This is a genomic window from uncultured Desulfovibrio sp. (genome assembly GCF_944324935.1).
Classification (GTDB): Bacteria; Desulfobacterota; Desulfovibrionia; order Desulfovibrionales; family Desulfovibrionaceae; genus Desulfovibrio.
The window spans coordinates 55673-113343 of sequence record NZ_CALUYG010000001.1; the positions used below are offsets into that span (position 1 = coordinate 55673).

The following is a 57671-nucleotide window of genomic DNA, read 5'->3' on the forward strand; positions in this document are numbered from 1 at the left end:
CGCGCGCGGTGCGGGGACAGGCGGGACGAAGGGCGCGGGCCCGCCGTCAGCATCCGTCAGCAGGCAGCGCACATGCGGTCGGGAGCTCTTCTCCATATCCGGCGGGCGGCGGACGGGCGGCGCGGCGGCATCAGTCATGGGCGCTGCGCTCCAGGATCTGGCGTTGCAGGATCTCCACCCGGCGGCGCTCCAGCCGGATGATGCCCGCTCGGGCAAGGCTGTTGAGCTCACGGCTGAGGCTTTCGCGGCTGACGCCCAGCAGGCGCGCCAGCAGTTCCCGCGTGCCGGAAAGATGGAGCGTGGCGCTTTTTTCCATCCGGCTCCGGTGCAGCAGCCAGGCGGCCACCCGCCGCGAAACGGAAATGACGCCCTGCGAACTGACGATCTTGTTGATGAACAGACGCTGCCGGTGCGCCAGCACGGACAGCAGATAGGCCGCCAGCGCCGGATTGCGTGACAGGCAGCGCAACAGGGCTCCCTTTTCCAGCCAGAGCACGCGTCCGGCCGTCACCATGACGGCCGAGGTGGGCACGCCCCCGGTATAGTAGAGGGCCGCCACATCGCAGAACGCGCCGGGACGCAGCAGGTGCAGCACATATTCGCGGCCCTGCGGCCCGGCCTTGATCAGCTTGACTTCGCCGGACAGCAGAAAGGGCAGGAAGGCCACCTCCTCCCCCTCATGGTACAGGGATTCCGCGGCGCCCATATCCTGCAGGCGGGCTCTGGCGGCCAGTTCCGGCCAGTCGGCGGCGTCCAGCACATCGGCAAGATCCCGCTGGTGCAGGGCGGCGCGCAGACGGCTTTCGGGAGAGGTGGCGGTATGGGGCATGGCGGACTCTTTCGCAAGGGCGGCGTGATGCGCTGTCTGAGGAAGGAGCGCGGCGGCCCCGGGCAGGGCCGCCGCGCCGTGGGGGGGAGGGATCAGCCCAGGATGGCCTTGAGGTCCTCGTCCGGGCTGCTGATGGGGGCGATGCCCCATTTTTCGACGAGCAGGTTAAGGATGTTGGGCGACACGAAAGCCGGCAGGGTCGGGCCCAGGCGCATGTTCTTGACGCCGAGGGCCAGCAGGGTCAGCAGGATGCTGACGGCCTTCTGTTCGTACCACGACAGGATGAGCGAGAGCGGCAGGTCATTGACGCCGCAGCCCAGCGCCTCGGCCAGGGCAAGGGCCGTGCGTACGGCCGCATAGGCATCGTTGCACTGGCCCACGTCCAGCAGGCGGGGCAGATCGCCGATGGCGCCGAGGTCCTTGTCGAAGAAGCGGAACTTGCCGCAGGCCAGGGTAAGGATGAGGCAGTCGGCGGGGATCTTCTCCACGAGCTCGGTGTAGTAGTTGCGGCCCGGGCGCGCGCCGTCGCAGCCGCCCACCAGGAAGATGTGGCGCAGCTTGCCGGCCTTGACGGCGTCCAGCACGGCGGGGGCGGCGCCGAGCAGGGTCTCCCGGCCGAAACCGGTCATCACGCTCTTGCCCGGCACGTCCTCGGCAAAGCCGGGCAGTTCCTGCGCCTTGCGGATGACGGCCGAAAAGTCGCGGTCCGTGCAGTGCGTCAGCCCCGGCCAGCCCACGTTGCCGGAGGTGAAGACCTTGTCCGCGTAGCCGCGCGGGTCCTGGATGCAGTTGGTGGTGAAGAGCACCGCCCCGGGGAAGTCGGGCAGCTCCTTCTGTTGGTTCTGCCAGGCCGTGCCGTAGTGTCCGGCCAGATGGGTATGGGCTCTGAGCGCGGGGTATCCGTGCGCGGGCAGCATCTCGCCGTGCGTGTAGACGTTGATGCCCGTGCCGGCCGTCTGTTCGAGCAGGGCGGCCAGATCGGCCAGGTCATGCCCGGAAACGAGAATGGCCTTGCCCTTGCGCTGTCCCAGGGAGACCGGCGTGGGCGAGGGATGGCCGAACGCGCCGGTGTTGCCCTCTTCCAGCAGTTCCATGGATCTCAGGTTGATCTTGCCGCACTCCATGAGCAGCTCCACCCAGCCGTTGAGGTCGGGAGCATTGTCGTCCAGCGGCGTGCCGGCCACGAGGCCCCGGTACATGAAGGCCGCCACGGCGGGATCGCGCCGGCCGAGCACGGCTGCGTGGTCGGCATAGGCGGCCACGCCCTTGAGCCCGTAAAGCAGCAGCTGCATGGCCGAGCGCACGTCTTCATTGTCGGAAAGGGCATCCGTGCCCGTGGGCAGGCCGGCGATGAAGGTCTTCCAGTCCGCCGGCGGCTCGGGAATGCCGGCGGCGCGCGCAAGCTCCCGGGTCCGTGCCAGGCAGGCTTCCTGCAGCGCGGTCAGGGCCTCGGGATCGAAATTGACGTTGGTCAGGGTGGCGAACAGCGCCTTGAAGGCAAAGTCGTCGACGACCGTTTCCGTCACGCCGGCGGCGCGGGCGGCCAGGGCCACATCGGCCAGGCGGCGCAGCCCGGCCACAAGTTCATCCTGCTGCGCCGCCACGGCGGCATTCTTTCCACAGACGCCAAGGACCGTACAGCCCTTGCCCTTGGCGGTTTGTTCACACTGGTTGCAAAACATGGGCGCTCTCCTTGGTAGGGATGATGCGCTACTTGACCACAGGGCGACCTTGCATTCTGTGACAACGGTCACAAAAAACGGAAAAGTCGTACGCCATTTTGTGACACGCATCACATTTTTGTCAAATAGCGCAGGCAATTCCGGGGCGTTGCCGTATAGTGTCCCGAAGCACGCCGACAAGGAGCCGACTTGAGCGCCGATACCCGACTCTGGACCAAGGATTTTGTGGCGGTCACCCTGGCCAACTTTTTTCTGATGATAAATTATTTCATGCTGATAGTGGTCATGGCCGATTACGCCATGACCACATTCGACGCATCGCCGTCCCTGGCCGGGACGGCCAGCGTGTTCTTTGTGGTCTATTCGGCGTCCATGCTGGTGACCCGGCCGCAAGCGGGCCGCATCTTCGACCGGCGCGAGCATCGGGGTCCTGCAATCCTGCGGGCTGCCCATCGCCGTGCAGGCGTTCCCGGCCGGGCATGTGGGGCTGGCCAATTCCACCTGTTACATCCTCATGGACATCGCGGTGGGCTTCGGCCCGGCGGCGCTGGGACTGCTCCAGCCCCTTACCGGCCATCGCGGCATGTACGCGGGCATGGCCCTGCTCTGCCTGTGCTGCCTGCCGGTCTGCGCCCGCATCCGGCCGCGGGGCCGGCGCTGAGCCGGTCAGGATGCCTGAAGGCTGGACTTTGCCTGAAAAACAGGCTATGGGATGCTGTTACATCATAACGGGCAATCGCCCATGCTGGAGGAAATCATGGCTCACAAGAAGATCGAGCGCAAGAAAGAACTGGATCGCCGCCGCCATCGTCGCGCCCAGCGCCTGAAGCAGCGCGTGCGCGAAGCCAAGGCCGCCGCCAGGAACTAGAGCGGTCCCTCTCTGGAAGAGTGGCCGCGCCGGCGGACGCGGGAGCGGACGCCCCCGCCCGGGCAGGCGGAAAAAAGCGTTTTTTCCGCCGCGCACGGGTTGTGCCGCCTGAGTCGGGAAACGCTGGGCGGATCCCATGGCGGGGGCGGCCCGAGCCCCTGCCTTTTTTCGGGCGGTACGGTGCGGCAAGGCAGGCAATGCCGTGTCCCGGAGACAACTTTTTTCTACGGCCGACGGCCTTCGCGGGCTGTTGAGGGCCGTTATTGGCGTCTGTTATGCCCATTTACGAATATCAGTGCCCCAAGTGTCAGCATGTCTTTGAAGAGATGGTCTCCCTCTCGCAGGCGCATGGGGAGGAGCCCTGTCCCCGTTGCGGCACGCCGTCGCCGCGCCTGATCTCGCATACGTCCTTCGTGCTCAGGGGCGGCGGCTGGTACGTCAGCGACTACGGCTACCGCAAGGGCATCAAGGAGGAGGGGAGCGGATCCGCTTCTGATGCGAAACCGTCTTCCGGCGGAGATGCCGCCGCTGCCGCCGCGCCGGCCGCCTCGTCCGCGTCAGGCACGCAAACCGCGCCGTCCGCATAGGAATCTCGCATGATCGATCGCTATACCCGCCCGGAGATGGGCCAAATCTGGACTCTGGAGAACCGCTACCGCGCCTGGCTGGCCGTGGAGCTTGCCGTGTGCGAGGGTTGGGCCGAGCTGGGCCGCATCCCCGCCGAGGCTGTGGACGTCATCCGCCGCAAGGCCGTTATCGATGTGGACCGCATCCAGGAGATCGAGCGGACGACCCGGCACGACGTCATCGCCTTTCTGACCTCACTGGAGGAAAAGATCGGCCCCGAAGCCCGCTACATCCACCTGGGCTGCACGTCGTCCGACATCGTGGATACGGCCAACGGCTACCTTTTCCAGCAGGCGGGCAGGCTCATCCTGGCCGGTATGGACAGGCTGCTGGCCTCACTGCGGCGGCTGGCCGAAAACTACAAGGGCGTGCTCTGCATGGGGCGCACCCACGGCATCCATGCCGAACCCACGAGCTTCGGGCTCAAGATGGTGGGCTTCTATGCCGAATTCGCCCGGCATCTGGAACGGGTGAAGGCCGGGCTTGAGAGCGTGCGCGTGGGCAAGCTCTCCGGCGCGGTGGGGACCTACGCCTTCCTTTCGCCGGAGCTGGAAGCCGGGGCGCTCAAACGGCTCGGGCTGGAAGTGGACCCGCATTCCACCCAGGTCGTGCAGCGCGACCGCTACGCGCACTTCTTTACCGCGCTGGCCATCATGGCCGGGGGCGTGGAGCGCCTGTGCGTGGAGCTGCGCCATCTCCAGCGTACCGAAGTGCTGGAAGTGGAGGAGGGCTTCGGCAAGGGGCAGAAGGGCTCCTCGGCCATGCCCCACAAGAAGAACCCCATTTCCGCGGAGAACATGTGCGGTCTGGCCCGCCTGCTGCGCGGCAACGCGCTGGCCTCGCTGGAGAACCAGGCCCTCTGGCATGAGCGGGACATCAGCCACTCCTCGGTGGAGCGCGTCATCATGCCCGACTCCACCATCCTTGCGGATTACATCCTCGACCGGCTGTCCCGTCTGCTGGACGGACTGGTGGTCAAGCCCGACCGCATGCGGGAAAACATGGAGCGCTCCTTCGGCCTCTATTTCTCGCAGCGCGTGCTGACGGCGCTCATCGCCACCGGCATGCCGCGCCAGCAGGCCTACGAGGCCGTGCAGCGTCTGGCCATGCAGAGCTGGGAAAGCCGCCGGCCCTTCCCCGAACTGGTGCGCGCCGATGCCGCCATGCGGGAAAGGCTGGGCGCGCAGCTTGACGAGCAGGCGGCGGACGGGCTGTTCGATCCGGCGTTCTATCTGCGGCATGAAGACGAAATCTATGCCCGTGTCCTCGGGCGGCAGGGGTAGGCCATGACGGATGACATGATGCAGCTCAAGCGGCGTCTGGCACGCCTGCTGGTGGAAAAATCCTACCGCGAGGGGGAGTTCGTCCTCGCGTCCGGCCGGCGCAGCGACTATTATTTCGACTGCCGCGTCACGGCCCTGCACGCCGAGGGCTCCTGGCTCATCGGCTCCCTCTTCAACCGCCTTCTGGCCGACCTGCCCATCGTGGGCGTGGGCGGCATGACCATGGGCGCGGATCCGCTGGTGTCCGCCACCACGGTCATCTCCCATACGCTGGGCCGTCCCCTGCACGGCATGCTCGTCCGCAAGGAAGCCAAGGGGCACGGCACCGGGCAGTATGTAGAGGGTCTCGGCAACTTTGCCCAGGGCGATCAGGTCGCCATGCTGGAGGATGTCGTGACCACGGGCGGGTCGCTGCTCAAGGCCTGCGACCGGATGCGTGAGGCGGGAATGCAGATCGTGGCGGTCTGCGCCATTCTGGATCGTGAGGAGGGGGGCCGTGAGAAACTCCGTGACGCGGGCTATGACCTGCGGGCGCTGTTCACACGCAAGGAACTTGTGGAACTCGCCCGCTAGGAGGGTTGCCGGGGCGCTTGTCCGCTGCCGCGCGACCGGAAGGCGCTTGTGCCGCCTGCTGGCCGCCGGCTGTCTGGGCCTGGGCCTGGTCTTCCCTGCCTACGCCGACAACTGGCAGGCCCCTCTTTATGACGAGGGCCTGCCGTCACACCTCGTGGCGGTGGACAAGCACCGCCAGTCCTTCCTGTTCTTCGAGCGCAAGAGCCCGCTGCGGCTCAAATACACCTTTCCCTGCACCACGGGGCAGGTCCCCGGCGACAAACAGGTCGTCAACGACAAACGCACCCCCGAAGGCATCTATTTCGTCGAATACAAGATCGCCAGCGGCCTGGATTTCGCGGAATACGGCGGCGTGGCCTACACCCTGAACTATCCCAATCCCGTGGACAGGCTGCGCGGCAAGACCGGTCACGGCATCTGGATCCACAGCAAGGGCTTCGGCATCTTCCCTCGGGATACGCGCGGCTGCGTGGCCATCGGCCTGCAGGACATCGACACCGTGGGGCCGCGGCTCGTGCCCGGCACGGCCGTGGTCCTGGCCCACGCCGTGGACGAGAACAACGTGCCCCAGCGTGACGACGGCACGGCCCGCTATCTGCGCCATCGCATGCAGCAGTGGAGCGACGCCTGGGCGGCGCGTTCGGAAAAGATGTTCGACTTTTACGACGGCCCCGCCTACAGCAAGGCCACCGAGGATTTCGGCCGGTTCCGCCAGAACAAGCAGCGCCTGTTCAAGATGCTCTCGTTCATCAAGATCATCAACCGGGACATTCACGTCCTGCAGGGGCCCGGCTACTGGGTCACCTGGTCCGAGCAGTTCTATACCGCCTCCAATCTGTCCACGGAAGGCGTGCGGCGGCTGTACTGGCAGAAGGACAAGCAAGGGGAGTTCCGCATCGTCGGCATGGAATGGACGCCGCGCGATATGGGTATGCTGGCGGAATTCAAACAGGGCAAGCTCATCGCCCAGGCCCTGCCGGTCCTGAGCGACAGCGGCGAGGGCCCCACGCGGCCCGCACTGGATATGCCCGAAAGCGCCGCTGACGAGAAGGCCGCGGGGACTGCCGCCGCGGCCGCCGATGGCGAAAAGGAACGCCTGCTGGCGGCGGATGCGCTGGTGCCGCGCAACCGGCCGACGCGGATCACCGGCGAGGTCAACTGGGGCAGCGGGGCCACTCTGGATACGCTGCGCCCCGATGAGCGCGAGCTTTCGCTGACAGGGGACGAGACGGCCGCCCAGGCGGAGACGCCGCAGGAAAAGGCGGCGCCCGCGCAGGCGATGTCGCAGACCGTCGCTGCCGGTGAGGCTCAGGCAACGGCGACCGTGGCCACGCCCGCCGTGCAGGAGCCGGCAACGCCCCCGCCGCCCCCGGCGCTGGAACTGACGCCCGTCCTGCGCCAGGAGCTTTCGGCGCGGGTCTCCGCGTGGCTGTCGGCCTTCACCGACCGCACACAGCGCCCGGAAGCGCTGGAAAACGCGTATTACGACAGCGGCCGCTTCAACAAGGTGAAGGGCCTGCCGCGCGGGTCGAGTCTCGCCCAGGAGCGCCGCGAACGTCAGCGCCTGCTGCGCTCGCCCTGGCTGCGCGTCTACCCCGGCCAGCAGGACTGGTCCGTGGACGGGCAAACGGCCGTCTGCCGCCTGCCGCTGCTCTTCGTGGGGCGACAGGGTCTGGAGGAAGGCGTACGGGAGCTCTGGTGGCAGCGTGGCGAGGGCGACGCCTTCCGGCTGGTCGCCAGCCGCTGGACGCCCGGGCGGCAGGGCCTTGCCACGGTCTATCTGGAAGCCGTCAGCGGTGAGGCGAGCGCCATGCTCGAACGCTGGCGGGCTGCCTGGGAGAAGGCCGACCTGGATGCCTATGTCGACTGCTATACCGCCGACGCCGTCCAGCAGGGCCGGCGGGGCGCACGCTTCCTGCGGCAGCAGAAGCAGAACCTCTGGCAGCGGGTCACCCCCACGCTGGTGCAGCTGAGCGGCATGCGCTTCTCGCTGGACCGTCGGGGCCTGCGGGCTGATATGATGCAGGTCTATGCCGACAGCAAGGGCATGAGCGACCGCGGCACCAAGACCCTGCTGCTGGAATATGACGGGGCGGACTGGCGCATCGCCCGTGAGGACTGGGTGGCCGAGCCGCCCGCACGGCAGCCATGAGCAGCGATACACGACTGAGCCTCATCCTGATGAGCGACGACGGGGCCCGGCGTACCTTGCGGGTACGGCGAGGGCGCTTCTATGCCGTCATGGTCTGCCTGCTGTGTTTCCCGCTGCTTGCCGCGGGGCTGGGCTGGTGGGCCGTGCGGCTCTGGCGGGACAATGGCGCGCTCGCAGCGGAGCAAGTCCGCCTCGAACGAGCCCTGCTGGAGGCCGAGGCCACCGCCGAACGTCTGGAGAACCTGGAGATCCTGCTCAAGGAGCAGAATGTGGACGGCCGTCGCCTGCTGGCGCTTCGGCTGGTCGGTCACTCCGAAGCCACCGCTTCCGTCCAGGCGGAGGAGAGCGCCGATGAGCAAAAGGAGATGGAGCAGGCACTGAAGCAGCCCGGTGAAGGCCCGGGACATGCGGAATTCCCCGCCGTGACCTCCGATCTGGTCAAGGTGCTCAATGTGCGGGCCCGTTCGCTGGGCAACGGCCGCCTGCGCGTCTCGCTTGATCTGCGTAATACGGAACGGCAGAAGGTGCTTTCCGGCGTGGTGGAAGTGACGCTGCTGACGGCTGACGGCCAGCAGCATGCCGTGAGCTTCGAGCCGGATGATGTGGGCGATTTCCGCATCAGCCGCTTCAAGCGTGCGGTCATGGTCTCCCGCCTGCCCCGATCCGTGGGCAAGCTGGAAAACAGTCAGGTCATCATCGAAGTGAAGAAGACCGGCGGCGAGCTCCTTTTCCGCAACATCTTTGCTGTGGAACGGTAGAACGCGTCGCCGGTGTGGATGGATGAGCGCATGCTTTGGGGCATGCGCTTTTTTTTGCCGTCGGCCACGATGCCGGGCTCGGCTCTCTGTCGGCGGAGGTATGGCCGCCCCCTGGCCGCGTGGAGCGGCGTTACCGGAACATGCGGAACCTGAAGAAAATTCAATCAAGGATGAATGGCCTGCACGCATCTCCAGAAGGTGGAGTGCGCGGAAGCGCTTCCCTGCGGTAGCATGGCGCATCTCGAAGGAAAATGATGATGTATTATTGCAATAATGAAAATAAGACATGTATATTGCATCATATAACATTATAATACTGTTATTATGATAGTTTGTTGTCTTGTATTTCTCTTGATTATCATGCTTTGTTCAAAAATTCTTTTTTTATAAAGTGTCAAATTAGTATTGTTTGAACAATCAATCATTTATATAACCTGAAAAATTATTCACATGGTACGGATATGGCAGAAAAAAATTGTTTAAATAAGATATTTTCTTTGCCTCCTGCACAAAAATTTGCTACTGAAGAACTGCGAAATGCCGTTTCTGGCTGGTGACGGCTTTCGTCTGGTCCGCGGCTGGGCAGCAATGCCCCCCCGAAACCACGACCGCAAGGTCGGAAACGCTGCTATGAGGAGGCGGCTGTGGAATTTTTGGTTGATCTTTTGAAAGAATTGAACAGTATCGTCTGGGGCCCCATCATGCTCGTACTGCTGGTCGGTACGGGCCTGTATCTCAATTTCGGCCTCAAGTTTTACTCGTTCCGCAACTGGATCCGCGCGTACAAATGTCTGTGGGACGGTCGGGATCACAAGTCCGAACACGGGGAGATATCGCCCTGGAACGCGCTTATGACCGCCATCGCCGCCGACATCGGCACCGGCAACATCGTGGGCGTGGCCACGGCCATCGCCATCGGGGGGCCCGGCGCCCTGTTCTGGATGTGGATCACGGCCCTCGTGGGCATGATGACCAAATTTTCCGAAGTGCTGCTTTCCGTGCACTTTCGCGAAAAGACTCCCGCCGGCAACTGGGTGGGCGGCGCCATGTACTTCATCAAGAACGGTCTGGGCAAAAACTGGACCTGGCTTGCCATCTGCTTCGCCGTGTTCGGGGCCTGCGCCTGTATCGGCACCGGCGCCATGGTGCAGGCCAATGCCGTATGCGGCAACCTGGTGAGCACGTTCGGCCTCAACAAGTATCTGGTGGCCGTGGTGCTGGTGATTTTGTGCGTGATGGTGCTGCTGGGCGGCGTCAAGCGCGTCGGCGCCGTAGCCGGCAAGCTCGTGCCCTTCATGGCCGGTTTCTACATCATCATGTGTCTCATCATCATCGGCCTGCACATCGACCGCGTGCCCTCCGTCTTCCTCTGGGTGGTGACGGACGCCTTCACGCCCACCGCGGCGCAGGGCGGCTTTGTGGGCGCCACCATTATGATGGCCATCCAGATGGGCATGGCCCGCGGCATTTTCTCCAATGAAGCCGGCCTCGGCACGGCACCCATGGCCCATGCGGCCTCCACGGCGGAAAGCCCGCTGGTTCAGGCCTCCATCGGCATGCTGGACGTGTTCATCGACACCATCATTGTCTGCTCCATGACCGGTTTCGTGATCCTGGTCGCCGTTGTGCCCGAAACGCTGCCCGCCGGCGTGGCCGCCGGTGTGGCCGCCGGCGATCCCCTTTGGAGCAGCGGGCTCAATGGTGGGCAGCTCAGCGCCGTGGCTTTCGGATCCTCGCTGGCAGGTTTCGGGGAGTACGGCGTGAGCTTCGCGCTGGCCCTTTTTGCCTTCACCACCACCCTCGGCTGGTGCGTCTACGGCGAACGCTGCGTCATCTTCCTCTTCGGCGACAAGGCCCAGGTCGCCTTCCGCATCGTGTATTGCCTTGCCGTGGGCGTGGGCGCCGTCATCGCGCTCGACATGGTGTGGCTCATCGCCGACACCTGCAATGCGCTCATGGCCTTCCCCAACCTCTTCGGCATCCTCTTCCTGAGCCCGGTGCTCTTCCAGATCGTCCGGGAAGAAGTGAAGAAGGACCCGCGCTTCGTCTGCTAGCTCGTGCGGCAGTCAGCGTACTGATGAAAAGGGGGCGCCCGCCATGCGTCCCCTTTTTGATGATCGCCGGCAGCCGCCGGCGGAAGGGCCTGCGGCGGCGCGCGGATGGATTCGCGTCAATGTGAAAAAAAGAGCAGCACATTTGCGCGGTTGAGCGCTTCACAAGATGTTGGCCTTTTGGTACGCTTCGCTATGAATCTCCGCTTTCGGCGGGACTTTTTTGCCGGCGGGGTGCGCCATTGATGAGAAGGAGGGGCAAGGCCTTGCAAAAACGCTATCTTCCCGTGACCATACTGGTCGTGGTTCTGGCCGTCCTCGGCATAGGGGGCTATGTGGCGCCCCTGCTCATGCCGCAGGCGGCTCCTGTTTCCCCACAGCGCATCCTGCTTCCCAACGCAGGCGGCGCCGTGGTCTTTGACCACAATGTCCATGCCGGTCTGCCCGGCATGACGTGCAGCACCTGTCATCACGACAGCCTGACCCCCACGCCGGAACCGGCCAGCGTGCGTTCCTGCGCGCAGTGTCACGGGCAGACCTTCGATGCGGCGTTCCGCAAGGAACACGTCAGCCGCTACGACCGGGACGCCTGCGTCACCTGCCATCATTACGAACTGGACCGCAAGAAGTGGGGACACAAGCGCCATGCCCGGGAGCTGGGCGTGGACTGCCGCGACTGCCATCACAAGGATACGGGGATCGAGCCCGAGCCGCAGAACTGCGCCGACTGCCATGAGGCCGGGGCCGCTCCCACGCACTGGCCCGCCGAGCCCGGGACGCCGCCCAATCTCGCCGATGCCGTACACGCCCGCTGCGTGACCTGCCATGAGGATATCTTCGCCCAAAAGGTCAACGGCTGCGCATCCTGCCATGAGGTGAAGCCCATGCGGGAACAGCCGGCCGAAGCGCGCGGCAAGGTCTCGCCGCTCTATGCCGATTGCGTCGTCTGCCATGAGGCGGGCGGCGACAGGCTCCTGCTGGGCCGCATGGACGCTTTCCACAAGCAGTGCATGGGCTGTCACGAAAGCGCGGGCAAGGGGCCGTTCAAGAAGGGGCAGTGCGCCCAGTGTCATACCTCGAAGTGAGGCGAGCATGAAAGAACTTTTCCAGATGCTGCCGGATCCGCGATTCCACCTGGTATACGGCATCACGCAGCGATTCAGCGAGGGGCCGGAGCCACGACAGGTACGCCTCAATCGTGAGGGCTTCAAGCTCCTCGAGGGCATCACCAAAAAAACGCTGGTGCATCCCTGGCAGAAGCTGGGCGTGCATCCTTCCCCGGCCAGGGGGGATGTGTTCTCGCCCATTTTCGGGCGGATCACGGAGATCAACGAGCGCTCCATCTTCATGGAGGCCGTGGAGCCTGACGAGGAGCTGCGCGCCGCCGCCCGGGCCGTGGAAAAGGTCGATCTGCTGGCCATGCCCGAGCGGGGACAGGACCTTGTGCCCATCCTCAAGGGGTTGGGCCTCAACACGAAATCGCTCGGGCAGGACTGCGAGACGCTCATCATCAACGGCCTCAACCCCGATCCCGGCGTGACCTGGGCCGAACCCATGCTGCTCGCCCACCAGCGCAATCTCCACAACGGGCTGGAGATGCTGCGCCGCCTCTCGCCGGCCAGGCGCATCCTGCTGGCCGTGCCCAAGGAGATACGCCTCCAGCACCATGATGTGGAGATCGTGCACGTCCCCTCCCACTATCCGGCCAGCGTGAACGCCCTGGTCGTCAAGGCCGTGACCGGCAGAGAACAGCCCGAGGGCGTGGGCATCGTGGGCCTGCACAATGTCTGGAGCCTCGGGCGGGTGACGGTGACCGGCCTGCCCCTGACGGAAACGGTCATCACCATCGGCAGCTTTACCCATTCCGGCAACTACATCGTCAAGGAAGGCAGCATGCTCGGCGAGCTGCTGGCCTTTGCCAACATCGAGCTCAAGGATGGGGATACGCTGGTGCGTGGCGGCCCGCTGCGCGGCGAGAGCATCGAAAAGCTCTCGCGCAGCGTCACCAAGGGGGCGACGGGGGTCTTTGTGGTGGAGGCGGGCAGCGTGCCCGCCATGGAGGGGCACAGCCCCTGCATCAACTGCGGGGCCTGCGTGCTCGTCTGTCCCGCGCGTCTGAGCCCCAACCTGCTGAGCCGCTATGCGGAATTCGCTCTGCATGAGCGGGCCCGCAAGGAATATGTGGAACAGTGTCTGGAATGCGGCCTCTGCGGCTATGTCTGCATCGCGCGGCGGCCCGTGCTCCAGTATATCCGTCTGGCCAAACACAAGCTGGCCGAGGCCGATGCCGCCCGACGCCTGGAAGAACTCAAACCCGTCGGACAGGAAGAGGCCGCGTCCGGCGCCGCCAAAGGAGGCAACTGATGACTGCCGCGTCGTCTTCCGTCCTGCTGGCCATGAGCGCGCCGCCGTACTGGCACTGCGGGCGCAGCATCCGCCGGCAGAGTCTCTACACGCTGGCGGCGCTGCTGCCCGCCATCTGTTTTGCCGTCTGGAACTGGGGCCTGCCCGCCGTGCGCGTCATGGCCCTGAGCATCGCCGTATGCGTGGTCGTGGAGGCGCTCTGCCAGAAACTCATGGGGCGCGAGCTGGCCGTGGACGATCTGACGGCCGTCTGTTCGGGCCTGCTGCTGGCCTTCCTGCTGCCGGCGGATTCCCCGTGGTGGATCGTCGCGCTCGGCGCGGTGATCTCCATCACGCTGGGCAAGATGGCCTTCGGGGGGCTGGGGGCCAACCCGGTCAATACCGTTCTGGTGGGCTGGGCCGTGCTCTTCGTCTCCTTCCCGCTGCATATGGACGCCAACGCCGCCTCGCTGGGCACGCAGTTCGTGGATCCGCTGGTGCGGCTCAAATTCTTCGGCGCCGAACAGGCGGCCCACATCCCGCTGACCGATCTGCTGCTCGGCCGCCAGATCAACGGTCTCGGGGCCGGGCAGATCGGCGCGCTCTTCGTGGGCGGGTCCCTGCTCTGCATGCGGGGGATCCTGCGCTGGCATTCGGCCCTGGGCTTCTTTCTCGGCGTGGCGGGCATCGCGGCCGTTTTCCACGCCTCCGACCCCACGCTGCACGCCTCGCCGCTCTACCATCTCTGCACGGGATCGGTCATGCTGGGCGGCTTCTTTCTGATCACCGATCCCGCCAACGCCCCGTCGCGCCCGCTGCCCATGTTCCTTTACGGGCTCATCGGCGGCGGGCTGGTGATGGCCATACGCAAATACGGCGTCTACACGGACGGTACGCCCTTTGCCATCCTGCTGGTCAACATGCTGACCCCGCTTCTGGACATGATCCGTCCCAAACCCTTCGGAGTGCGCTAGCATGGGCGATATCGTACGCATGATCGTTGTGCTGTCGGCCCTGTGCGGCCTGAGCGGCTTCGCGCTTTCCTATCTCAAGATGGTGACGGCGTCGGGCATCGAGGAGCAGGTGCTCACCTATGTGCAGGGGCCGGCCATCCACAGGGTCTTTACCGGGCTGGACAACAACCCCATTGCCGACCGCAAGACCTTCGCCCTGCCGGACGGCCGGGAAGTGCGCGTCTTTCCGGCGCGGCGCGGCGGCCTGCTGGTGGGGGTGGCCATCGAGGACAAGGGCAAGGGCTACGGCGGGGATGTCGGCTTCATGGTCGGCTTCAACGTGTCGGACGACACGCTGGCGGGCATCGGGGCCACGGAACTCAAGGAAACGCCAGGCCTCGGCATGCGCATTGCCGAACCCGCCTTCAGCGGACAGTTCGTCGGCAAGACCCTGCCGGTGGCGCTCAAGGCCCAGGGCGGCAGCATCGACGCCGTTTCCGGGGCGACCATCTCCTCCACAGGCGCGGTGACGGCCGTCAACAACGCCGCCGCCGTCTACACGGCACTCAAGCCGGAAATCCTCAAGACCTGGGGCAAATAGGAGGCCACCATGAGCGTCATGCACGAATTTACCAAGGGCCTCTGGCAGGATCTGCCCCCCTTCCGGCTGGTGCTGGGGCTCTGTCCCACCCTGGCCGTGACCAATTCGGCCAACAACGGCCTGGGCATGGGGGCGGCCGTCATTTTCGTTCTTGTGCTGTCCAACATGCTCATCTCCATGGTGCGCGGCATCATCCCCAAGAAGGTGCGCATCGCCTGCTTCATCGTCATCGCGGCCTCGCTGGTGGTGGCGGTGGAACTGCTCATGCAGGCCTACGCCTATCCGCTTTATCAGCAGCTCGGCATTTTTGTGCCGCTCATCGTGGTGAACTGCATCATCCTGGCCCGGGCCGAAGCCTTTGCCGCCAAGAACGGCGTGGCCGCCTCGGTGGCCGACGGGCTGGGCATCGGACTGGGCTACACCCTCTCGCTGACCTTCCTGGGGTCGTTGCGCGAGATCCTCGGCAACGGCACCTGGTTCGGCGCGCCGGTCATGTGGGAGGGGTTCGAACCCTTCCGCATCATGGTACAGGCGCCCGGGGCCTTCATCTGTCTCGGGCTCATCCTGGCGGGCATGAACGTCATCAACGTCTGGCAGGCGCGGCGTAAGGGCCTGCGGGAACCCGATCCGGTAGGGTGCGGCGGCTGCGGCTGCTGCTCGCTCGACAAGAAGGACTGACAGGAGACGGATATGGAAATCTTCCAGCTGTTCATTGCCGCCATCTTCGTCAACAACATCGTCCTTGCCCAGTATCTGGGCAACTGTCCCTACCTGGGCTGCTCCAAGGAAAAAGGGGTGGCGCTGGGCATGGGCGGCGCGGTGATCTTCGTCATCATCGTCTCCACGCTCTGCACCTGGATCATCCAGAAGCATGTGCTCGTGCCCTACGGGCTCGGCTACTTGCAGACCATCGTCTTCATCCTGGTCATCGCCTCGCTGGTGCAGTTCGTGGAGATGTTCCTCAAGAAGATGGTTCCACCGCTGTATGCGGCGCTGGGCATCTTTCTGCCGCTCATCACGACGAACTGTGCGGTGATGGGGGTGACCATCCTCGTGCAGCGTGAGGAGTACGACCTGATGACCTCCCTGCTCTACGGGCTGGCCTCCGGCATGGGCTTCACGCTGGCCCTGCTGTTCATGGCGGGCATCCGTGAGCGTCTGGACACCTGCCGCCTGCCCAAGGCGCTGGCGGGCACGCCCATCGCACTGATCATGGCCGGCCTCATGTCGCTGGCGTTCATGGGCTTCAAGGGCATGGCGCAGTAGCGCCGCCCGAACACGCCGCCTGCGGGCGGATGAGGATTCTGCTATGGTGACGACATCCATCATCATCCTTTTCGGGCTGGGGCTGCTGGCCTCGGTGGTGCTGGCCGTGGCTTCGCGCGTCTTCTACATCAAGGAGGACCCGCGCGTGGAGGCCGTGCTGGAGGTCCTGCCGGGCGCCAATTGCGGCGGCTGCGGCTTTGCCGGCTGCGAAGGCTATGCCGCCGCGGTGGTCAACGACCCCAAGATCCCGGCCAACAGCTGCTGTGCCGGCGGCGCGCAGACCAGCATCGCCGTGGGCGAGCTGACCGGCAAGACCGTGACCGAGGCCGAGCCCCTCATGTCGCTGCGCCGCTGCGACAAGGTGGCGGGCAATGTGGCGCTGCGCTACCAGTATCAGGGCATGCCCTCCTGTGCGGCGGCGGCCATGCTGCGCGGCGGCGTGGACAATTGCCAGTATTCCTGCCTCGGTTTCGGCGACTGCGTCATGGGCTGCCCCTTTGAGGCCATGCGGATCGTCAACGGACTCGTGCAGGTGGACGCCCGCAAGTGCATCGGCTGCGGGCGCTGCGTGCAGACCTGCCCGCGCGGCGTGCTGGAGCTCGTGCCCAAGCGGGCCCGTGTGGCCGTGTACTGCAATACGCGCGACAAGCTGCGCGCCGTGACCGACATCTGCGACAGCGGCTGCATCAAGTGTTGCAAGTGCGTCAAGGTCTGCCCGGCCAGGGCCGTACGTCTGGAAAACAACCGTATCGTCATCGACCAGCTGCAATGTCTTTCCTATGGCGGCGAGTGCGGCGAGGCCTGTGTGGCCAACTGCCCGCGGCATATCTTCCGCTATACGCGGGGCCTCATGGAGGAGATCCGCCCCGTCTCCGGGATCATCCCCCAGACAGGCAGCGCAGCCCCCCAGGCTTCTGCCCAGGAGTAACGCCATGACCAAGTCTTGCTCTTTTTCTCGTCCTCTTGCCCGTCGCGATTTCCTGCGCGGTCTGCTGCTGGGTGGCGGCGCGCTGGCCGGGATGGCGCTGCTGCCGGGGCCTGTGCGGGCGCTGGCCCTGCCGGATGCCGCGCCGTATGCGCGTACGGAACTCTTCATGGGAACGTTCGTGCGGGTGCAGATCGCCGGATGCGGCGAGGCGCAGGCGTCCGAAGCCGCGGAGCGCGCCCTGGCGCTGGGGCGGCGGCTGGCCTCCGTCTATGACCGGCACGACGGCGGCTCCCCCGTGAGCGTGCTCAACGCGCAGGGCAGCCTGGCGGACGCCCCCGCCGCGTTGCGCGCTCTGCTGGAGCGGGCGGCGACCCTCCATGCCCGTACCCCGCTGTTCGACGTGAGCGTGCTGCCGCTGCTGGAATGGCGGCGGACGGCGGGAGCCGGCGCGGACGCCGCTCCCCGGGAGCTGCGCGAGCTCGTGGATGCCCGGGCCGTCCGGGTGGACGGCGGCCGGATACGGCTGCTCAGGCAGGGTATGGGAATCACGCTGGACGGCATAGCCAAGGGCGCGGTGGCGGACGCCATCTCCGACGAGCTGCTCCGCTGCGGCTGCGCCGATCACCTGGTGGATGCGGGCGGTGACATCGTGGCCCGCGGCCTTGCCGGGGGCGGCCGCCCCTGGAGCGTTGCCGTGGAAGATCCTCAGAAGCGCGGCAGGTATCCCGCGATCCTGCCTCTGCGGGATCAGGCCATAGCCACGTCCGGCGATTATGAGCAGCCTGCCGCGCATCTGTGCGATCCGCGCAGCGGCGCGGCCTCGCGCCTGCGTTCGTGCAGCGTGCTGGCGGACCGCTGCGTGCTGGCCGATGCGCTGGCCACCGGCCTTTCTCTTCTGCCGGCCGCGCGTGTGGCGGAAGCCGCCGCGGGCCATGCCGCGGCGTCGCTGGCCGTGGATGCCGGGGGACGGACGCTGTCCTCGCCGAACTGGCCCGCCTGAGCGAGGCGCTTCCCGCCTTGCGACGGGTCCGCAACCGCTGATCAATCTGGGGAGAGCATGCGCTCTCCCTTTTTCATTTCGTGCGCGCGGCTCGTGTCGGCGGGCACGGACCTTTCCGCCTTGTCAATATTCTAGGAATATTCTAGAAAAAAGAGTTCATCGTCCACCGGAGCGCACGCTCCGATCCCCAAAAAGAGAAAACAGCCATGTCCCGTTCCAAACGAAAAACCTCCGCGCGGCGCAACGCCTCCGCTGCCGCCACCCTCGCTCCCCTCCCCGTAACGCCTCCGGCGGGACCGGAAAAGGCCGTCCTCGACATGCCGTCCCCTCCCGCTTCGCTCCCCCTGCCGGGCAGCATCCCCCCATCCACGGCCGGGAACGGGCGGACGGGCGTCTCCGGGCTCACCTGCGCGCTGTGCTGCATCATATGTCTGCTGGCCGGCCTCATGCTGGGCAACCTGCTGCCGCATGTCCTCGGGAAAAACGCCGGCACGCCGCCCGCCGCGCCTGCCGCCGGTCCGTCGCCGGCAGCGTCATCCGCCGTCAGTCCCGCCCCTGCGGCCACCTCCGGGCAGGCCGCGTCCGCGCCCGCGCCGGCGGCGAACGTGAGCAGCGAGCAGCAAACGCACATCAGCCACCTGGAAAAGAGCCTTGCCGCCAATCCGCAGGATGTGGCCAGCTGGACCGAGCTGGGCAATGCCTATTTTGATACGCACCAGCCGCTCAAGGCCATCGCCGCCTATGAGCGCTCGCTCGCGCTGCGGCCCGGCAACCCCAACGTGCTGACGGATCTCGGCATCATGTACCGGGAAAGCGGTCAGCCCGAACGGGCGCTGGAGTGCTTCGACCTGGCTATGCAGGCTGCGCCTTCGCATGAGCAGGCACGCTTCAACAAGGGCGTCGTCCTGCTGTTCGACCTGCACAGGCATGCCGAGGCCAAGGCCGTCTGGCAGGAACTGCTACGCCTGAATCCCCGGGCGACTGCCCCGGACGGAACCGGGCTGCGGACGCTCATCGAGCAATGCGACAAGCCCTTACCCTAAGCCTGAGGCCGGAGGAAAGCCATGTTTGAACGCATCCATATGGCGGTTCCCGCCGTGAGCCCGTCCCGTCGTCGGCCATTCATCCTGCCCGTGCTGCTGACGCTTCTGCTCAGCGCCGCAACGGCCGGGGCGGCCGTCCTGACGCCGCCCGCACCGCAGGCCGCGCCGTCTGGACAGGCGGACGTCGTCCCCGCGCACCTGAGCCGGCCCAGCCTGTCCCTGCTGCCCTTCCTCCAGGTTTACATCGACACCACGGGGGAGATGGATGTGGAAGAGGTGGCCGCCCTGCCGCCCGACAAGCATTTCGTGCCGCTGGACGTCCGGCGGCTGCCGCATGTGGCGGGGGTGACCTGGCTGCGCTTCGTGCTCGATGCGGCGGCGCCCGGGCAGGAAAACAGCGCCGTCCTTCTGGATATGGGCGAAAGCGTGCCCGGCACGCCCACCCTCTATAACCCGTTGTTCGATACGCTGAGCAATACGGTGGAATGGCGGGAAAACACGCCCACCTCCCGTAATGTCCTGCTGCTGCCCAAGGCCGGCAATGAGGCGCAGGTCTGCTTCCTGCGGCTGGACGGCCTGCCCGGGCTGTGGTTCTCGCCCATGCTGCGCACGCCGCACAATGCGGCCACCGATCTTACCGGCCTGGCGTCGAAGAGCGCGCTGGTGGCGCTGGCGGTCGTCATGCTGCTCTGTCTGCTGCGCGGCCTGTCGGAACACGGCCAGTGGCGCATCTGGACGGCCCTCTATGTGGCGGCGGCGCTGGTGCAGGGATATTTCGGCGTTCCCGGCAACGGCGCGGGGCATTTTTCCCTTGAGGATGCGGCGGCCCTGCTGACGCCGGGGCTGGCGCTCATGTTCCTGCCGCATGTGGGGCGTCATCTCATGCAGACGCGCGGGCGGCATCGCTTCCTTGACGTACAGTTCATCCTGCTGGTGCTGCCCGGCGCGGCTCTGGCCCTCCTGCCGCTGGTGCCGGACATGGCCTGGACGGCGCGTTATCTGCCGCTCTGGCCCGTCGGCTGCCTGTTGTGCGTGCCCACGGCCACGGCGGCCTGTCTCATGGGCCTGCCCGGGGCACGGCGCTTTTTGCTGGGGGTCCTCCTGCCGCCCGCTGCGGTGGCGGCGGCGGTCCTGGGGCTGGACCTCGGTTATGCTCCCAGCGTGCTGGCCTCGCTGCCGCTCTGGGGCACGGCCCTGAGCGCGCTGGCCATTACGGCAACGGCCGTTCCCCGGCAGGAAGAGGAGGAAGGGGAGGGAGAAGCCCCCATCGAGCTGACCATGCCCGCGGTCGAGCCGGGCACGCTTTTGCTGGATGACGGGCCGCTGCGTCTCGATGCGCCGTCGTCGGCCGAACGTCTGCCCCTGCTGGACGATCCCAATTTGCGGCTGCTGCCTTCCGGCGGGGAGAGCATAGCCCTGCCCCGGATGGATGAGGAAACGCCGCCGCGCGAAGAAGCGCCCGCACCGCTCCGTCCCGAACCGTCCCCCGCGGAATCGTCCCGGCCGGAAGCGCCCGCCGCACGGCCTGCGCCCGACCGGCTGGACGCCGAGCGCCTGGAAGAGGCCCTGCGTCGCCCGCTGGACGATCTCATGCGGGAAACGGCCGTGCTGGAACAGTGTTCCCTGCCGCCGTCCGCACGGGAAACGGCCCGGAACATGACGTCGGCCGCCCGTCAGATGCTGGCCGTGCTGCGAGACCCCGCCAGCATCCTGCCCGGCATATCCGCCCCCGCCTTGCAGGAGACCTTCGATCTTCAGGAGCTCATGCGGTCGGTGCATGATTCCGTGGCCGCGGCGGCGGAAAATGACGGCATCGCGCTGGCCTGGTATATGCCGCCCTACCTGCCTTCCTTCTACAGCGGCGAGTATCGGGCGCTCGACGCCGTGCTGCGGGAGCTGCTGGAAAGCGCCGTACGGGCGACCCGACAGGGGGCCGTGCATTTTTCCGTGCGCCGTGTGCCGGACAGCGACGACCCCGGGCATCTGCTCTTCACCGTGCAGGACAGCGGTTCGGGCACGCCGCCGGCGGAACGCTCCAGTCTGGCCCTGAGCCATGTCTGGGAGCTGGCCGGGCGGTGCAACGGTTTCCTCAGCGCCGAATGCGGCATCAGAGGGGCGACCATCGCCTTTACCCTGCATCTTGAACCGGTGGAAGGCGTCAGCGAAACGCCCGCCGCCGCTGCCACGACACCGTCGGGCAAGACGGCGCGCCGGGCGCGTATCCTCGTCTGCACCCCCGGGGCTATGGATCGCCAGGCGCTGGTGCACATGCTGGACGGTCTTTCCTGCGTGGTGCTGCAGGCGCGGACGCTGCCGGAAGCCCTGGCCCTGCATGAACAGCGCCCGGTCACCATGCTCATCGCCGCCGGTACGCAGGCATCCGTCAAGGCTCAGGAAACGCTGGACCGCTTCCGGCAGCGGGCCACGGCGGCGCATTTGCCGGTATTCGGCGCCATCGCCGTTACGGAGGACGACAGCCAGTGGGATGCCCTGGCAAAGGCCGGCTTTACGCATGCCTTGCTGGAGCCGGTGGATCGGGAGGCCCTGCGGCAGACGGTGAGGGAGATCCTCGACGCCTTTTTCGGCAGCCAGGGGGCGGAGTCCGCCACGCACGACGAAATGCCCGGAGAACATCCCGCCGGGTTCCCGCCGCTTTCCGGGCTGCTGGTTCGGCAGACGTCCGCCCAGCCGCCATCCGCCCAGCCGCCGTTCGGGCAGGCGGGCGACGCCGTTTCGGGAACGACCGCGACAGCGGCCGCCGGGGAGGCGTCGGCAATGTCGGACGAGGAACGGACCGGCGATACGCCGGCGGACAGCGCGCCGCTCACGTCCGCAGAGGAGCGGAGCGCAACGCCCGATGCGACGCCGGCCCCTGCCGTGGCTGCGGATGCCGCCCAGGATGCGCGCCCGGCCATCGACAACCGCTGGGGCGAGGGGGCTCCGTCCGTGACGGAAGCGGCGGAAGCAGCTCCCCCGGCCGCGGACAAGGACGCAAAGGCGGCGGACGAGCTGCCGGCCATCGACAATCAATGGGGTGCGGCGTCTGATGCGGCCGCCGCGGATGAGCTGCCGGCCATCGACAATCAGTGGGGGCGGCCCGCGCCGGCTGACGCGCGATCTGCGTCACCGGCTCAGGCGGAGATGTCCGCCGCCGCATCCGACGGGGAAGCCGTCCTGAACGGGGACGCCGACCAGCCCGGTCAGCCCGAACAGGCCGAACGGATCGCGCCTCAGTGCGCGCCGCTCGAGGCTGAGACGGCCGCCCCGGCATCGTCGGTCGCGGCGGGGGATGATGACGGCGCGACGCCTGTCGTACCTGCTGCGCCCGTCGCATCCGCTGCGCCAGACCAGATGCCACGTCCGGCGGAGGCCGGGAGTGTGACCGTCGGGGAGCCCGTACCCCAGACTCCACCCGCCGCCGGGGACTTCCTTGAATGGGTGGGCGAACCGACGCCCATCCCGTCCAGCCGCCCCCGCGAAGCGGCGGGCCGTGCCTCCGGCAGGCAGGCTGCCGCGCCGGAGACGACATCCGCCGGGGCCGCCGATCAGCCGCTGACCCTGACCATGCAGGAAGCCCTCAGGGCCGCGGAACAGGAGCAGCGGCAGACGGCGCCGAAGGCCGCGCCCGAGGCGGTGGATCGCCCGGCGAATCCCGCGACGGCCGCCACGGACGCCGGCCCTGAGGGGGAAGACGGCGCGGGCGTGCCCTCCCTCCTGCGGCGGGTACTGGGGCGCTTGCAGGGACACGGCGAAAGCTCCGCCACGCCCGCCGGGCCGCAAAGCGGCCGGGCCCGGGCGGCTGAGGCACGTCGTCAGGCCGTGTCCGAGGCCGCGCCGGCACGAAGCGTCACCGTCAGGGAGCCTGTCGCCGTCAGCACGCCGCCCGAGGGTGCGCCGTCCGGGCCCGTGTCCGTGCAGGCTCCCGCCGCTGCGGCGAGGCCGGCGCAGCCCCAGCCGGGCCCCGTCGCGCCCGCGCCCGTCCATGATGGCGGAGCGGAGGCGGCGGATCAGGAGATGCTGGATCTCGTCGCCCGCTTCGATGCGGCCGTGCGCAAGGCCCAGCAGGCCTTTGCCAACGGCAATTGTCCGACCGTCGCGGTGGCGGCCGAAAGTATCGCCCGCGATGCGGACGCCTTCGGTTTCCGCTCTCTGGGGCGCATGGCGCGCTGTGTGGAGCAGGCGGGTCGCCATGGGGATCTGGGGGCGCTCCGCGATCTGCTGCCCGATCTGGTGTCGCAGGTGGAGCGAAACCGCATCGCCATCCAGAAGGAATTGCGGTAACGGCTCCGGCCCGCTCCGGCGGGCCGGAAAGGGGTGGTGTGCCGCTCATGGAAAATCCGTTTCAGCCCGTACAGCTGGCGCTGCTGCTTCTTTGCCACCTGCTGTCCTGGGGCGCCGCCGGGCACGCTGTGCTGACCAAGCGCGATCCGCGTTCGGCGCTCGGCTGGTCGGCCACCCTGCTGTTCCTGCCGGTGGTGGGCCTGCTGCTCTATCTGCTGTTCGGCATCAGCCGGACCCAGAGCGCCGCGCAACGCATGATGCGCAAGCTGGCTGGGGGGGAGCCCTATGTCCCGCTTGACGGGGTGGAGGCGCAGCGACCGGGAGGCATCCCCGCTCAGGCGGTGCTGCTGGAGCGTCTCGGCCGCCGGCTGACCGGGCAGGAATTGTGCGGCGGCAACAGCATCGAGCCGCTGCGCAACGGCAATGAAGCCTATCCCGCCATGTTGCACGCCATCCATACGGCCAGGCGGCATGTCTATCTGTCCACCTACATCTTTGCCCACGGCAGCACGGCGGAGGCCTTTTGCGAGGCGCTCGCCCTGGCGGCGGCGCGCGGTGTGGATGTCCGGGTACTGGTGGATGGCTTTGGCGGGCGATTTTACTCCCTGCGGCGGCCTTGGGCGCATCTGCCCCGGCGCGGGGTGCGGGTGGCGCAGTTCCTGCCGCTGCAATTCTTCCCCCCCAAGCTGTGCATCAATCTGCGGACGCACCGCAAGTTGCTCGTGTGCGATGCGGAGGCCTTTACCGGGGGCATGAACATCTCCGATCAGCATGTCCTCTCCGGTCGCAGGAGTGATGTGCAGGACATGCAGTTCCGTTGTCGCGGCCCCATCGTCGACCGGCTGCTGCGGGCCTTCCTGCTGGACTGGGGCTTTGCCCTCGGCCGGACGGAACGTCCGCTGCCGCCGGCGCTGCCCGTTGCCCCCGCCGGGGACAGCCTGTGCCGTATGGTGCTGGACGGCCCGGACTCCGACGCGGACACCATCAATGATCTCATGGCCGGGGCCATCAGCGGGGCGACACGCAGCGTGCATATAATGACCCCGTATTTTCTGCCCTCGCACGAACTGATGACCAGCCTGCGCAGCGCGGCCCAGCGCGGACTGGATGTGCGGGTCATCCTGCCGGAACGCAATAATCTCCCCTATGTGCACTGGGCGACCTTCCGCCTGCTGCCTTCCCTGCTGCGGGCGGGGGTGCGCGTCTGGTATCAGCCGCCGCCCTTTGCCCATACCAAGCTGCTGGCCGTGGACGGCTGCTATGCCCAGATCGGCTCGGCCAATCTGGATGCCCGCAGCCTGCGCCTGAATTTTGAATTGAATATGGAAGTCTTCGACCCGCACTTCCATGATCTGCTCGTACGCCATATGGAGGACGCCATGCGGCGCGGGCGGGAGATGACGCTGGCCCGGCTGGCGTCCCGCAGTCTGCCGCTGCGGCTCCGTGATGCCGCCTGCTGGCTGTTCTCGCCCTACCTGTAAGGGCGGTTCTCCCCGTCCGTGGGCCGGCTTGACAGGCGGGGAGGGGCATAGTGGCTCCTTGCCCGGAGTTCGCGGCCAATGCCGGGCAGCAGAACGCCGTCTGGGCGGGCATGGTGACGGCCCGCGACTGGGGAGCGGATTGCATCATCAGCCTGGACGCGGATCTGCGGGATCAAGCGTCGTCCCCGGTATCTGGTGGAAAAGACGCTATGAGCCCGCTCCGGCGTCTGCTCGCCTGCGGGCGAAAGCTGACGGGCCTGGGCCTGGCCTGCGAACTGGCCATGCCCGTAACGGCCGTGCTGGTGGCCGTGGTGGTCCATGCGCTGTGCCGTTTCGGCGTGTTCCGGCAATGCGGCGGGCGGAGCGCGCCGTCCTGAGCGGCGGAGCCTCGGGGCGATGGATCCGGCGTCCCGCGCAAAAAAAGCAGCCCTGCACCGGGGTCGGCGTCTGATGGTGTCGACGCCGGACCGTCAGGCGGGCTGCCTTGCTTCATGGCGATGCGCGCTGGCCCGTCCCGGCGCGGGAGCCGGTCGTGCGCTGGCAAAAAGGGGCTCCCCCTCCGGCCGTGCCTCATGCCTTCGGCGGCGGAAAGGAGGGACGCAGGCGCTGTACGCGCGCCGGCGGCAGATTGATGAGGACGCGCCGCGTGCATTCCGGCACGAAGCCGGCCTGGCTGAGCGGCGTCCGTCCCCAGAGGGCATAGGTGAACTGGATGACGCGGCCGTCCGCATCCAGGCACTGCCGCATGGCGGCCATGATGCCGGTCCGGCATTCGAGGGGCAGGCTGAGCAGGGGCAGGGAGGAGACGATGGCCGCCACCCGCCTGCCCTGCGGCAGATATTCACCCAGCCGCATGGCGTCGCCCTGCACGACGGGGACATGGGGGAAGCGGTCCTGCAGCATGCGGCAGAAGCTGGGCATACGTTCGATGAGCAGCAGGCGCTGGGCGGGGAGGCCATTTTTCAGCAGGGCCCGGGTGACGACGCCCGTGCCCGGCCCCAGCTCCACCACCATATCCTGCCCGTGGAGGGCGGAGGGCGGCAGCAGATCGGCCATCGTCTGCGCCAGGACAGCGCTGCTGGGGCAGACAGCGCCCACGCCGTGCGGCGCGCGAAGCGCCTGCCGCCAGAAGGCCCCGAAGGAGGCCGCCATGCCCAGCACGCCGCCGTTGCCGGCGTAACGGCTCCAGTCGGCGCGCAGGCTGCGCCAGGTATTGCTCAGGCGCTGCTGCGTAAGATGTGCTAAACGGGTCATGCCGAATCCTTTACTGCCTTGCGGCGCGAGCGTTTGCGCCGCTGCCGCAGCATAGCCGCAAAAGCCGGCGGAGGCCAGTCTTTCCCGGCGGTTTTTCGTGCCCAGGAGCATGGGGGATCCGTCGTCGGAAAAGCGTCAGGCTTCCGGCCGCGACCGTGCCGCGGGCTAGAAGGTATAGCCTACGGTGACGGAATAGATGTTGGCCACGGTGTCCCGGCTGTTGCCGCCGCGGATGCCGGAAAGACCTTCGCGGATGCCCGAGGCGTCCGTACGCCCATAATCCATGTCGTATACCCAGAGGTGGGCATAGGCCAGGTCAAGCGTCCAGTTCTCCCAGCTGAAGCCCAGCCCCGCGCTCACGCCGGTACGGCCGTAGCTGGGGACCATGAAGTCCGCGTGCGATTCGTTGGTGACCGGCGTTTCGTACCAGATGCCGGCGCGCAGGGCCAGCCAGTCCAGCGGGGCATATTCCACGCTGGCATTGAAGTTCCAGCCGTCGCGCCAGCCCTTCTGGTTGAGGGCCTGGTAGTTCGAATCAAAGTAGATGTTCAGGGAGTCGTAGGTGGACCAGCGGGTGAACACCGTCCCCACTTCAAAGCTCAGGTTGTCCAGCGGCTTGTAGGAAAGGCCCACGGCAAAGGAGTCCGGCAGATGTACCGTGCTGTGCGCGCCGGTGTCCACGGTATGGGGAACCTCGTTCATTTCCGCCAGCAGATTGCTCTGATGGCGGGAATAGTCCACCTCGCCGTCGATGTTGAGCGTGACCGGGCTCTTGTAGGAAAGGCCCAGCGACAGTTCGTCCGTCAGACGGAAATGGGCTCCCAGGTGCAGACCGGCGCCCCAGCCCGTGCCGGTGAGTTCCAGTTTGCTGTCAGGGCCTTTTTGCGGGAAGGGGCCGTTGAGTTGCAGGGAGGGGAGCTGCTGCGTCATGCCGAAATTGGCGTACATGATCTCCACGCCGGCGGACAGCGAGAGCACATCGCTGACCTTCATGGCCACGGCAGGCACAAGGGAAAAGGTCTGGAAATTCACGCTGGTGAGGTTGTAGCGCCCGATCCAGTTGTCCGAGAACTCATTGCCGAGGCCGAAGCGGGAAAACATGCCGAGCCCCAGCCAGAAGCGGTCGTTGAGCTGATGGGTGATGTAGGCGTGCGGAGCGGGCCAGACGTTGGGCTTGGTTGTGGTGGCTCTGCTGCTGCCGTCGGTGAGCTGGGCATCAATGGTTCCCATGGGCGCGATGATGGCGAAGCCGCCCATGACCCGGGTGCCGGGCAGCTGAGTGATGCCCGCCGCATTGTAGGCCAGCGCTGACGGGTCATCGGCTCGGCCCACCATGCCCCCGGCCAGCGACAACCCGCGCGAACTCCATTCCGTGAGGGAAAAGCCCTCAGCCCGCGCAAGGCAGACCTGACAGGCCCAGAACAGACAGCACAGCAGCACCAGATACCGTTTTTTCACGCGTTCCCTCCCCAGGACGTTCGTGTGTCGCACGGATCACGACATCCAGTCTTCCTGAAAAATAAAATTTTGCAACAATATTCTTATATTGCGTTGCAAGTCAAGTTTTTTGCCGTCAGAAGGAGGCGGCGCGGGACGCCCGCCCCCAGCCCGCCCTCCGGCTGCGCCACGGCGTCAGTCGAAAAAACCGCTGACGCTGGTCGTCTGGCGAAAATCGCAGGGCCAGAAGCCTGTGGCACGGAGGATGCTCTCCACGCTATCGCGCGCGGACGAGAGGGGCCGCTGGTGCTGGAGGAGCGGCCGGGGGCACAGACGCAGACGGAGTTCCCCCAGCGCCGGGCTGCCGTCCGCCGCCGTCAGGGCCGCCAGGGCGGCTTCCGCATCGGCCAGGCGGCGCAGCGTGTCTTCCTCCGGGCGGCAGCCGTAGGCGAGGCGGGTCAGCAGACAGGGCCGGGCCGCCTGCCCGGGATCGTCAAGGCCCCAGAGAGCGCCCAGCCGGCGCAGATCCGCCTTGGCTATGCCGGCCTCTGCCAGCGGCGAGGCCACGCCGGCTTCCCGCAGGGCCCGCAGGCCGGGCCGGTAAGCGTGCAGGTCGTCGGCATTGCTGCCGTCGCAGAGCAGGGCATCGGGCAGGCCGAGGCGGAGCAGCCGTTCCCGCAGGGCGGTGACAAGACCCGCCTTGCAGGCATAGCAGCGCTCCCGGCTGCCGGCGGCCACCTCCGGCAGGGCAAGGGGTGAAAAGGGCACGATTTCCAGCCGCAGGCCCCGCGCCTCCGCCCGGCGGATGGCGGCACGGCTTTCCGCCTCGGGCACATGGGGCCCGCCGGCGTGCAGGGCGAGGAAGGGGATGTCTTCCCGTTGCAGGGCCAGACAGAGGAAGCGGCTGTCCACGCCGCCGGAGTAGGCCACGGCCAGCGCCGGGGCCGTCCGGGCGCAGGCCGTCAGGCGATCGTGCAGCCGCTGTGCGGCGGCGGCCAGCGGGGCGGGCAGGGCCGTCCCGTCAACAGCTACCATGCGAGGCGGACCTTGGCCCCGCGCCGGGCCATCTCTTCCTTGCATTGCCGGATGGTGTACTGGCCGTAATGGACGATGGAGGCGATGAGCGCCGCCGACGCGCCGCCCGTGCTCACGGCCTCGTACATGTGCGCGGGATTGCCCGCGCCGCCGGAGGCGATGACCGGGATGTTCACGGCATCGGCGATGGCGCGGGTGAGCGTGAGTTCATAGCCGTCGCGGGTCCCGTCGGCGTCGATGGAATTGACGCAGAGTTCGCCCGCCCCCAGTTCCTGGCAGCGGCGGGCCCAGGCGATGGCGTCCAGTCCCATACGCTTGCGGCCGCCGTGGATGACGATCTCATACCCGGAGGGGATGGCGTCGCTCACGGGCACGCGCAGCACGTCCATGCCCACGACGATGGCCTGCACGCCGAAGGCCGCCGCGCCGTCGCTGACGAGCCGCGGATCCTTGACCGCCGCTGAATTGATGGACACCTTCTCGGCCCCGGCCACCAGCACGGCCCGCATGTCCGCCACGCTGGAGATGCCGCCGCCCACGCAGAAGGGGATGAAGATCTGTTCGGCCACGCGCTCCACCACGTCCAGGAAGATGCCGCGATCCTCGGCGGAGGCCGTGATGTCGTAAAAGACGATCTCGTCCGCGCCTTCTTCATAATAGCGGCGGGCGCTCTCCACCGGATCGCCGATATCCTCGTTGCCGGCAAAGCGGATGCCCTTGGTGAGGCGGCCGGCCCGCACGTCCAGACAGGGGATGACACGTTTACTGAGCATGGCGCACCTCGCGGCAGTAATCAAAGAAGTTGCGGAGGATCTGCAGGCCGGGGCGGCCGCTCTTTTCCAGATGGAACTGTACGGCCCAGAGCCCGTCGCGTCCGTAGACGGAGCAGAATTCCTGTCCGTACCGGGTGGTGGCCATGACCAGTTCCGGGGCAGGCTCCACATGGTAGCTGTGCACGAAGTAGAATTCCGCGTCCGCCGGCAAATGGGCCAGCAGCCGCCCGGGCCGGCGCAGGTTCAGGCTGTTCCAGCCCATGTGCGGCACCGGGGCGGGGCTGCCGTCCTCCTGCCGCAGATCGTCGGCAAAGCGCAGGCAGCGGCCGGGCACGACGCCCAGGGTCCGCACGTCGTTCTCCTCGCTGGATTCCAGCAGGATCTGGCAGCCGAGGCAGATGCCGAGCAGGGGCTGTCCGGCGTCGATGGCCTGTCGCAGCACGCGATCCAGCCCGGCCGCGCGCAGATGGTTCATGGCCTGGCCGGCCGCGCCCACGCCGGGAAAGATGATGCCCTGAGCGCCCAGGAGCACATCGGGCTCCGCCGTCACCTCGCAGGGGATGCCGAGATGTTCCAGCGCGCGCCGGACGCTGGTCTGATTGCCTGCCTTGTATTCCAGAATTGCCAGCATGTCATTGATCCTTGCCGGGGTTGTCCGGCCCGCCCGTTCGGGCGTGCTGCCGGAGGTTGCGTCAACGTGGCGTCCCGCGACCGGGGCAGTTGCCGGCCCCGCAGCGGCGCGCCGGGGGAGTATAGCCGCAAGCCCGGCGGCAGGCAATGCGTTCCCTGAGGCATCGGCCGGGATCAGTAATTGATCTTCCAGCGCACGCCCGCCGAGGTGTTCTCCTGCTCGGTGCGGATCTGGGCCTTGCTGTGGGGCGTCATCTGGAGTTCGATGATCACGGCGGTGCTGTCCGGCTTCATGCCCTGCGCCACGCCGAGGTAAAGCTTTTCGCCGATGAACTTGCCGGCTTCCAGCGTGCTCTCCTCCGTATTGTCGCCGTTGTCGTCGGTGGTCGTGCGCGAGCCCACGCGCAGCACGTCCACGCCCAGCGTTTTCCGGGCCACATCCAGCACATTGAAGCCGCCGCCCCCGAAACCGGCCAGCTCGGCCACGGCCGCGGCCAGCCGCAGGTTCTCGAAGCGGCCGAGATCGCTGGACGCGCGTCCGAACATGATGCGCGAGATGATCTCCTCCTGGGGCATGACGGGCGTGCTGGCAAGCTGGAATTTCGGTTGCTGCGCCGTGCCGCCCACCCGGACATCGGCCACGATGTCCGCGGCCTCGTGCCGCAGCACCACGTCCAGCAGCGGGTTGGACGGCGGGCCACCCGCAAAGCGCACGATGCCCCGGTAGAGGGTGAACTTGGCGTTGAGGAAGCTGAAGGTCCCTTCCACCGCCTCCACGCTCCCCGTGACGCGGGGAGCGGTCAGCGGGCCGCCCGCGCGGATGTCGGCTTGCCAGAGGCTGTCGAGACCGCGTCCCTTCACCGTGAAGCGGCCGGTCGTCCGCACCCGCGCATCGAGGCTGCCCACGGCGGGGCGGGCCCTGGGCGCGGGCTTCGCCACGGCGGCGGTCTCGCTGATGGGCAGAGTGGTGATGCTGCTCGTGGTGGTGATGCGGTCGATGCGCACCTCGCCGGAGTCCACGCTGATGTCGGCCTTGACCCGCGGGGCCGTCAGGGGGCCCCGGACGGAGGCCGTGCCGGAAAGGGCAATGGTCACGTCCCGCCGCCGCAGGGGGTGCAGATTTTCCAGCCGACCCGAGAGGTCGAGCGCCCGGCCGGCCGGGGCAAGCTCCCCGTTGAACGTGGCGCGGCCCGTCCGTCCGTCGCTCAGGGACGCATCCAGCCGCACGCGGCCCAGTCCGGCCAGTCCGTCCAGACGGCTGCGGGCCAGCTCCGCCCGTACCCGGATATCCTGCAACAGCACGCCCAGGGCCACATCCTCGAAGCGTCCCCTTTCCAGATCGACCCGGGCGGTGAGGGCCGGGTCATCGAGCGTGCCGGACAGATCGGCCCGCAGATCCAGGTTGCCGGACAGCCGGCGGTCGGCCAGCGGCACAAGAGCCCAGAGCGGCGCGATGGCTCCCCGCCAGCGCAGCTCGCCCGCCAGCGCGGCATGCGGCGCCAGGGAGGGCAGGCCGCCGGCAAAGGCCAGCGGCAGCCGGAAACGGCCGGAGATGGTCTCCGCGCCCAGCAGGCGGCGGCTGTTTTCGGGCACGTCAAGCCGCAGGTCCAGTTCGCCGCCGCGTTCTCCCTGCCGTACGCCGCCGGTGACGGCCCAGTCCAACGGCGGCAGGGGCGCGCCGGGCAGATGCAGGCCGTCCACCTTGAGGGAGAATTTCCCCTGCGGCCGGGCCGGACTGCCGCTGAGGGCGGCCTCCAGCGCCACCTGACCCTGAGGCAGAGCGGGGATGACCGCCTGCCACGGGGCAAGCGCCGTGGCCAGCAGCCGCAGCCGGGCTTCCAGCGCTTCCGGAGCGAGCCGGCCGGAGAGTTGCAATTGCCCGGAGGGAGTGAGGCGGATGTGCAGCGGTTCGCAGGCCAGGCTTTGGGCCGTGTAGCGCAGGCGAGCCGCCTTTTCCAGCCGCAGGCCGACCTTGTGCGCGGGCAGCGCGACCGTGAGCCGGCTGAAGGCAAGGCTGCCGGGCTGCCATTCCAGACGGACGTCGGCCTGCACGTCCCCGGCGGCCGTCGCGTCCAGACGCAGCGGCCCGATCAGCGGACCGCCCGCCCGCAGGCGGGGCCGGACAAGACGCAGGGAGGACGCTTCCACTCGTTCCGCGTAAAGATCGCAATCAAGGACAGGGGCCTCCGCCGCAAGGGGGGCGGTGTCCGCTGCCTGCGAGGGCTGCGGCGCGAGGCTGGCGCGCAGGGTCAGCGCCTGCCAGAGCAGCAGTGTCCTGTCTGTCTGGCGGACGCGACCGCGCGGCGCTTCCAGCGCCAGATGCCAGTTCGTCACGCCCCAGAGGCGGGCCCGCTCCGCGTCGCTCTCCCGCCCTGTGGCGCGCAGCGTGAAGGTGACGGGCTGGCCGTCGGCCCGAAGGCCGGGCAGCAGACGGCCGGTCGTGCGGTTGACGTCGTCCCAGCTTTTGACGGCCAGGTCCAGGCGGCCCCGCATGGGCGGCATCCGCCGCAGGATGGCGGAGATACGGCGGCTGACGATGTCGTCCGCCGCGAGCCGGTCCGCCGCCGGAGAGGGGGCGGTGTCGTTCGTGGCGGCCGGAAGGAGGTCGTCCGGGGGAAGGTCGTCCGGCGGCGCGGACGGGAGGGACGCGTCCGCCTCCGGCAGGAGCAGGTCCACCCCCCAGCTGCCGCGCAGGCGCACGCCCGCGCCATCCGCCGCGAGATCTTCCAGCGAGATTCGCCAGAAGCGCTGCCGCTCCTGCTGGCGCAGCCCCGCCGCCAGCAGGAGGTCCGCCCGCAGGGGGGCGTCGTCCAGACGCGTCTCGGCGTGCAGGGCCAGGCGCAGCGTGCCGCCGTCCAGCGCGGCGCGCCAGCGCAGCGGCAGGGATCCCAGCCGTAGACGCGGGGCTGTCAGGCGGAGGGGGCGGGCCGGGGCTGCGGGAGCGGCCTTTGCCGTTGAGTGGGCGGGTTGTTGCGGCGCGGCGGAGCCGGGACTTGCCGGGGCTGGCGCGGCAGGATCCGCCAGTGCGGCGGGGAGCAGCTTCGTGCCGTCCACGTCAAGAGAGAGGCGCGGCGCGCCCAGCGGGCCGCTCAGGCAAAGCTGCGCCGATGCCGGGCCGGAAAGCAGGGCGGTCCAGGCCTCCGGCCGGCGCGGCGTGACGTCCAGTCGCAGGGAGAGTTCCAGCGGCGCGTCCCACAGCCGTTCCGGCCGGGCATCCAGATGCAGGGAAAAGCGGCCGGCCGCATGGGCGACGCCCGCCGTGGCCTCGATCTCCGGCAGCGCAAGGCTCCACTGCCCGTCCTCCTGCCGCCGCGCCCGCAGCCGCAGGCGCGCGTCGGCCCGGCCCGTGCCGAACAGGGGGAGCAGGGCGTCGGGAAGCTCCCGGCGCACGGACGACGCGGGGGAAGGGGGCGTGCCGGGCGAGGCCGTCGCTGCCGCCGTGGCCGCATCGCTTGCGGCCGGAACGCCGCCGGAAGCGGCCATGTCCGCCGTCATGTCCGCGGCCGGTGATGCCGTGGCGGCGGTCGTCTCTTCGGGCGGGGATGCCTCGTCCTGCGGCCAGAGGGCCTGCGCCGTGAGATCGGCCAGCAGGTCGGCGCGCGGGCCCAGCCCGCCGTCAAGGCGCAGCTCCAGGGAGACGCGGGGGAAGGGGCCGCCGGCGTCTGGCGTGTCCCGCATGTCGGGCGGCATGTCCTCCGCCTCAGGGGGCAGCAGGGCCAGCCACTCCGGCGGCAGGGCCAGCTTGTCCACACGCACGAGCGCCTGGACGCGCGGCAGGGCGGCGGGCAGATCGCCCAGCAGGGCCAGCACCTCGTGCAGGCTCCGTCCCACATGATCCGCCAGTTCGCCGGGCGTACGCACGGGCTCCGCCTCGGGCGGGCTGTCCGGCAGCAGGGGCAGCCGGTAGAGGCCGCCGCCGCGCAGGGCAAGGGGATCCAGATGCAGCACGAAGCCATCCTGCCAGCCGAGCTTCCAGGCAAAGGACGCCTCCGGGAGATCCAGCCAGCGGCCCGCGGCATCTTCGCCACGCACGGCCAGCCTGATCTGGAAGGGCAGGCCTTCCAGCCTGTCCAGCGTGAGGCGCAGGCCGGAGGGCTCCAGCGCCGAGGCCAGCGTGGCGTTGAGGGTTTCCCGCAGCCAGGCCTGACCGGAGGCAGAGCACAGCCAGCCCAGGCCTCCCCCGGCAAGCAGGAGCAGGAGCGCCGGAAAGAGCAGCAGCGCGCGCAGCAGGCGTCGCCGGCGTCCGCCCGGCTGTTTCGGGGGCCTGGGCGTGGCGGCGGGCTCCGCCGGGCGGGGGACGGGAGGGGCGGGGACGACCTGCGGCATCAGAATGATTGTCCTATGCTGATATAGAATTGCAACGGCGGATCGCCGTCCACGGGATTGAGGGGCGTGGCCACATCGAGCCGCAGCGGGCCCACGGGCGTGTAATAGCGCAGGCCGAGGCCCGTCCCCCAGTGCAGGTCGCGCAGGGTGGGGTACTGTTCGCGGTAGGCCATGCCGCCGTCCAGAAAGGGCACGAGGCCCACATCTTCCGTGATCTTGATGCGGGCTTCCAGATTGACCAGCTGATAGGAGCGGCCGCCCAGCGGATCGCCCTTGTGGTTGCGCGGGCCGAGCGACTGGTAGGAATAGCCGCGCACGCTGCCCGCGCCGCCGGCGTAATAGCGCATGGATGCCGGCATGGCGTGCAGGGGGACGCCCGCCATCATGCCCGCCGCCACGCGCCCCGCCAGCACGAGCCGGTCATCCGGCTTGCCGCGCGGGGTATGGAAGGGGGCGTAATAGCCCATCCATTCGGCCTCGCCGGTCAGGGCGGTGAAGGTCGTGTCGTAGTAGCCTGCCACAGGGCTGACGAGGACCTTGCCGAAGGTTCCTTCGCGCGGGCTGACCTTGTTGTCCCGGCTGTCGCGGCGGATGGTGAAGCGCGGGCCGATGACGCTGTACAGACGCATGCCGTGACCGTCTTCGGCGATCTGGCCGCCGTCGCCGCCCACGCCCACGCCCACACGCCAGAAGCGGTTGACCCGGCGGTTGAGGTAGGCATAGCCCGCCAGACCGCGCCGTTCATACGCGTCCGTGTCCTCGTGCAGGGCCGAGGCTTCGGCGTCCAGGCTCTGACCGGAGCGCAGGAAGGCGGGCTTTTCAAAGCTGGCCACGAGACCCTGTTTTTCCGTGGTGACGGGCAGATTCAGGCGCAGGGTCTCGCCGTTGCCGAGGATGTTGCGGTGTTCCCACTCGCCCTCCACCCCGAAGCCGGTATCCGTATCGTAGCGGGCCTCGGCCGCCAGTGAGCGGAAGGGCGCGTCTTCCACGCTGAGATCCAGCGGCAGGGGCGCGACCTTGCCGGGGCCGGACTGCCGCCGCCATTCGTCCAGGGCGGGTTTGAGGGTGACGCTGTTGAACAGGCCGAGCCCCCGCAGGCGGTCGCCGTAATTGCCCACGCGGCGGCTGTTCCAGCGTTCGTCGTCCGGCCGCCAGTAGGCGAGCCGCTTCAGATAGGCCTCGGCCACTTCGCTGGCGCTCACAAGACGCACCTCGCCCATGAGGGCGGGCGGGCCGGGATCGATGACGATCTCGGCATTGAGCGTGCGCAGCTCCTTGTCCAGGGTGTAGCGCGTGGCGGCCGTTTTGGCGATGGGGTAGCCCTGGCGGCGCAGATAGCGCCCCACTCTGTCCACGGCTTCCAGCATGTCTTCGGCGGTGACGGGCTTGCCCGGTTCGAGGCGCAGATGGTGCGGAAAGCGCGGCGGCGACACGGGTTCGCGCGCTTCCCGGCCCAGCAGGCCCTGGAGGCCGCTGTACTGGGCAAGGCGGGTCCCTTTGCGGAAGGCCTCCGGCACATAGGGCTCAGGCTCATAGCGGACCACGGCGCGGCCCAGCACATAGCGGGGCCCGGGCACGAGGCGCAGCACCACCTGAGCCTTCTTGCCGCCCATGTCGATGTGGAAGTCCGCCGTGCCTTCATAATAGCCCTGGGCATGCAGGAGCTGTTCGGCGCTTTCCTTGTCCAGTCGGGCCCGCCGTTCCAGCGCCAGCAGGCTGTCCGGCGCCTCCTTGCGTAATTGCAGCAGGGTGCTGGCCGCTTCCATCTTGTCCTTGAGGTCCTCCGCCGCCGCGGTCAGCTCATCCCGGCGGGGCGCGGACTTTTCCGTTTCAAGAGCGTCCGCCGGGGTGTCCGTCGGGGCTGCCTTGTCGTCGGCCCCGGCATCATCCAGCGGGTGGGCGTAGGGATCGCCGTCCGCCCGGGCGGCGGCCACCTCCCGGGTGACGGCGGCGGCCTCATCCCGCAGGCGATCCGTGCCGGTGTCCGGGCGGGGAAGAGGTTTCTCCACCACAATGCGGACATCATAGGGGACGGGATCGGCCGCCCAGGAGGCCTCCCCGGGGGGGGTATCGTCCTGCGGCGGCTGTTCCTGCAGCATCTGTACGAGGCCGCAGCCCCCGAGCAGGGGGATGATGAGCAGCCAGCAGAGGATATGGGTACACAATCGGCGGAAAAACATGGAGCATGGTAGCCTGTCACCCGCCTGGCCGCAAGGGGCCTGACGGCTTGGAAATCCTGGCGCACTGCGCTACAAGGAGAGAGACATCATCCCCTAGCTTCTCCAGGAGAGCCGACATGACCTATGATCTTTGTCTCCATGTTGATCTGAACGACGCCGCCCTGCTGGCGCTGGCCCTCAAGAATGCCCGCAATTACCAGAATGCCTTGCCGGATGAGACCTTTGAACTGGTCATGGTGGGCAACGGGCCCTCGGTGACGCTCTTTACCGCCGCCCAGCCCGCCTTGCGGGAGATGGCCCAGCCGCTCATGGACAAGGGCCTCAAGATCCGTCTGTGCCGCAACGCCCTCAATGACAACAATCTGACCGAGGCCGATCTCTGGCCGGGCATCACGGTGGTTCCCGCCGGGCTGGTCGAGATCGTGCGCCTCCAGAAGGCCGGTTTCGCCTATATCAAACCGTAGGGGGACAGGCCCGCGTGCGAGAACGCCCCTCCCCGGCGCAGTGCGGGCGGGAAGGGGCGTTCTCTGTATACGGGTTGTTCGCGCGGTCCGTGCGCGGGAAGGGGCCTTACCCGCCGTCACGACATTGTGTACCTGCCGTTCGCGCGGTCCGTGCGCGGGAAGGGGGCAGGCCGGGGCCCCCCGGCCGGCGTGTGCGCGGCAGCGGGGACAAGGGCCGGCGATCTTCCCTAAACAAGTTTTTCTTTCTGCTTTTCGGCGTAATCCAGCATTTTCCGTGCTTCTTCAAAATCCGGCTTGAGCTGGAGCGCCGCCTTGGCGGCCATGATGGCCTTGTCCCACTTTTTCCAGTCGATGTAGAGCCGGCCGATGTTGAAATACAGGTTGGGCTCGTTGCGAAGATACTGCGAACCGCGCAGGAAATAGCTTTCGGCCACATCGAACTTGCCGAGCTTGCGCAGGGCGATGCCGGCGGCGCTGTAGAGGAAGAGCATGTCCGGCTGACCGTCGATGGCGGCCGTGAGGTATTCCACGGCTTCTTCATACAGGCCGGCCTTGAGCAGTATCTCCCCCGCTCTGCCCCGCAGGATGAAGTCCGCGGGATACTCGCGCACGAGCATGGCCAGCGTGGCCTTGCCGGCCACGACCTGCCCGCGCGCCAGCTCGTCGGCGGCCTTGGCCAGGCCGCTGCGCTTGCGTTCTTCCACTTCGCGCATGCGCTCCTGAGCGTCTTCCATCTCCGCTTCCTGAAGGACGCTCAGCAGGTTGCCGAGCTGTTCGTACAGGGCCTTGCCCTGCCCGGGTTCATAGGTGATGGCGAGCGCGTAATGCTGCCGCACCCGCGGCATGTTGGCGATGACGGCCACCGCATTGGCGATCATTTCCGAAAATTCCATCCGTTCGGCCTTCATGAGCGGCTGACGGAGGATGACGGCCAGCGCGCTTTGCAGCGCCTGGACCGCGGGCATGGCCTTGTCCTGTTTGGCGAGCGAGCTGATTTGCCCCAGCTGGCGGCGGGCATTGGCTAATTCGGCAGACATGTGCGCCTCGTTACAGTTATGGTGAAAGGACAATCTACCCCAGCACGGCGGGAGAGTAAAGCCCCGGCAACGGGAACGGAAGGTCGGGAAAGACAAATCGCATTTCTAGAAAATATATGGAAATTATTTAGTTTTTTCTTGATGGCATAATTTTTGTTTGCAGGTCGCTTTTACCGGTCCGGGCCATTGACAAGCTTTTGCGGCGGATGCTAACTTTTTTCCGCCGGCGAAAATCTCCGGCAGCCATGTGGCGTTCCCACGCCAGCCCGCAGGATCGTCCGTCGGGTGGGAAGTTACGGCGGTATCGCCAAAGGAAGGAAGCACCGTGCAAAAGACTCTGGAAGAGATTTGTCTCAAACACGACAACGGCAACGACTTGTGCTTTCGCGGGCGTCTTTTTTCCGAATGCTCCTGGTTCGATGATGAACATCAGGTGATGACCCGGCAGAAATTGTATGTGACGGACAAGAATGAACAGGTCTATTACATCGTCCGTTCCCACGGGCAGGAGCGCAGCCGCCATGCCTACCGTCTGACCGTGGACGGGGAGACCTGCGTCATCTACAATGGCCGCAGCGAGATGGCCTTGCAATTCGATATGCTGATGCTGGCCGTGCGCGGCCTGTGCGGCCTGGATGCCGAGGCCACGCCGACTCTCGGTCAGGTGGAAGAAATGCTGCGCGTGGTCAACGGCTAGGTCCCCCGGCGGACCGCCGCCGTCTCCCTTCGCATCCGTCATGCCCCCGTAAGGGGGCTTTTTTTATGGTGTCGGCCTTCCAGCGCGAGCAGGAAGCGCTTGATGTCCTGTCCTGCGGAATAGCCTCCCGGATCGCCGCCAGTGCGGATGACCCTGTGGCAGGGAATGATGACGGGAAGGGGGTTCCTGCCATTGGCATTGCCCACGGCCCGGCAGGCATGCGGCTGTCCGATGCTGGCGGCCAGCATGGCGTAACTCCAGGTCATGCCGTAGGGGATGGCGCGCAGGGCCTGCCAGACGCGTTGCTGGAAGGGCGTGCCCCGCACATCCAGCGGCAGCGTGAAGGCGTGCAGGCTGCCGGCAAAATAGGCGTCCAGCTCTTCCCGGGCCTGCGCGAGATGTCGCCGTATGGCCGCATCCGCCGGTACGGCCGCGACAGGCGGGCGCTCCGCCTGTCGTGCGGCGTCATGATCGCAAAAGCGCAATGCCGCAAGCCCGCGCGGCGAAGCAAGGAGCAGCAGCTCGCCCAGGGGGGAGGGGATACGCTGCGCGCCCAGACTGCCATCGGCAAAAGGCGTCATGCCGCGTCACCCTGCGGGCCCGGGTCGTCCGCCGGCGCGGGATCGCGCAGGAAGCAGGCGGCCAGCCCGCCCACCACCGCCACGGGCGCAAGGCAGAGCATGGCCGTGGGCAGGCCCCCGTACTGATCGGCCACGCGGCCCAGCAGCGGGGTGACCATGCCGCCCACGCTGAGAGCGAGCCCCAGCGTCACGCCGGAGGCCAGACCCACGTTGCGGGCAAGGTACTTCTGCCCCAGCACCACCATGGCGCTGAACGGCGAAAACAGGCCCACGGCCAGCGGGGCGAGCAGCAGGGCCGCCAGCCAGGGGGTGTCCGTACGGGGGAAGAGCAGCAGGGCCGGCAGGCAGACGAGGTAGGCCAGCCGGATGACGCGGCTGTATCCTATCCTGTCCGCCAGCATGCCGCCCAGCACATTGCTGGTGACGCCCACGCCGCAGAAAAAGGTCAGCACCAGCCCGGCATCGGTCGTGCCGGCCCGGAAGACGTCCGTCCAGTAAAGGGGGATGTAGCTGTTGAGGCCAAGGAACAGAATGGAGCGGGACATGATGACCAGCGTCAGCGTGCCGAAGGCCCGCCAGTCGTTGCGGCCCCCGGGAGATGCCTTTGCCGCCTGCCGGGGCGCATCCGGCAGGGGAGCGCAGAGCAGCAGGCGAAACAACAGGGCGGCCATGACCAGCGAGAGCAGGGCGAAAACCAGCGTGCCCCGCAGGCCGAACAGGTGCGTGGCCGCCGTGACCAGCAGCGGCCCCAGCACAAGGCCGCTGTTGCCGCCCACGGAAAAGATGCTGAGCCCCGTGCCCTGCCGGCGGTCGGAAACGCGGTTGGCGTAGCGCGCGCCTTCGGGATGGAACAGCGCCCCGCCGATGCCGCTCAGCACAAGGGCGGCGAAAATGGCCGCGTAGCTGTCCAGCAGGCCGCACAGGCCGATGCCCAGTCCGGCAAGCAGGACCCCCAGCGGCACAAAGACGGGGCTGTGTACCCTGTCCGACAGCAGGCCGAACGCGGGTTGCACGATGGACGAGGCCACGGAATAGGCGAACATGAGGCCGCCGGCCGTCTGGTAGTCGAAATGATGCACGGCCGCCAGATAGGGCAGCAGGGTGGGCAGTGCGCCGCCGTTGACGTCGCAGGAGAGGTGTCCCAGAGAGATGGTGAGGATCTTTCGGATATCCATGCGCGCTTCGCTCCGCATCAGGCAATGGCGCGAGCTTACGCTTTCCGGCCTTGCAAGTAAAGCCGGGGAACGGAATGACGCCAGCGGCACGAACCCGCAGCCGACCGTTTATGGGTGCTGCGCGCGGCGGGTCCATGCGTCACTGAGGGCTGTCGCCGGGCTGGCGTCGTGAAGGGAAAGAGATGGACGGGGCGATGGCAGGCGGTACATGTCCCGTGGCGGAGATGGCGGCAATGGCTCGCGCATCCTCCCGGCGATCGGGAACAGGGCTGGCCCGCGCAGGAACGTTCAACAGAGTTTGAGGATGTCCCGGTACACCTGATACACGTCAAGGACGGCATCACGCGGGGAAAGGTTGCGGTCCCCGGACATGAGGAGGCAGGCTGACCGCGCCATATGCAGCCGCACTCCCTTGTTGAGATTGTCTATGTCGGCAATGGTGAGCGTGGGCTGGCTTTGCGCTTCCTGTTCCTGGTCCTGGTCTGCCATACGCGATTCCTCCTTGGGTAAACATTTATTAAAAAATACATATTCACTATGCTTTTGACAAGAGGGAGGCATGCGCGGAAAAAATAATACTTGTTTACTATGTTTAGGCGTGCGCGGCGAAAGACGACACATACGGCGGCACTAAGCCGGATCCAGGCCCGTGGAGGGGCCGTACACGGCCAGGATAAGCCCGGCAAAGGCCTGGCGGAACAGCGGCAGGCTCCTGTCCGGGAGCAGGATGGCGCAGTCCTCGGTCGGGGCGGCAAGGCATCGTGCCCCATGCGCCTGGATATGCATGAGGCCGGGAGGCCCGTAGTCGCGCAACGGTCCCCAGCAAAGGAAGGGGCGGTCCAGATCCGCGTCCCGGCAGATGCTCAGTTTCTGGCCGCCCGGCCGCTGCGTCAGGCGGACAAGGCAGGGGAGCTGTTTTTCGGCGCGGCGTCGCAGGGTGCGGTAGAAGGCTTCCAGACTGTTATAGAGGGGATAGCCGCGAAAGAGGTTGTAGGATCGCTCCACCGTACCGGCCTGAAGACGGCGGAGCAGGAGCTCCAGCTCCTCCGCGCGGCTGGCGGGGCGGCAGTCGCCGATATAGTCGCAGGCGACGGCGACCGCCCGCGCCGGGACGCCTCCCTCAAGTATGTTCGCCAGATATTCCCAGAAGAGGCGGCGCGCCTCGCCGGGCCGGTAAAGGATCGTCTCCCGCAGGCGGCGCAGTTCCGGGAGCTCGCCCCGCTCGCGCTGGGCAAGACAGGCCGCCACGGCGGCGGAGACCTCCTCCGGCGTGGAGGCGACGAGGGGGTGCAGGGCGCGGTCCTGTGCCGTCATGCCCTGCGAGGGAATGCAGACGGCGGGCTGTCCGGTGGCCGCGAGAAAGATACGTCCGGCCGTGGTGTGGGCGTCATACAGCAGGGCGGCCGCGTGCGGCAGACAGCGCAGGGTGCTGCCGCCCGTGTCGAGCCGGAAGCGCTTTTCGTGGCGCAGGGCCGCCGCCAGCGGGGCATAGGCCACCGCCGCTCCGGGAAAGGGGCGCACCACCACGTCATAGCGGGGGAAGTCCGCAAGGCAGCGGCGCACGATGGCCAGCTTTTCGGGCAGGGAACAGCCGTGCGCGGTGGTGCCGCAGCAATACATGATGCTGTCCTTGCGGGGTTCGGCCAGCCAGCGCTCACGCAGCAGATCGAGCTTGAGGCTGCCGAAGGGCAGCAGCCGCACCGCGTCCCGCCGTCGCAGGGAGGCGACAGGCATGCCCGCCCCGGACACAGGGAGGTCCTGGGTCAGGTAATAATCCGCATTGCCCAGATAGGCCGCCCAATCCCCCAGCAGCTTCTCGGTCTGGGGCGTCTGCCAGAAGGCATGCGGCAGGGCGATAAGCGGCACGTTTGGCGGGACGATGTCGGGCGGGGCGGAGTTGTCCGTGGTGAAGGCCGCCCGGACGGCATATCGCGTGAAGGCATCCGGCGGCAGGGTCCGCAGGTTCCAGGCGTCGGGCGTGGCGGGGGGCTCGCCGTCGGCCTGGAGGCGCAGGATGCGCCCGCCCCGCGCCTCCAGCAGGGGGCGCAGGCTTTCGTCCAGACGGTGCATGCGCAGCTTCTCCGCCACAAAGAGATAGTTGCCGGAAAAGTCGAACGCATCAGGGGGACAGGGGGCAGAGGGCACGGCAGGCTCCGGCGGATGGGGGACAGGGAGGCGTCGCCGTACGGGAAAGGGACGGTGGGCCACGACGGCCGCCCGCCGGTACTCCCTGATCGTCACTTGGACGGCTGCTGGAAAACGTAGACAGAGCTCGGGGTTTCGTCAAGCGTGAAGCGGAGTCGGCATCTCCGTCCGCACGCCGCGAGAGCAGAAAATGCTTGTCGCTGTACAGAAAAAGGAGTAAAATGTCGGCCTTAAATCCACCATGAGGACAGTGTATGGCCATTCCCCCCAGACATATCGCCATCATCGACGACAACCGCATGAAACGGCAGTTCCTTGCCGATCTGCTCAAGGACGCCTTCAGCGTCCACACCTACGGCAGCGGCGAAGAGGCCCTGCGGGAGATCCCGCATCTGGACCTCCAGTGCATTCTGCTGGATATCGACATGCCCGGTGAGGACGGGTTCCAGGTCATCCGGCGCATCAAGGACATGCCGGTCATTGCGGATGTGCCCGTCATCTTCGTCACTTCGCTTTCGGACCAGAACATCGAGCGGCGCGGACTGGAAAGCGGCGCCGTGGATTTCGTGGGCAACCAGTTCGCCCCGGAGATCATCCGTGCCCGCGTCCTGCACCATGTGGATCTCTACGGCTACCGCTGCCGTCTTGAAGAGCGCGTGCGTGAGAACACCAAGACCATCTTTGAACTACAGGACGCCATCATGGTGGCGCTGTCCGATCTGGTGGAATGCCGGGACGAGAACACGGCCGGCCATGCCCAGCGCACGCGCGCCTATGTGGAGCGTCTCATCCGGCAGCTGCTGGAGGACGGCAGCTTTTCCGACGAACTGACGGACAGTTTCGTCCGAGACGTCATCCGGGCCTCGCCGCTGCATGACATCGGCAAGATCGGCGTCCGGGACGCCATCCTCAACAAGCCGGGCCGCCTGAGCAAGGAAGAATTCGAGGAGATCAAGCGGCACACCATTTTTGGCGCGTCGGCCATCAGCCGGGCCATGCAGACCGTGCATGACGGCTCCTTCCTGCAGGTGCTGCGCGACATGACGTTCAGTCATCACGAGCGCTGGGACGGCACGGGCTATCCGCTGGGGCTTGACGGTGAGCGTATCCCGCTGGCGGGCCGCATCATGGCCATCGCCGATGTCTACGATGCCCTTATCAGCCGCCGTCCCTACAAGGACCCCATGTCGCACGAGCAGGCGGTGGACATCATCCGCGACGGCATAGGCAGCCATTTCGATCCCGTGATGGGCGCGGCCTTTCTGGCCTGCGAGGCGGATTTCCACCATATCGCCCAGATGCACCGGGCCTAGGCCCGGCGAGTCCGATGCCCCTTTCCCGCCGTTCGTGCGGCAGGGCTGACGGAACGGGCCGGAGCGGCATGCCGCCCCGGCCCGTTGCTTTTTGCTGTCCTTTCACTGTGATGCGGCTGTCAGGGCCGGTCCGTCGGCCGTCAGGCGGAAAGCTCCTTCTGTGGCGCGTCGAGAGCTGCGGCAAGGCTTTCGTCAAGACTGGGATGGGCGAACATGAAGGCCAGCGGATGGCCGCTGTCCACACGATGCAGGACGAGCTGTTGAGCGGCGGTGACCAGATGCGAGACGCCATGCCCCACGGCGGCCATGCCGACCAGACGGCCGTTGCAGCGCACCGCCTTCACGAAACCGGTGATGTCGCCGTGGGCCTGCGCGATGGGGTTGGCGCTCAGCGGCGCCACGCCCACCGTCACCTTGCCTTCGAGGGCCGCATCGCGGGCCGTCTGCCCCACCCGCATGACCTCCGTGCTGCCGTAGACGCAGGCCGGCACCGGCCCGCTGACGTAGGGACCGCTGACCTGTCCCAGGATGTGTCGGACCACATAGAGCGCCTGATGTTCGGCGGCATGGGCCAGCTGGACCCGGCCGTTGACGTCGCCGATGGCATAGACGTGGGAAGCGGCCTCCAGGAATTCGTTGGTTTCGATGGCGCCGCGGCCGTCCAGACGGCAGCCCAGCGTCTCGCAGCCCAGCCCCTGCGTATGGGGACGCCGTCCCACGGCCAGCAGGGCCCTGGCGGCCGTGCGTTCCTGGCCGTCGGCAAGGCGCAGCACGGCCTGACCGTCCCGGACCGTCAGGCCCTGGGTCATGCAGCCGGCAAGCACGGTGATGCCGCGTTTTTTGAGCGATTTCGCCATGTCGGCGGCGATGTCGTCGTCCTCGCCGGGCAGGATGTGCGGCGCGGCTTCCACCACCGTCACCGCGCAGCCTAGCGCGGCATAGAGGTCGGCCATCTCAAGCCCGATGACGCCGCCCCCCACGATGAGCAGGCTTTCGGGGACGTCCGCCGAGGCCAGCAGGTCCGTGCTGTCCAGGATGATGCTGTGGTCGGGCTGCATGCTGGGGAAGGTCGCGGGCTGCGAGCCCGTGGCGATGATGATGCGGTCCGCCTCGATGTCCCGCGTGCCCTGGCCGGTCTTGAGCTTCACATGGCCCGGGCCGTCAAGGACGGCATGGCCGCAGGCCGTCTCCACGCCTTCGGCCGCCAGCTGTTTGCCCAGCGCCTGCCGGGTCCCGTTGACGAAGCGCTGCATGCGGGCATGCATGGCCGGGAAATCGAGCCTCACCTCGCCGGAGAGCACGCGTTGCCGTTCCAGCGCCTGGATGCCCGCCCTGGCGGTGACGGCGCCCAGCAGCATCTTGGTGGGGATGCAGCCGCGGTTGAGGCAGGTCCCGCCCACTTCCGCGCCTTCCACAAGCAGGGTCTTCTTTCCGGCCGCGGCCAGCAGGCGCGCGGCGCGGACGCCGGCGGGCCCGCCGCCGAGGATACAAACGTCATGGATCATGGTCGTTCTCCTGGATCAGGTTGAGAGCAAGTTGGCAATGGCGATCGTTCGCTCCGCCGCTGGGAAGGGATTCGGCACGGCATATCCCCGGACATTCCCGGAGGCGGGCGCGTCTATTCGTCGTCGCTCATGCGGAAGTCCACCCGGATTTTGAACATCTTGGTGGCGGGCAGGTTGAGGATGGCGACGCCGGTCCGGGCCGAGATGTCGTCCAGCGTGGCCTGCACATCCTCCCGCGAGGGGCCGATGCAGGTGAACCAGATATTGTACGCGTGTTCGCGCAAATAATTGTGCGTGACGCCCGGGCAGGCATTGACGGCGGCCACGAAGGCCTCCATGCGCTCCTCGGGAACCTTGGCCGCGCAGAGCGTGGAGACGAAGCCCAGCCTGGCGGACTGGAAGTTCGCCCCGAGCCGGCGGATGACCTTGCGCTGCCGCAGGCTGCGGACACGCTGGAAGGCTTCCTCCTCGCTGATGTCCAGCAGACGGCCCAGATCGGCATAGGGGCGCGGCGTCAGCGGGAAGGCCGTCTGGATGATGTCCAGCAGGCGTTTGTCCAGCGCGTCCAGCGCTATCGGATCGGGGGAGACGGCGGCGCCGTCGGCCACGGGGGACGGCGCGGAAGCGACGGGGGTTGGGGCCATGCTATCCTCCTCTGGATCCGCCGCGCTCCAGGAAACGTCGGGCGGCGGGGCTGCCGTTTTGCCGCATCCCGCCAGGCGCGGAGACGCGGGGAAGGCCGGAGCGCCCGCACTGGCGCTCCGGCACGGGTGGGCCTCAGCGGCCCTGGCGTTTGGGTTCGTAGGTGCACAGGGGCTCGGGCCCCATGTGATCGCCGTTCATGCTCCAGGCGCGGGCGCGGCAGCCGCCGCAGACCTTGTGGAACTCGCAGACGCCGCACTTGCCCTCATAACAGGACTGGGTGCGGAACTGCTTGAAATAGGCGCTGTTGCGCCAGATCTCCGGGAAGGGGGTCTCGCGCACATTGCCGCAGTCCAGCTCCAGATAGCCGCAGGGCTGCACCTGCCCGGTATGGCTGATGAAGCAGAAGCCCGTACCGCCGAGGCAGCCGCGGGTCATGGCGTCCATGCCGAAGGTCTCCGGCGTGACGGCAAGGCCTTCCTCATGGGCGCGCTGCCGCATGATGCGGTAGTAGTGCGGAGCGCAGGTGGCCTTGAGGTGCATGTTCGTGGTCTTGCGGAAGTCATAGAACCAGTGCAACACATCCTCGTATTCCTGCGCCGTGATGACCTGATCCGCCAGGCCGGCGGCCCGCCCCATGGGCACGAGGAGGAAGATATGCCAGGCGGCCGCGCCGAGCCGCTCGCACAGCTGGAAGATCTCCTTGAAGCTGTGCAGGTTGTTACGCGTCACCGTGGTATTGATCTGGAAGGGGACCCCGGCCTGCTTGAGGAAGCCGATCCCGCGCAAAGAGGCCTCGAACGCGCCCGGCACGCCGCGAAAGGCGTCATGGCTGGCGGCATCGGCCCCGTCAAGGGAGATGGACACCCGGTCCACCCCGGCATCGCGGATCTTTTCGGCCAGCTCGGCGGTGATGAGCGTGCCGTTGGGCGAAAAGGCGCAGGGCAGGCCCTTGGCATGGGCATAGGCCACCAGTTCATAGACGTCCGGCCGCATCATGGGATCGCCGCCGGTGAAGATGATGATGGGCTTGCCCACCTCGGGGAAGGTGTCGATGAGCGCCTTGGCCTCCGCCGTATCCAGCTCGCCGGGATAGGGTTCGGGATGGGCTTCGGCCCGGCAGTGCTTGCACGCCAGATTGCAGGAGCGCGTCACTTCCCAGGCGATGAGCTTGCAGGCGGGACTTCCGTCGGGCAGGACGCGGGGCGCGCCCATGCCGCCGGGATGCCCCGACCGGCCGGGCTGGCCCGGATGGCCGGCCTGTCCCGAATGGCCCGGATGGCCGGCAAGGCCGCCCTGCTGCCCGTGCTGCGGGCTGTACGGATGGGCCGTCATCAGCGCACCAGCCTCTTTTCCAGCAGGGTCTCGCTGAAATAGGTGATGAGCATGCGGGCCCCGGCGCGCTTCATGGCCACGAGGTTTTCCAGCATGACGGCTTCTTCATTGATCCAGCCGTTGAGACCGGCCGCGCGGATCATGCTGTATTCGCCGCTGACCTGATAGGCGCACAGCGGCAGCTCCACCGCGTCGCGCACCTCCCGCAGGATGTCCAGATACGGCCCGGCGGGTTTGACGATGAGGGCGTCCGCCCCTTCCGCCACGTCCGCCAGCGCCTCGATGAGCGCCTCGCGCCTGTTGCCGGGGTCCATCTGGTAGGATTTGCGGTCGCCGCAGGACGGCGCGGACTCCGCCGCCTCGCGGAAAGGCCCGTAAAAGGCGGAGGCGTACTTGACGGCATAGGACATGATGGGCGTCATCACGAGGCCCGCCTCGTCCAGCGCCGCCCGGATGGCCGACACGCGACCGTCCATCATGTCCGAGGGGGCCACCATGTCCGCTCCGGCCGCCGCATGGCTGACGGCCGTTTTGGCCAGCAGGGGAAGGGTGGGATCGTTGAGCACCGTGCCGGCGGGCGTCAGGATGCCGCAATGGCCGTGGCTCATGTATTCGCACAGGCAGACGTCGGTGATGACGTAGAGCTCGGGCCAGCGGTGCTTGAGGCGGCGTACGGCTTCCTGGATGATGCCGTCCTCGGCATAGGCCCCGGAGGCCTTTTCGTCCTTCTGCGCGGGGATGCCGAAGAGGATGACGGACTTGAGGCCGTTGTCCACGGCCTTTTCCACCTGTTTTTCCAGTTCGCCGAGGGAGAGCTGATACTGGCCGGGCATGGCCGAGATCTCCTTGCGGAAGGACTGGTCGTCCGTTTCCACCACAAAATAGGGCATGATGAGATCTTCGATCAGCAGGGGGGCGGTGTCGCGCACCATGTCGCGGATCTGCGCGCTGCTGCGCAGGCGGCGGCCACGATGGAAGAGCGGATGGGACATACGAGATACCTCGATGCGGGGAGCTCCCGCGGTTGATGTCGGAACGGCGGGCCTCAGGCCCGGAGGCAGCATAGCGCAAAACGCCGTCCGCGCAAAGGGCATCCCGAGGGGCCGGCCCGATCTTCGGCCCGGAGGCGTTGTGCGCCCGAAGGCGGGATGGACGACGGGACGGCGGCGAGCCAAGGGCGGACGGGGCGTGGAATACGGGAAAGGACGGAGAGCGTAGACTATCCCAGACCGAAGTGAGCGGAAAAGGCTGCGCTTTGCGCGTATGGCGTTTCGCGGGAAAAAAGCGGTTTTCCCGCTCACGTTGGGCCGGACGATGCTGTGCGGCCGCCTCGCATGTTGCCTTTGAAAAAGGCAACATGCTCTCAAAGCGCGCTGGGGAAGGGATGGGGCTGGGGGGGAAGGGGAACCCCCTCCAGCGCCGGCGGCGACCGAAAGGCGGCCCGAAGGGCCGTGCCCGTCAGGCGGCGCGGGAGCCTTACGGGCATCGACAGCAGAGCGAGGGGTTCCCCTTCCCCCAAACAAGCAGCAGTCGTGTTACAAGGCCCTACAGGCCGATCTCCTCGTCGGTGAGGTAGCAGGCCGGGTCTTGCGCCCATTCGTCGCCGTAGTAGGCTTCGGCGCGGGCGCGGAAGTTGCCGCCGCAGATATTGAGAAAACGGCACTGGGCGCAGCGGCCCTTGACGTACTGTTTCTTGTCCTTGAGCTTGTGGAGCAGTTCGATGGAGGAATCGTCCCAGATGGCGGAGAAGGGGCGCTCCAGCACATTGCCGAAGGTGTGGTTGCGCCAGAACTGGTCGGCATGGACCTGCCCGTCCCAGGAGATGCAGCCGATGCCGCGCCCGGAGTTGTTGCCCTCGTTGTACTGGAGCAGCTCGAACACTTCCTCGGCCCGCTTGGGATCCTCCCGCTTCAGGCGCATCCAGACGTAAGGGCCGTCGGCGTGGTTGTCCACGGTGAGGATCTCCTTGGGCTTGCCCTTGTCGAAGAGCGCGCGCGTCTCGTCCATGATGAGGTCGAGCACCTGCCGGGTCTCGGCATGGTCGAGGTCCTCCTTGATGAGCTCGGAGCCGCGCCCGGAATAGACCAGATGATAGAAGCAGGCGCGCGGCACTTCCAGATCTTCCAGCAGGCGGAAGATGCCGGGGATCTCGGCCACGTTGCGCTTGTTGATGGTGAAGCGCAGGCCCACCTTGAGGCCTTCGGCCTGACAGTTGGCGATGCCTTCCAGCGCTTTTTTGAAGGAGCCGGGCACGCCGCGGAAGTGATCGTGCACCGCTTCCAGCCCGTCCAGCGAGATGCCCACATAGGAGAGGCCGACGCTCTTGAGTTCGCGGGCCTTTTCCTTGCTGATGAGCGTGCCGTTGGTGGAGATGACCGCCCGCATGCCCTTGGAGGTGGCATGGCTGGCCAGTTCCACGAGATCCTTGCGCACCAGCGGTTCGCCGCCGGAAAAGAGCATGACCGGCGCGCCGTAGGCCGCGAGGTCGTCGATCATTTCCCTGGCTTTTTCGGTGGAGATGGCGTCCGCGCCGTCCACATCCACGGCCTGGGCATAGCAATGCACGCATTTGAGGTTGCAGCGCCGGGTCATGTTCCAGACGACCACGGGTTTCTTGTCCTTGGAGAATTGCAGCAGATGGGAGGGGAGCTGCCCGGAGTGCCGGCCGTAGCGCAGCGCGTCCGAGGGCTCCACCTGCCCGCAATAGAGCTTGGAGATGCCGATCATACTGTATCCTTACTGGGCGTCCGAGCCGCCGATTTCCTGTTTCAGGGCCGCGAAGGCGGCCTCGATGCCGTCCACATTGCTGCCGCCCGCCTGTGCGAGGTCAGGCCGGCCGCCGCCGGAGCCGCCGCAGGGGGCGGCCACGATCTTGATGAGCGCGGGCGCGGTGAAGCGGCCGTGCAGGTCCTTGGAGACGTAGAGCAAAAGGCCCACCTTGTCTCCTTCCACCGTGGCCAGGCAGGCCACGCCCGAAGGCAGGCGGGAGCGCACCCCGTCCATGAGGTCGCGCAATGCCTTGACGGGCACGTTCTCCAGTCGGGCGGCGAGCACCTTGATGCCGCCGATCTCCTCCACGCCCTGCATGATGTCGCCGGAGGCGGGCGCCGCCGCCTTTTCCACGGCCTTACGCAATTTTTTCAGCTCGTCCTGGAGCGCCTGCACCCGCTCGCCCAGCTGATCCGGGCGGGTCTTGAGCCGGGCCGCCAGGGTATGCAGGTTCTCGCGCTGTTCGTGCAGCAGCTCCAGCGCGCCCCAGCCGGTGACGGCTTCGATGCGCCGGGTCCCGGCGGCCACGCCGCTTTCCGACAGCACGGCAAAGGGCCCGATGCGGCCCGTGCGTTCCACATGGCTGCCGCCGCAGAGCTCCAGCGAGTAGAGTTCCTCGCCGTCGCCCATGTTCACCACGCGCACCGTGTCGCCGTATTTCTCGCCGAAGAGCGCCATAGCTCCGGCATGCTCGGCCTCTTCCCGCGACATCTCGCGGGCATGGACCGGCAGGTCGGCCATGACGGCGGCATTGACCTCATGCTCCACGGCCGCCAGTTCCTCGGTCGTGAGGGCGGCCAGATGGGAGAAGTCGAAGCGCAGGCGCTGCGGCGTGACCAGCGAACCGGCCTGCTTGACGTGCGTGCCAAGCACCTTGCGCAAGGCGGCGTGCAGCAGATGGGTGGCGCTGTGGTTGCGGGTCACGGCCAGTCGCCGGTCGGCGTCCACGCTCAGGCAGATCTCGGCGTCCACGGCCAGACTGCCGGAGAACACTTCCACCAGATGCACGGGCAGACCGTTGCATTTGAGGGTATCCAGCACGCGGGCCTGAGCGCCGTCGGCGGCGCTGATGAGGCCGGTATCCCCGCACTGGCCGCCGGATTCGGCATAAAAGGGCGTCTGCGTGCAGACGAGGTAGCCCCTGCCGCCTTCCGGCAGCCGGGACACGCTTTCGCCCTGTCCATCGATCAGCGCCAGGACGTGGCCCTGCGCCGTCAGCATGGCGTCGCCCACATAGATGCTGTTCCACTGGCCCCGCGTCAGCGCGGCGGGCAGTTCGCCGCCGCCCTGCGCGCCCAGCAGGCCGGCCTTTTTCTGATTGTCGCGGGCCCGCCGGCGCTGCTCGGCCATGCAGGCCTCGAAACCGTCCGCATCCACCCGGAAGCCGCGCTTCTCGGAAACGTCGGTCACGATGTCCAGCGGGAAGCCGTAGGTGTCCGACAGCTTGAAGCAGAACTCGCCGGGGATGCGTGTCTCCCCGCGGGCGGCCAGTTCGGCCAGTTCGGCTTCCAGCAGTTCGAGGCCCTTGCCCAGCGTCTGCGAGAAGCGCTGCTCCTCCTCGCGCACCGCGCGGGCGATGAAGTCGGCCTGTTCGGTCAGTTCGGGATAGTCGTCGCCCATGAGGTCGGTCACCTTGCGGCAGACCTGATGGAGGAAGGGCTCATGCACGCCCATGAGGGTGGCGAAGCGCAGGGCCCGGCGCACCAGCCGGCGCAGCACATAGCCCCGGCCCTCATTGGAGGGCAGCACGCCCGCGGCGATGAGGAAGCAGGCGGAACGGGCATGGTCGGCGATGACGCGCAGGGCCGTGTCCACGTCGTTGGTGTCCGGCGCGCTGAAGCTGTAGCGCACATGGGCGAGCTCTGCCGCGTAACCGATGATGTCCTGAAAGAGGTCACAGTCGAAGTTGGAGCGTTTGCCCTGACAGACGGCGGCGATGCGTTCGAGGCCCATGCCGGTATCGATGTTGGGCCGGGCCAGCGGCAGGCGGCTGCCATCGGGCTGCTGATCGAACTGGGTGAAGACGAGGTTCCAGATCTCGAGGAAGCGGTCGCAGTCGCAGCGGCCCACGCCGCAGTCCGGGCCGCAGGCCATGTCCTCGCCCTGATCGTAGTGGATCTCCGAGCAGGGGCCGCAGGGGCCGGTATCGCCCATGGTCCAGAAGTTGTCCTTTTCGCCCAGGCGGATGATGCGCCCGGCCGGTACGCCGATCTCCTCGCGCCAGATGGTCTCGGCTTCGTCGTCATCCCGGTAGAGGGTGATCCAGAGGCGATCCTGGGGCAGGCCCAGTTCCACGGTGACGAATTCCCAGGCCATGCGGATGGCTTCGCGCTTGAAGTAGTCGCCAAAGGAGAAGTTGCCCAGCATCTCGAAGAAGGTGTGATGCCGCGCCGTGCGGCCCACGTTTTCAAGGTCGTTGTGCTTGCCGGAGACGCGCAGGCACTTCTGGGCCGAGGTCAGGCGGGGACAGGGCGGCGTCTCCTCGCCGGTGAAATATTTTTTGAAGGGCACCATGCCCGCATTGGTGAAGAGCAGGGTGGGGTCGTTGTCGGGGATGATGGGCCCGGACGGCATGATGCGGTGGCCGTGGCGAGCAAAGAAGGCAAGATATTTTCGGCGTATTTCCTTGGCGGTGAGCATGGGGGTTCCTCTTGTCGGGTGCGCGGGGACTGGGGGGAGGCTCCGCCGTGGCGGCGGCCGGGGCATCCCGGCCGTGCGGCATGGCGGCGGGCCGGCTTAGGCGTCTTCCGGCGGCAGATCCTCGGCGCCCTCTTCGGCGAGGTCGTCATTGGACGGCGTGAACTCCTGCGGATGCATGCCCAGGAATTCGATGACCTGCGCTTCGATGCGTCCGCGCAGTTCGGCGTCCTCTTCCAGCAGGGCCCGGACCTTCTCGCGTCCCTGGCCCAGTTTCTCGGAACCGAAGGCGAACCAGGAGCCGCTCTGTTCGATGATCTTGGCGTCGAGGCCGAGGTCGAGCAGCTCGCCGGCGCGGGAGATGCCCTGCCCGTAGAGGATGTCGAAAACCGCGCTGCGGAAGGGCGGGGCCACCTTGTTCTTGACCACCTTGACGCGGGTCCGCGAGCCGAAGGACTCTTCCTTGTCCTTGAGGGTCTGGATGCGGCGGATGTCCATACGCACGGAGGAGTAGAACTTGAGCGCGTTGCCGCCGGTGGTGGTCTCCGGGCTGCCGTAGCCCTGCGCGCCGATCTTCATGCGGATCTGGTTGATGAAGATGACCGAGGTGCGGGACTTGTGGATGGTGCCGGTGAGGCGGCGCATGGCGTGGGACATGAGCCGCGCGTGCCCGCCAACCTGGGATTCGCCCATGTCGCCTTCCAGCTCGGCCTGGGGGATGAGCGCGGCCACGGAGTCCACCACCACCAGGTCCACCGCGCCGGAACGCACCAGCATATCGGCGATGTCCAGCGCCTGTTCGCCGTAGTCCGGCTGGGAGATCAGCAGTTCATCCGTGTTGACGCCCAGCCGCCGTGCATAGCTGACGTCCAGGGCGTGTTCGGCGTCCACGAAGGCGCAGGTCCCGCCCATTTTCTGGCATTCGGCGATGATGTGCAGGGTCAGCGTGGTTTTGCCCGAGGATTCCGGGCCGAAAATTTCCGTGATGCGGCCGCGCGGGATGCCGCCCACGCCCAGCGCCAGATCCAGACCAATGGACCCGGTGGGGATGACGGCGATCTGGACATGGGCGTCATCGGACAGTTTCATGACGGCGCCCTTGCCGTACTTGCGCTCGATGGTGGAAAGCGCGGTGCCGAGGGCTTCCGCACGGGCTTCTTCGGGGGTGAGAGCCGGTTTCTTGGCCATGTGGCTGCTCCAGAAAAAGAGAGATGATTGGCTGTACAGTCTAGCAGAGGCGGGGCGGCAAGGCAACTTGTTCCACGCGCGGGGTCGCGCCCCCGCCAGGCGGCGAGAGGGCCGCATCCGTGGGGATACGACCCTCTCGCGACAGCGCAATAGAGCGTTTCAAACTGAAATCGTTCTAGAACCAGGACGCCTCGCCGCAAACAAACAGCAATAGTGTTGACAGGCCCTGAGCCGCGACAGTGGGAACAAGCGCCGGTCAGGAACGGTAATCGGCGTTCAGGCTGACATAGTCATGGCTCAGGTCGGAGGCGTGCACGGCGGCCACGCCCGGCCCGTCGCCCAGCTCAATGCCGACCTCGATGTCCTTGCCCCTGAGCAGCTCGGCAAGCTGTTCTTCCAGATGATCGTTGACGGGCTGACCGTCGCGGAAGCGCTCCACGCCGCAGAGGGTGAGGCGCACGGCATCCGGGTCGATGACCACGCCGCTGCGGCCCACGGCCGCCACGATGCGGCCCCAGTTGGCGTCCTGCCCGTAGATGGCGGTCTTGACGAGCTGGGAATGGGCCACGGTGCGCGCCACCTGTTCGGCATCGGCATCGCTGGCCGCGCCGCAGACGCTGATGTGCATGACCTTGGTCGCGCCTTCGCCGTCCTTGACGAGCATCTGGGCCAGACGCCCCAGCACGTCGGTGAGGGCGTCCTCCAGTCGTTCGGCGTCCTGCGCGGCGGCGGCCGAAATGCCGGAAGCCCCGTTGGCCAGGCCGAGCACGGTATCGTTGGTGGAGGTATCGCCGTCAACGGTGACGCGGTTGAAGGTCTTGGCCACGGCGTGGGCGAACATGTCCTGCCAGGCCTCGCGTTCCACGGCGGCGTCGGTGAGCACCACCGACAGCATGGTGGCCATGTTGGGGCAGATCATGCCCGCGCCCTTGGCCATGCCCGCAAGCCGCACCTCGCCGCCGGAAAGGCGCACCGTGCGGGTGACGAACTTGGGGAAAGCGTCGGTGGTCATAAAGGCGCGGGTGAAGCCTTCGGCATCCTGCGTGCCCAGGCTTTCGGCCAGCGCCGGCACGGCGGCGCGCCACAGATCCATCTTGAGCTGTGCGCCGATGACGCCGGTGGAGAGCGGCACGATCTCGTGCGGCGCAAGGCCCACGGCCTCCGCCACAAGGCGTTGCGTCTCGCGGCAGTTGTCGAGGCCTTCCCGGCCGGTGCAGGCATTGGCCTGCCCGGAGTTGGCCAGCACGGCGCGGGCCGTGCCGTAGCGGGCAAGGATCTCCTGCCCGACCAGGACAGGAGCGGCCTTGAAGGCATTGGTGGTGAAGAGGGCGGCCATGACCGCCGGCCGGTCGGAGACGATAAGGCCGATGTCGTTGCGGCCGGGTTTCTTGAAGCCCGCGGCGGCAACGCCGATGCGGAAGCCCTGAGGCAGATCGTTTTTCATCCTTGACCCCGTGTAAGGCTGATACATGGAACAAAGGCGGGAATTCCGCCCTTTCGGACACAATTCCCGCCCTTTACATCATCACAAGGCAACAGTCGCGACGTTGCGCTAGCTCTTGCTCTTCTGGATTTCGTCGGCGAGGGCCTGCGGCACGCGTTCGTAATGGTCGAACTGCATGGTGAAGGTGGCACGGCCCTGGGTGCGGGAACGCAGGTCGGTGGCGTAGCCGAACATGGAGGCCAGCGGGACCTGGGCGCGCACGCTCTGCGCGCCGCCGGCACGGGCTTCCATGCTCTGCACGCGGCCGCGGCGGCCGTTGAGGTCGCCCATGACGTCGCCGAGGTATTCTTCAGGCGTCACCACTTCCACGTCCATGATGGGTTCGAGCAGCACCGGCCCGGCCTGGCGCATGGCTTCCTTGATGGCCATGGAGCCGGCCACATAGAAGGCCTGCTCGGAGGAGTCCACTTCGTGGTAGCTGCCAAAGACCAGGTTGACCTTGATGTCCACGCAGGGGAAGCCGGCCATGACGCCGGACTTCATGGCGTCCTGGATACCCTTGTCGATAGCTGGGATGTATTCCTTGGGGATGACGCCGCCGGTGATGGAGTTGATGAACTCGTAGCCCTTGCCCGGGTTCGGCTCGACTTCGATGACGCAGTGACCGTACTGGCCGCGACCGCCGGACTGCTTGGCGTGCTTCATGTCCACCTTGGCGTTCTTGGAGATGGTCTCGCGGTAGGCCACCTGCGGCTTGCCCACGTTGGCGTTGACGTTGAATTCGCGGGTCAGACGGTCAACGATGATCTCCAGGTGCAGTTCGCCCATGCCGGCGATGAGGGTCTGGTTGGTTTCCTCGTCGCCCTTGACGCGGAAGGAGGGGTCTTCCTTGGCGAGCTTGTTGAGCGCGGCGGAAAGGGCGTCGCGGTCGGCCTTGGTCTTGGGCTCGATGGCCACTTCGATGACCGGCTCGGGGATGTTGAGGGATTCGAGGATCACCTCGCGCTTTTCGTCGCAGAGGGTGTCGCCGGTGGAGGCGTTCTTCAGGCCCACGAGGGCCACGATGTCGCCCGCGCCGGCCCACTTGATGTCTTCGCGCTTGTTGGCGTGCATCTTGAGGATGCGGCCGATGCGTTCCTTCTTGCCGGTATTGGCGTTGTAGACGCCCGTGCCGGACTCAAGGCAGCCGGAATAGATGCGGAAGAAGGACAGGTGGCCGATGAAGGGGTCGGAAAAGAGCTTGAAGACCAGACCGGCCAGGGGCTCCTTGTCGTCGCAGTGACATTCGATGATCTCGTCTTCCTTGCCGGGGATGTGGCCGGTCATGGGCGGGATGTCCACCGGAGAGGGCAGGTAGTCCACCACGGCGTCCAGCAGGGGCTGCACGCCCATGTTGCGGAAGGCGGAGCCGCAGAGCACGGGGACGATGTTGCGGGCGATGGTGGCCTTGCGCACGCAGGACACGATCTCTTCCCTGGTCAGCTCTTCGCCGCCGAGGTACTTGTCCAGCAGGGCCTCGTCCTCTTCGGCCACGGCTTCGAGCATCTCATGGCGCTTTTCGTCGAAGAGGGCCTGCATGTCCGCCGGCACGTCCTCGATGGAGAATTCGGCGCCCTTGGAGGACTTGTCGAAGCGGATGGCCTTGCCTTCGATGAGATCCACCACGCCTTCGAATTTGTCTTCGGCGCCGATGGGCAGCTGGAGCGGCACGGCCTTGGCGCCCAGACGGTCGTGGATCATGCCCACGCAGCGGAAGAAGTTGGCGCCGATGCGGTCCATCTTGTTCACGAAGCAGATGCGGGGCACATGGTAGCGGTCGGCCTGACGCCATACGGTCTCGGACTGGGGCTCCACGCCGGCCACGGCGTCGAACACGCAGACCGCGCCGTCGAGCACGCGCAGGGAGCGTTCCACTTCGATGGTGAAGTCCACGTGGCCGGGCGTGTCGATGATGTTGATGCGGCAGTCCTTCCAGAAGCAGGTGGTGGCGGCGGAGGTGATGGTGATGCCGCGCTCCTGTTCCTGCTCCATCCAGTCCATGGTGGATTCGCCGTCGTGGGTTTCGCCGATCTTGTGCGACACGCCGGTATAGAAAAGGATACGCTCGGTAGTGGTGGTCTTGCCGGCGTCGATATGGGCCATGATGCCGATGTTGCGCTGTTTGTCTACGGCTACGGTGCGGGACACGGTCTTCCTCCCTGAGGGGATTATGGCTGTTTGATGCGTGAATCAACACCGCGCCCTTGCGGGCGCGGTGTGCTCGTTACCTGGAAAGAATGCGCGGCTTACCAGCGGTAATGGGCAAAGGCCTTGTTGGCTTCGGCCATGCGGTGGGTGTCCTCACGCTTTTTCACCGCGCCGCCGCGACCGTTGTAGGCATCGAGC

Annotated in this window: 47 protein-coding genes (2 of these 47 running past the window's edge); 22 read left to right on the top strand and 25 right to left on the bottom strand. The window is 67.1% G+C overall.

Annotated elements, in window-relative coordinates:
* The 3 genes from Q0J54_RS00275 to hcp all read right to left on the bottom strand — a co-directional run.
* Positions 1 to 138 carry the 5' portion of a flavodoxin family protein gene (locus tag Q0J54_RS00275; protein ID WP_296303273.1) on the bottom strand. The gene continues 522 nt to the left of window position 1, outside the view, so the window shows 138 of its 660 coding nt (coding positions 1-138); the start codon lies at positions 136 to 138; its stop codon lies beyond the left edge, outside the window.
* Positions 131 to 829, bottom strand: a complete 699-nt coding sequence (locus Q0J54_RS00280; RefSeq protein WP_296303274.1) for a Crp/Fnr family transcriptional regulator — start codon at positions 827 to 829, stop codon at positions 131 to 133. Before Q0J54_RS00280 ends, Q0J54_RS00275 begins: the two co-directional genes overlap by 8 nt.
* A 92-nt stretch (positions 830 to 921) precedes the next feature.
* Complete coding sequence (gene hcp, locus Q0J54_RS00285) at positions 922 to 2511, bottom strand: hydroxylamine reductase (protein WP_296303275.1); 1590 nt, start codon at positions 2509 to 2511, stop codon at positions 922 to 924.
* A gap of 457 nt (positions 2512 to 2968) precedes the next feature.
* On the opposite strand from hcp, the gene Q0J54_RS00290 reads away from it, so the two are divergent.
* From Q0J54_RS00290 to Q0J54_RS00380, 19 genes are all read left to right on the top strand, one after another.
* The gene (locus Q0J54_RS00290) at positions 2969 to 3172 is read left to right on the top strand and encodes a hypothetical protein (protein WP_296303276.1); all 204 of its coding nucleotides are present in this window, start codon (positions 2969 to 2971) and stop codon (positions 3170 to 3172) included.
* A gap of 482 nt (positions 3173 to 3654) precedes the next feature.
* On the top strand, positions 3655 to 3966 hold the full coding sequence (locus Q0J54_RS00295) for a zinc ribbon domain-containing protein (RefSeq protein WP_296303277.1): 312 nt from the start codon (positions 3655 to 3657) through the stop codon (positions 3964 to 3966).
* Positions 3967 to 3975: 9 nt separating this feature from the next.
* Positions 3976 to 5289: an adenylosuccinate lyase gene (purB, locus tag Q0J54_RS00300; RefSeq protein WP_296303278.1), complete on the top strand. Its 1314-nt coding sequence runs from the start codon at positions 3976 to 3978 to the stop codon at positions 5287 to 5289.
* 15 nt (positions 5290 to 5304) lie between these two features.
* The gene (gene pyrE / locus Q0J54_RS00305) at positions 5305 to 5862 is read left to right on the top strand and encodes an orotate phosphoribosyltransferase (protein ID WP_296303362.1); all 558 of its coding nucleotides are present in this window, start codon (positions 5305 to 5307) and stop codon (positions 5860 to 5862) included.
* Positions 5863 to 5908: 46 nt separating this feature from the next.
* Positions 5909 to 8014: a L,D-transpeptidase family protein gene (locus tag Q0J54_RS00310; RefSeq protein WP_296303279.1), complete on the top strand. Its 2106-nt coding sequence runs from the start codon at positions 5909 to 5911 to the stop codon at positions 8012 to 8014.
* Positions 8011 to 8772, top strand: a complete 762-nt coding sequence (locus Q0J54_RS00315) for a hypothetical protein (RefSeq protein ID WP_296303280.1) — start codon at positions 8011 to 8013, stop codon at positions 8770 to 8772. Before Q0J54_RS00310 ends, Q0J54_RS00315 begins: the two co-directional genes overlap by 4 nt.
* Positions 8773 to 9473: 701 nt before the next feature.
* The gene (locus Q0J54_RS00320; protein WP_296303363.1) at positions 9474 to 10826 is read left to right on the top strand and encodes a sodium:alanine symporter family protein; all 1353 of its coding nucleotides are present in this window, start codon (positions 9474 to 9476) and stop codon (positions 10824 to 10826) included.
* Between the two features lie 263 nt (positions 10827 to 11089).
* Positions 11090 to 11908 carry a cytochrome c3 family protein gene (locus Q0J54_RS00325; RefSeq protein WP_296303281.1) on the top strand — a complete coding sequence of 273 codons (819 nt, stop codon included), beginning with the start codon at positions 11090 to 11092 and terminating at the stop codon, positions 11906 to 11908.
* 7 nt (positions 11909 to 11915) lie between these two features.
* The gene (locus Q0J54_RS00330; RefSeq protein WP_296303282.1) at positions 11916 to 13187 is read left to right on the top strand and encodes a 4Fe-4S dicluster domain-containing protein; all 1272 of its coding nucleotides are present in this window, start codon (positions 11916 to 11918) and stop codon (positions 13185 to 13187) included.
* Positions 13187 to 14140 carry an RnfABCDGE type electron transport complex subunit D gene (locus tag Q0J54_RS00335; RefSeq protein ID WP_296303283.1) on the top strand — a complete coding sequence of 318 codons (954 nt, stop codon included), beginning with the start codon at positions 13187 to 13189 and terminating at the stop codon, positions 14138 to 14140. Before Q0J54_RS00330 ends, Q0J54_RS00335 begins: the two co-directional genes overlap by 1 nt.
* A 1-nt stretch (position 14141) precedes the next feature.
* Positions 14142 to 14720, top strand: coding sequence for an RnfABCDGE type electron transport complex subunit G (gene rnfG, locus Q0J54_RS00340; RefSeq protein WP_296303284.1), 579 nt, complete (start codon positions 14142 to 14144; stop codon positions 14718 to 14720).
* Between the two features lie 9 nt (positions 14721 to 14729).
* Entirely contained in the window at positions 14730 to 15398 is a 669-nt protein-coding gene (gene rsxE, locus Q0J54_RS00345; protein ID WP_296303285.1) for an electron transport complex subunit RsxE, read from the top strand.
* A 12-nt stretch (positions 15399 to 15410) separates the two neighbouring features.
* Positions 15411 to 15986, top strand: a complete 576-nt coding sequence (locus Q0J54_RS00350) for an electron transport complex protein RnfA (RefSeq protein ID WP_296303287.1) — start codon at positions 15411 to 15413, stop codon at positions 15984 to 15986.
* 43 nt (positions 15987 to 16029) lie between these two features.
* Positions 16030 to 16914, top strand: coding sequence for an RnfABCDGE type electron transport complex subunit B (rnfB, locus tag Q0J54_RS00355; protein ID WP_296303288.1), 885 nt, complete (start codon positions 16030 to 16032; stop codon positions 16912 to 16914).
* Between the two features lie 4 nt (positions 16915 to 16918).
* Positions 16919 to 17914 (top strand): FAD:protein FMN transferase, encoded by a 996-nt coding sequence (locus tag Q0J54_RS00360; RefSeq protein ID WP_296303289.1) that lies wholly within the window; start codon positions 16919 to 16921, stop codon positions 17912 to 17914.
* Between the two features lie 206 nt (positions 17915 to 18120).
* Positions 18121 to 18957: a tetratricopeptide repeat protein gene (locus tag Q0J54_RS00365; protein ID WP_296303290.1), complete on the top strand. Its 837-nt coding sequence runs from the start codon at positions 18121 to 18123 to the stop codon at positions 18955 to 18957.
* A gap of 21 nt (positions 18958 to 18978) precedes the next feature.
* Positions 18979 to 23238 carry a hypothetical protein gene (locus Q0J54_RS00370; protein WP_296303291.1) on the top strand — a complete coding sequence of 1420 codons (4260 nt, stop codon included), beginning with the start codon at positions 18979 to 18981 and terminating at the stop codon, positions 23236 to 23238.
* A gap of 47 nt (positions 23239 to 23285) precedes the next feature.
* Positions 23286 to 24719: a phospholipase D-like domain-containing protein gene (locus tag Q0J54_RS00375; RefSeq protein ID WP_296303292.1), complete on the top strand. Its 1434-nt coding sequence runs from the start codon at positions 23286 to 23288 to the stop codon at positions 24717 to 24719.
* A 50-nt stretch (positions 24720 to 24769) separates the two neighbouring features.
* A complete protein-coding gene (locus Q0J54_RS00380; RefSeq protein ID WP_296303293.1) occupies positions 24770 to 25096 on the top strand; it encodes a hypothetical protein in 327 nt (108 codons plus the stop codon).
* 193 nt (positions 25097 to 25289) lie between these two features.
* Here the strand turns inward: Q0J54_RS00380 and Q0J54_RS00385 are convergent, their stop codons facing one another.
* From Q0J54_RS00385 to Q0J54_RS00415, 7 genes are all read right to left on the bottom strand, one after another.
* The gene (locus tag Q0J54_RS00385) at positions 25290 to 25973 is read right to left on the bottom strand and encodes an rRNA adenine N-6-methyltransferase family protein (protein WP_296303294.1); all 684 of its coding nucleotides are present in this window, start codon (positions 25971 to 25973) and stop codon (positions 25290 to 25292) included.
* A gap of 165 nt (positions 25974 to 26138) precedes the next feature.
* A complete protein-coding gene (locus Q0J54_RS00390; RefSeq protein ID WP_296303295.1) occupies positions 26139 to 27431 on the bottom strand; it encodes an OmpP1/FadL family transporter in 1293 nt (430 codons plus the stop codon).
* Positions 27432 to 27605: 174 nt separating this feature from the next.
* Positions 27606 to 28445 carry a PP-loop family protein gene (locus tag Q0J54_RS00395; RefSeq protein ID WP_296303296.1) on the bottom strand — a complete coding sequence of 280 codons (840 nt, stop codon included), beginning with the start codon at positions 28443 to 28445 and terminating at the stop codon, positions 27606 to 27608.
* On the bottom strand, positions 28439 to 29218 hold the full coding sequence (gene hisF / locus Q0J54_RS00400) for an imidazole glycerol phosphate synthase subunit HisF (RefSeq protein ID WP_296303297.1): 780 nt from the start codon (positions 29216 to 29218) through the stop codon (positions 28439 to 28441). The genes Q0J54_RS00395 and hisF overlap by 7 nt, the downstream gene beginning before the upstream one ends.
* Positions 29208 to 29849, bottom strand: a complete 642-nt coding sequence (gene hisH, locus Q0J54_RS00405; protein ID WP_296303298.1) for an imidazole glycerol phosphate synthase subunit HisH — start codon at positions 29847 to 29849, stop codon at positions 29208 to 29210. The genes hisF and hisH overlap by 11 nt, the downstream gene beginning before the upstream one ends.
* A gap of 173 nt (positions 29850 to 30022) precedes the next feature.
* Positions 30023 to 34174: a translocation/assembly module TamB domain-containing protein gene (locus Q0J54_RS00410; protein ID WP_296303299.1), complete on the bottom strand. Its 4152-nt coding sequence runs from the start codon at positions 34172 to 34174 to the stop codon at positions 30023 to 30025.
* Positions 34174 to 36354, bottom strand: coding sequence for an autotransporter assembly complex family protein (locus Q0J54_RS00415; RefSeq protein ID WP_296303300.1), 2181 nt, complete (start codon positions 36352 to 36354; stop codon positions 34174 to 34176). The genes Q0J54_RS00410 and Q0J54_RS00415 overlap by 1 nt, the downstream gene beginning before the upstream one ends.
* Positions 36355 to 36470: 116 nt before the next feature.
* Here Q0J54_RS00415 and Q0J54_RS00420 point away from each other — a divergent pair, with 116 nt between their 5' ends.
* The gene (locus tag Q0J54_RS00420; protein ID WP_296303301.1) at positions 36471 to 36818 is read left to right on the top strand and encodes a DsrE family protein; all 348 of its coding nucleotides are present in this window, start codon (positions 36471 to 36473) and stop codon (positions 36816 to 36818) included.
* 227 nt (positions 36819 to 37045) lie between these two features.
* On the opposite strand, the gene Q0J54_RS00425 is transcribed toward Q0J54_RS00420, so the two are convergent.
* Positions 37046 to 37855, bottom strand: a complete 810-nt coding sequence (locus tag Q0J54_RS00425; RefSeq protein WP_296303302.1) for a hypothetical protein — start codon at positions 37853 to 37855, stop codon at positions 37046 to 37048.
* Between the two features lie 325 nt (positions 37856 to 38180).
* Here Q0J54_RS00425 and Q0J54_RS00430 point away from each other — a divergent pair, with 325 nt between their 5' ends.
* On the top strand, positions 38181 to 38552 hold the full coding sequence (locus Q0J54_RS00430) for a hypothetical protein (protein ID WP_296303303.1): 372 nt from the start codon (positions 38181 to 38183) through the stop codon (positions 38550 to 38552).
* Between the two features lie 38 nt (positions 38553 to 38590).
* Here Q0J54_RS00430 and Q0J54_RS00435 read toward each other — a convergent pair whose 3' ends face one another.
* The 4 genes from Q0J54_RS00435 to Q0J54_RS00450 all read right to left on the bottom strand — a co-directional run bounded on the left by Q0J54_RS00435 (position 38591) and on the right by Q0J54_RS00450 (position 42453).
* Positions 38591 to 39133, bottom strand: coding sequence for a methylated-DNA--[protein]-cysteine S-methyltransferase (locus Q0J54_RS00435; RefSeq protein ID WP_296303304.1), 543 nt, complete (start codon positions 39131 to 39133; stop codon positions 38591 to 38593).
* Positions 39130 to 40308: an MFS transporter gene (locus Q0J54_RS00440; RefSeq protein WP_296303305.1), complete on the bottom strand. Its 1179-nt coding sequence runs from the start codon at positions 40306 to 40308 to the stop codon at positions 39130 to 39132. The genes Q0J54_RS00435 and Q0J54_RS00440 overlap by 4 nt, the downstream gene beginning before the upstream one ends.
* Before the next feature lie 288 nt (positions 40309 to 40596).
* The gene (locus Q0J54_RS00445) at positions 40597 to 40797 is read right to left on the bottom strand and encodes a hypothetical protein (protein ID WP_296303306.1); all 201 of its coding nucleotides are present in this window, start codon (positions 40795 to 40797) and stop codon (positions 40597 to 40599) included.
* 141 nt (positions 40798 to 40938) lie between these two features.
* Positions 40939 to 42453 (bottom strand): hypothetical protein, encoded by a 1515-nt coding sequence (locus Q0J54_RS00450; protein ID WP_296303307.1) that lies wholly within the window; start codon positions 42451 to 42453, stop codon positions 40939 to 40941.
* A gap of 254 nt (positions 42454 to 42707) precedes the next feature.
* Between Q0J54_RS00450 and Q0J54_RS00455 the strand changes: the two genes are divergently transcribed.
* Complete coding sequence (locus tag Q0J54_RS00455; RefSeq protein ID WP_296303308.1) at positions 42708 to 43766, top strand: HD domain-containing phosphohydrolase; 1059 nt, start codon at positions 42708 to 42710, stop codon at positions 43764 to 43766.
* Between the two features lie 140 nt (positions 43767 to 43906).
* Here the strand turns inward: Q0J54_RS00455 and Q0J54_RS00460 are convergent, their stop codons facing one another.
* The 10 genes from Q0J54_RS00460 to rpsG form a co-directional block, all read right to left on the bottom strand.
* Positions 43907 to 45271 carry an NAD(P)/FAD-dependent oxidoreductase gene (locus Q0J54_RS00460; protein WP_296303309.1) on the bottom strand — a complete coding sequence of 455 codons (1365 nt, stop codon included), beginning with the start codon at positions 45269 to 45271 and terminating at the stop codon, positions 43907 to 43909.
* Between the two features lie 113 nt (positions 45272 to 45384).
* Positions 45385 to 45840, bottom strand: coding sequence for an AsnC family transcriptional regulator (locus Q0J54_RS00465; protein WP_296303364.1), 456 nt, complete (start codon positions 45838 to 45840; stop codon positions 45385 to 45387).
* Positions 45841 to 46048: 208 nt separating this feature from the next.
* The gene (gene ahbD / locus Q0J54_RS00470) at positions 46049 to 47128 is read right to left on the bottom strand and encodes a heme b synthase (protein WP_296303365.1); all 1080 of its coding nucleotides are present in this window, start codon (positions 47126 to 47128) and stop codon (positions 46049 to 46051) included.
* Positions 47129 to 47247: 119 nt separating this feature from the next.
* Positions 47248 to 48240, bottom strand: coding sequence for a porphobilinogen synthase (hemB, locus tag Q0J54_RS00475; RefSeq protein ID WP_296303310.1), 993 nt, complete (start codon positions 48238 to 48240; stop codon positions 47248 to 47250).
* A gap of 553 nt (positions 48241 to 48793) precedes the next feature.
* Positions 48794 to 49975 (bottom strand): 12,18-didecarboxysiroheme deacetylase, encoded by a 1182-nt coding sequence (ahbC, locus tag Q0J54_RS00480; RefSeq protein ID WP_296303311.1) that lies wholly within the window; start codon positions 49973 to 49975, stop codon positions 48794 to 48796.
* A 9-nt stretch (positions 49976 to 49984) separates the two neighbouring features.
* A complete protein-coding gene (alaS, locus tag Q0J54_RS00485; RefSeq protein WP_296303312.1) occupies positions 49985 to 52657 on the bottom strand; it encodes an alanine--tRNA ligase in 2673 nt (890 codons plus the stop codon).
* 96 nt (positions 52658 to 52753) lie between these two features.
* A complete protein-coding gene (gene recA, locus Q0J54_RS00490; RefSeq protein WP_296303313.1) occupies positions 52754 to 53842 on the bottom strand; it encodes a recombinase RecA in 1089 nt (362 codons plus the stop codon).
* A gap of 256 nt (positions 53843 to 54098) precedes the next feature.
* On the bottom strand, positions 54099 to 55286 hold the full coding sequence (argJ, locus tag Q0J54_RS00495) for a bifunctional glutamate N-acetyltransferase/amino-acid acetyltransferase ArgJ (protein WP_296303314.1): 1188 nt from the start codon (positions 55284 to 55286) through the stop codon (positions 54099 to 54101).
* Between the two features lie 108 nt (positions 55287 to 55394).
* Positions 55395 to 57473, bottom strand: coding sequence for an elongation factor G (gene fusA / locus Q0J54_RS00500; protein WP_296303315.1), 2079 nt, complete (start codon positions 57471 to 57473; stop codon positions 55395 to 55397).
* A gap of 98 nt (positions 57474 to 57571) precedes the next feature.
* Positions 57572 to 57671 carry the final stretch of a 30S ribosomal protein S7 gene (rpsG, locus tag Q0J54_RS00505; protein ID WP_296303317.1) on the bottom strand. The gene runs 371 nt beyond the window's last position, so only the last 100 of its 471 coding nucleotides appear in the window; its start codon lies beyond the right edge, outside the window — the gene reads right to left on this strand; it ends in the stop codon at positions 57572 to 57574.

What these genes read in the sequence shown, in the direction of transcription:
- ahbD (WP_296303365.1), bottom strand. Translation starts at nt 47,128, where the DNA reads ATGGGCGCGCCCCGCGTCCTGCCCGACGGAAGTCCCGCCTGCAAGCTC.
- Q0J54_RS00455 (WP_296303308.1), top strand. Translation starts at nt 42,708, where the DNA reads ATGGCCATTCCCCCCAGACATATCGCCATCATCGACGACAACCGCATG.
- hemB (WP_296303310.1), bottom strand. Translation starts at nt 48,240, where the DNA reads ATGTCCCATCCGCTCTTCCATCGTGGCCGCCGCCTGCGCAGCAGCGCG.
- Q0J54_RS00375 (WP_296303292.1), top strand. Translation starts at nt 23,286, where the DNA reads ATGGAAAATCCGTTTCAGCCCGTACAGCTGGCGCTGCTGCTTCTTTGC.
- Q0J54_RS00435 (WP_296303304.1), bottom strand. Translation starts at nt 39,133, where the DNA reads ATGACGCCTTTTGCCGATGGCAGTCTGGGCGCGCAGCGTATCCCCTCC.
- hisH (WP_296303298.1), bottom strand. Translation starts at nt 29,849, where the DNA reads ATGCTGGCAATTCTGGAATACAAGGCAGGCAATCAGACCAGCGTCCGG.
- purB (WP_296303278.1), top strand. Translation starts at nt 3,976, where the DNA reads ATGATCGATCGCTATACCCGCCCGGAGATGGGCCAAATCTGGACTCTG.
- Q0J54_RS00330 (WP_296303282.1), top strand. Translation starts at nt 11,916, where the DNA reads ATGAAAGAACTTTTCCAGATGCTGCCGGATCCGCGATTCCACCTGGTA.
- Q0J54_RS00440 (WP_296303305.1), bottom strand. Translation starts at nt 40,308, where the DNA reads ATGGATATCCGAAAGATCCTCACCATCTCTCTGGGACACCTCTCCTGC.
- Q0J54_RS00385 (WP_296303294.1), bottom strand. Translation starts at nt 25,973, where the DNA reads ATGACCCGTTTAGCACATCTTACGCAGCAGCGCCTGAGCAATACCTGG.
- ahbC (WP_296303311.1), bottom strand. Translation starts at nt 49,975, where the DNA reads ATGATCGGCATCTCCAAGCTCTATTGCGGGCAGGTGGAGCCCTCGGAC.
- Q0J54_RS00420 (WP_296303301.1), top strand. Translation starts at nt 36,471, where the DNA reads ATGACCTATGATCTTTGTCTCCATGTTGATCTGAACGACGCCGCCCTG.
- Q0J54_RS00360 (WP_296303289.1), top strand. Translation starts at nt 16,919, where the DNA reads ATGACCAAGTCTTGCTCTTTTTCTCGTCCTCTTGCCCGTCGCGATTTC.
- alaS (WP_296303312.1), bottom strand. Translation starts at nt 52,657, where the DNA reads ATGCTCACCGCCAAGGAAATACGCCGAAAATATCTTGCCTTCTTTGCT.
- rsxE (WP_296303285.1), top strand. Translation starts at nt 14,730, where the DNA reads ATGAGCGTCATGCACGAATTTACCAAGGGCCTCTGGCAGGATCTGCCC.
- hisF (WP_296303297.1), bottom strand. Translation starts at nt 29,218, where the DNA reads ATGCTCAGTAAACGTGTCATCCCCTGTCTGGACGTGCGGGCCGGCCGC.
- Q0J54_RS00295 (WP_296303277.1), top strand. Translation starts at nt 3,655, where the DNA reads ATGCCCATTTACGAATATCAGTGCCCCAAGTGTCAGCATGTCTTTGAA.
- Q0J54_RS00315 (WP_296303280.1), top strand. Translation starts at nt 8,011, where the DNA reads ATGAGCAGCGATACACGACTGAGCCTCATCCTGATGAGCGACGACGGG.
- Q0J54_RS00395 (WP_296303296.1), bottom strand. Translation starts at nt 28,445, where the DNA reads ATGGTAGCTGTTGACGGGACGGCCCTGCCCGCCCCGCTGGCCGCCGCC.
- rnfG (WP_296303284.1), top strand. Translation starts at nt 14,142, where the DNA reads ATGGGCGATATCGTACGCATGATCGTTGTGCTGTCGGCCCTGTGCGGC.
- argJ (WP_296303314.1), bottom strand. Translation starts at nt 55,286, where the DNA reads ATGAAAAACGATCTGCCTCAGGGCTTCCGCATCGGCGTTGCCGCCGCG.
- Q0J54_RS00410 (WP_296303299.1), bottom strand. Translation starts at nt 34,174, where the DNA reads ATGCCGCAGGTCGTCCCCGCCCCTCCCGTCCCCCGCCCGGCGGAGCCC.
- rnfB (WP_296303288.1), top strand. Translation starts at nt 16,030, where the DNA reads ATGGTGACGACATCCATCATCATCCTTTTCGGGCTGGGGCTGCTGGCC.
- Q0J54_RS00445 (WP_296303306.1), bottom strand. Translation starts at nt 40,797, where the DNA reads ATGGCAGACCAGGACCAGGAACAGGAAGCGCAAAGCCAGCCCACGCTC.
- Q0J54_RS00425 (WP_296303302.1), bottom strand. Translation starts at nt 37,855, where the DNA reads ATGTCTGCCGAATTAGCCAATGCCCGCCGCCAGCTGGGGCAAATCAGC.
- Q0J54_RS00280 (WP_296303274.1), bottom strand. Translation starts at nt 829, where the DNA reads ATGCCCCATACCGCCACCTCTCCCGAAAGCCGTCTGCGCGCCGCCCTG.
- Q0J54_RS00370 (WP_296303291.1), top strand. Translation starts at nt 18,979, where the DNA reads ATGTTTGAACGCATCCATATGGCGGTTCCCGCCGTGAGCCCGTCCCGT.
- Q0J54_RS00335 (WP_296303283.1), top strand. Translation starts at nt 13,187, where the DNA reads ATGACTGCCGCGTCGTCTTCCGTCCTGCTGGCCATGAGCGCGCCGCCG.
- Q0J54_RS00460 (WP_296303309.1), bottom strand. Translation starts at nt 45,271, where the DNA reads ATGATCCATGACGTTTGTATCCTCGGCGGCGGGCCCGCCGGCGTCCGC.
- pyrE (WP_296303362.1), top strand. Translation starts at nt 5,305, where the DNA reads ATGATGCAGCTCAAGCGGCGTCTGGCACGCCTGCTGGTGGAAAAATCC.
- Q0J54_RS00415 (WP_296303300.1), bottom strand. Translation starts at nt 36,354, where the DNA reads ATGTTTTTCCGCCGATTGTGTACCCATATCCTCTGCTGGCTGCTCATC.
- Q0J54_RS00320 (WP_296303363.1), top strand. Translation starts at nt 9,474, where the DNA reads ATGCTCGTACTGCTGGTCGGTACGGGCCTGTATCTCAATTTCGGCCTC.
- recA (WP_296303313.1), bottom strand. Translation starts at nt 53,842, where the DNA reads ATGGCCAAGAAACCGGCTCTCACCCCCGAAGAAGCCCGTGCGGAAGCC.
- hcp (WP_296303275.1), bottom strand. Translation starts at nt 2,511, where the DNA reads ATGTTTTGCAACCAGTGTGAACAAACCGCCAAGGGCAAGGGCTGTACG.
- Q0J54_RS00365 (WP_296303290.1), top strand. Translation starts at nt 18,121, where the DNA reads ATGTCCCGTTCCAAACGAAAAACCTCCGCGCGGCGCAACGCCTCCGCT.
- Q0J54_RS00350 (WP_296303287.1), top strand. Translation starts at nt 15,411, where the DNA reads ATGGAAATCTTCCAGCTGTTCATTGCCGCCATCTTCGTCAACAACATC.